At 59.1% G+C, this 57671-nt stretch carries 48 protein-coding genes, 1 tRNA gene and 1 pseudogene (2 of these 50 cut by a window edge); 26 read left to right on the forward strand and 24 right to left on the reverse strand.

Annotation, left to right across the window (positions count from 1 at the left end):
* Both RYA97_RS08415 and RYA97_RS08420 read right to left on the reverse strand, forming a co-directional pair.
* Positions 1 to 340: the beginning of a type III effector gene (locus RYA97_RS08415; RefSeq protein WP_198661912.1), read on the reverse strand. The gene continues 3398 nt to the left of window position 1, outside the view; 340 of the gene's 3738 nt are visible here — the first part of the coding sequence; the start codon lies at positions 338 to 340; its stop codon lies beyond the left edge, outside the window.
* 866 nt (positions 341 to 1206) lie between these two features.
* A complete protein-coding gene (locus tag RYA97_RS08420; RefSeq protein ID WP_117140550.1) occupies positions 1207 to 3384 on the reverse strand; it encodes a malate synthase G in 2178 nt (725 codons plus the stop codon).
* 321 nt (positions 3385 to 3705) lie between these two features.
* Here RYA97_RS08420 and RYA97_RS08425 point away from each other — a divergent pair, with 321 nt between their 5' ends.
* Entirely contained in the window at positions 3706 to 4224 is a 519-nt protein-coding gene (locus RYA97_RS08425; protein ID WP_117140564.1) for a glycine cleavage system protein R, read from the forward strand.
* A 223-nt stretch (positions 4225 to 4447) separates the two neighbouring features.
* On the opposite strand, the gene rarD is transcribed toward RYA97_RS08425, so the two are convergent.
* Positions 4448 to 5335, reverse strand: a complete 888-nt coding sequence (gene rarD, locus RYA97_RS08430; protein WP_004663394.1) for an EamA family transporter RarD — start codon at positions 5333 to 5335, stop codon at positions 4448 to 4450.
* 211 nt (positions 5336 to 5546) lie between these two features.
* Positions 5547 to 6521 (reverse strand): serine/threonine protein kinase, encoded by a 975-nt coding sequence (locus RYA97_RS08435; protein ID WP_117140551.1) that lies wholly within the window; start codon positions 6519 to 6521, stop codon positions 5547 to 5549.
* Between the two features lie 194 nt (positions 6522 to 6715).
* On the opposite strand from RYA97_RS08435, the gene RYA97_RS08440 reads away from it, so the two are divergent.
* From RYA97_RS08440 to RYA97_RS08465, 6 genes are read left to right on the forward strand one after another with little or no spacing between them, the layout of a single operon-like run.
* The gene (locus tag RYA97_RS08440) at positions 6716 to 7735 is read left to right on the forward strand and encodes a substrate-binding domain-containing protein (protein ID WP_044309134.1); all 1020 of its coding nucleotides are present in this window, start codon (positions 6716 to 6718) and stop codon (positions 7733 to 7735) included.
* On the forward strand, positions 7719 to 8720 hold the full coding sequence (locus tag RYA97_RS08445) for an ABC transporter substrate-binding protein (RefSeq protein ID WP_005735060.1): 1002 nt from the start codon (positions 7719 to 7721) through the stop codon (positions 8718 to 8720). The genes RYA97_RS08440 and RYA97_RS08445 overlap by 17 nt, the downstream gene beginning before the upstream one ends.
* The gene (locus RYA97_RS08450; protein WP_117140552.1) at positions 8720 to 9589 is read left to right on the forward strand and encodes an ABC transporter permease; all 870 of its coding nucleotides are present in this window, start codon (positions 8720 to 8722) and stop codon (positions 9587 to 9589) included. The genes RYA97_RS08445 and RYA97_RS08450 overlap by 1 nt, the downstream gene beginning before the upstream one ends.
* Complete coding sequence (locus RYA97_RS08455; RefSeq protein WP_117140553.1) at positions 9586 to 10380, forward strand: ABC transporter permease; 795 nt, start codon at positions 9586 to 9588, stop codon at positions 10378 to 10380. Before RYA97_RS08450 ends, RYA97_RS08455 begins: the two co-directional genes overlap by 4 nt.
* Complete coding sequence (locus tag RYA97_RS08460) at positions 10377 to 11408, forward strand: ABC transporter ATP-binding protein (RefSeq protein ID WP_117140554.1); 1032 nt, start codon at positions 10377 to 10379, stop codon at positions 11406 to 11408. Before RYA97_RS08455 ends, RYA97_RS08460 begins: the two co-directional genes overlap by 4 nt.
* Positions 11409 to 11432: 24 nt before the next feature.
* Positions 11433 to 12266: a phosphodiesterase gene (locus RYA97_RS08465; RefSeq protein ID WP_117140555.1), complete on the forward strand. Its 834-nt coding sequence runs from the start codon at positions 11433 to 11435 to the stop codon at positions 12264 to 12266.
* Positions 12267 to 12542: 276 nt separating this feature from the next.
* On the opposite strand, the gene RYA97_RS08470 is transcribed toward RYA97_RS08465, so the two are convergent.
* The 3 genes from RYA97_RS08470 to RYA97_RS08480 form a co-directional block, all read right to left on the reverse strand.
* Positions 12543 to 14459: a PhoX family protein gene (locus tag RYA97_RS08470; RefSeq protein ID WP_005735064.1), complete on the reverse strand. Its 1917-nt coding sequence runs from the start codon at positions 14457 to 14459 to the stop codon at positions 12543 to 12545.
* Positions 14460 to 14540: 81 nt separating this feature from the next.
* A complete protein-coding gene (locus RYA97_RS08475) occupies positions 14541 to 15305 on the reverse strand; it encodes a TOBE domain-containing protein (protein WP_005781116.1) in 765 nt (254 codons plus the stop codon).
* A 147-nt stretch (positions 15306 to 15452) separates the two neighbouring features.
* On the reverse strand, positions 15453 to 16187 hold the full coding sequence (locus RYA97_RS08480; protein WP_005781114.1) for a ComF family protein: 735 nt from the start codon (positions 16185 to 16187) through the stop codon (positions 15453 to 15455).
* An 89-nt stretch (positions 16188 to 16276) separates the two neighbouring features.
* On the opposite strand from RYA97_RS08480, the gene bioB reads away from it, so the two are divergent.
* The 10 genes from bioB to RYA97_RS08530 all read left to right on the forward strand — a co-directional run bounded on the left by bioB (position 16277) and on the right by RYA97_RS08530 (position 27625).
* Entirely contained in the window at positions 16277 to 17335 is a 1059-nt protein-coding gene (bioB, locus tag RYA97_RS08485) for a biotin synthase BioB (protein ID WP_002555574.1), read from the forward strand.
* Between the two features lie 64 nt (positions 17336 to 17399).
* Positions 17400 to 18590, forward strand: a complete 1191-nt coding sequence (gene bioF / locus RYA97_RS08490) for an 8-amino-7-oxononanoate synthase (RefSeq protein ID WP_005781112.1) — start codon at positions 17400 to 17402, stop codon at positions 18588 to 18590.
* Positions 18583 to 19314 carry an alpha/beta fold hydrolase gene (locus RYA97_RS08495; RefSeq protein WP_005735068.1) on the forward strand — a complete coding sequence of 244 codons (732 nt, stop codon included), beginning with the start codon at positions 18583 to 18585 and terminating at the stop codon, positions 19312 to 19314. Before bioF ends, RYA97_RS08495 begins: the two co-directional genes overlap by 8 nt.
* Positions 19307 to 20116 carry a malonyl-ACP O-methyltransferase BioC gene (gene bioC / locus RYA97_RS08500; protein ID WP_117140556.1) on the forward strand — a complete coding sequence of 270 codons (810 nt, stop codon included), beginning with the start codon at positions 19307 to 19309 and terminating at the stop codon, positions 20114 to 20116. The genes RYA97_RS08495 and bioC overlap by 8 nt, the downstream gene beginning before the upstream one ends.
* A gap of 30 nt (positions 20117 to 20146) precedes the next feature.
* Entirely contained in the window at positions 20147 to 20827 is a 681-nt protein-coding gene (gene bioD / locus RYA97_RS08505; protein WP_117140557.1) for a dethiobiotin synthase, read from the forward strand.
* A gap of 154 nt (positions 20828 to 20981) precedes the next feature.
* Positions 20982 to 21278 carry a hypothetical protein gene (locus tag RYA97_RS08510; RefSeq protein ID WP_004654758.1) on the forward strand — a complete coding sequence of 99 codons (297 nt, stop codon included), beginning with the start codon at positions 20982 to 20984 and terminating at the stop codon, positions 21276 to 21278.
* Positions 21279 to 21626: 348 nt separating this feature from the next.
* Positions 21627 to 23432 carry a phenylacyl-CoA dehydrogenase gene (locus RYA97_RS08515; protein ID WP_002555568.1) on the forward strand — a complete coding sequence of 602 codons (1806 nt, stop codon included), beginning with the start codon at positions 21627 to 21629 and terminating at the stop codon, positions 23430 to 23432.
* A 377-nt stretch (positions 23433 to 23809) separates the two neighbouring features.
* On the forward strand, positions 23810 to 25108 hold the full coding sequence (locus RYA97_RS08520; protein WP_117140558.1) for a sensor domain-containing diguanylate cyclase: 1299 nt from the start codon (positions 23810 to 23812) through the stop codon (positions 25106 to 25108).
* 173 nt (positions 25109 to 25281) lie between these two features.
* On the forward strand, positions 25282 to 27060 hold the full coding sequence (locus RYA97_RS08525) for an acyl-CoA dehydrogenase C-terminal domain-containing protein (RefSeq protein ID WP_057423907.1): 1779 nt from the start codon (positions 25282 to 25284) through the stop codon (positions 27058 to 27060).
* Between the two features lie 403 nt (positions 27061 to 27463).
* Positions 27464 to 27625 carry a YqaE/Pmp3 family membrane protein gene (locus RYA97_RS08530; protein WP_002555565.1) on the forward strand — a complete coding sequence of 54 codons (162 nt, stop codon included), beginning with the start codon at positions 27464 to 27466 and terminating at the stop codon, positions 27623 to 27625.
* Between the two features lie 84 nt (positions 27626 to 27709).
* Here the strand turns inward: RYA97_RS08530 and RYA97_RS08535 are convergent, their stop codons facing one another.
* The 12 genes from RYA97_RS08535 to RYA97_RS08590 form a co-directional block, all read right to left on the reverse strand.
* Entirely contained in the window at positions 27710 to 29536 is a 1827-nt protein-coding gene (locus RYA97_RS08535; RefSeq protein WP_117140559.1) for a S9 family peptidase, read from the reverse strand.
* Positions 29499 to 30668, reverse strand: a complete 1170-nt coding sequence (pqqE, locus tag RYA97_RS08540; protein ID WP_117140560.1) for a pyrroloquinoline quinone biosynthesis protein PqqE — start codon at positions 30666 to 30668, stop codon at positions 29499 to 29501. The genes RYA97_RS08535 and pqqE overlap by 38 nt, the downstream gene beginning before the upstream one ends.
* Entirely contained in the window at positions 30661 to 30945 is a 285-nt protein-coding gene (gene pqqD / locus RYA97_RS08545; protein WP_005744034.1) for a pyrroloquinoline quinone biosynthesis peptide chaperone PqqD, read from the reverse strand. The genes pqqE and pqqD overlap by 8 nt, the downstream gene beginning before the upstream one ends.
* The gene (pqqC, locus tag RYA97_RS08550; protein ID WP_054076639.1) at positions 30942 to 31697 is read right to left on the reverse strand and encodes a pyrroloquinoline-quinone synthase PqqC; all 756 of its coding nucleotides are present in this window, start codon (positions 31695 to 31697) and stop codon (positions 30942 to 30944) included. The genes pqqD and pqqC overlap by 4 nt, the downstream gene beginning before the upstream one ends.
* 8 nt (positions 31698 to 31705) lie before the next feature.
* Entirely contained in the window at positions 31706 to 32617 is a 912-nt protein-coding gene (pqqB, locus tag RYA97_RS08555) for a pyrroloquinoline quinone biosynthesis protein PqqB (RefSeq protein WP_117140561.1), read from the reverse strand.
* A gap of 88 nt (positions 32618 to 32705) precedes the next feature.
* Positions 32706 to 32780, reverse strand: a complete 75-nt coding sequence (pqqA, locus tag RYA97_RS08560; protein ID WP_003422658.1) for a pyrroloquinoline quinone precursor peptide PqqA — start codon at positions 32778 to 32780, stop codon at positions 32706 to 32708.
* A gap of 135 nt (positions 32781 to 32915) precedes the next feature.
* Complete coding sequence (gene pqqF / locus RYA97_RS08565; RefSeq protein WP_117140562.1) at positions 32916 to 35225, reverse strand: pyrroloquinoline quinone biosynthesis protein PqqF; 2310 nt, start codon at positions 35223 to 35225, stop codon at positions 32916 to 32918.
* A 182-nt stretch (positions 35226 to 35407) separates the two neighbouring features.
* Complete coding sequence (locus tag RYA97_RS08570; protein ID WP_005744030.1) at positions 35408 to 36202, reverse strand: carbon-nitrogen hydrolase family protein; 795 nt, start codon at positions 36200 to 36202, stop codon at positions 35408 to 35410.
* Positions 36203 to 36217: 15 nt separating this feature from the next.
* Positions 36218 to 37897 (reverse strand): flavin monoamine oxidase family protein, encoded by a 1680-nt coding sequence (locus tag RYA97_RS08575; RefSeq protein ID WP_005744029.1) that lies wholly within the window; start codon positions 37895 to 37897, stop codon positions 36218 to 36220.
* 151 nt (positions 37898 to 38048) lie between these two features.
* Positions 38049 to 38510: an Lrp/AsnC family transcriptional regulator gene (locus RYA97_RS08580; RefSeq protein ID WP_005744028.1), complete on the reverse strand. Its 462-nt coding sequence runs from the start codon at positions 38508 to 38510 to the stop codon at positions 38049 to 38051.
* A gap of 10 nt (positions 38511 to 38520) precedes the next feature.
* A complete protein-coding gene (locus RYA97_RS08585) occupies positions 38521 to 39588 on the reverse strand; it encodes an FUSC family protein (protein WP_004654731.1) in 1068 nt (355 codons plus the stop codon).
* Between the two features lie 390 nt (positions 39589 to 39978).
* Positions 39979 to 41109 (reverse strand): Fic family protein, encoded by a 1131-nt coding sequence (locus RYA97_RS08590; RefSeq protein ID WP_057404992.1) that lies wholly within the window; start codon positions 41107 to 41109, stop codon positions 39979 to 39981.
* A 279-nt stretch (positions 41110 to 41388) separates the two neighbouring features.
* Between RYA97_RS08590 and RYA97_RS08595 the strand changes: the two genes are divergently transcribed.
* The 8 genes and pseudogenes from RYA97_RS08595 (at position 41389) to RYA97_RS08630 (ending at position 50735) form a co-directional block, all read left to right on the forward strand.
* The gene (locus tag RYA97_RS08595; RefSeq protein WP_316892107.1) at positions 41389 to 42684 is read left to right on the forward strand and encodes a M20 family metallopeptidase; all 1296 of its coding nucleotides are present in this window, start codon (positions 41389 to 41391) and stop codon (positions 42682 to 42684) included.
* 117 nt (positions 42685 to 42801) lie between these two features.
* Positions 42802 to 43305 carry a GNAT family N-acetyltransferase gene (locus RYA97_RS08600; protein ID WP_057403184.1) on the forward strand — a complete coding sequence of 168 codons (504 nt, stop codon included), beginning with the start codon at positions 42802 to 42804 and terminating at the stop codon, positions 43303 to 43305.
* 327 nt (positions 43306 to 43632) lie between these two features.
* A complete protein-coding gene (locus RYA97_RS08605) occupies positions 43633 to 47673 on the forward strand; it encodes a Pls/PosA family non-ribosomal peptide synthetase (RefSeq protein WP_316892109.1) in 4041 nt (1346 codons plus the stop codon).
* Positions 47670 to 48314, forward strand: a complete 645-nt coding sequence (locus RYA97_RS08610; protein WP_316892111.1) for a 4'-phosphopantetheinyl transferase family protein — start codon at positions 47670 to 47672, stop codon at positions 48312 to 48314. Before RYA97_RS08605 ends, RYA97_RS08610 begins: the two co-directional genes overlap by 4 nt.
* A gap of 107 nt (positions 48315 to 48421) precedes the next feature.
* Positions 48422 to 48673, forward strand: a complete 252-nt coding sequence (locus RYA97_RS08615) for a helix-turn-helix transcriptional regulator (RefSeq protein WP_004660081.1) — start codon at positions 48422 to 48424, stop codon at positions 48671 to 48673.
* Positions 48674 to 48688: 15 nt separating this feature from the next.
* Positions 48689 to 49144, forward strand: a pseudogene (locus RYA97_RS08620) (HipA domain-containing protein); the annotation flags it as partial.
* A 129-nt stretch (positions 49145 to 49273) separates the two neighbouring features.
* The gene (locus RYA97_RS08625; RefSeq protein ID WP_016982681.1) at positions 49274 to 50110 is read left to right on the forward strand and encodes an AraC family transcriptional regulator; all 837 of its coding nucleotides are present in this window, start codon (positions 49274 to 49276) and stop codon (positions 50108 to 50110) included.
* Positions 50111 to 50159: 49 nt separating this feature from the next.
* Positions 50160 to 50735: a LysE family translocator gene (locus tag RYA97_RS08630; protein ID WP_316892116.1), complete on the forward strand. Its 576-nt coding sequence runs from the start codon at positions 50160 to 50162 to the stop codon at positions 50733 to 50735.
* Positions 50736 to 50903: 168 nt separating this feature from the next.
* Here the strand turns inward: RYA97_RS08630 and RYA97_RS08635 are convergent, their stop codons facing one another.
* Positions 50904 to 51719 (reverse strand): formate/nitrite transporter family protein, encoded by an 816-nt coding sequence (locus RYA97_RS08635; RefSeq protein ID WP_005744017.1) that lies wholly within the window; start codon positions 51717 to 51719, stop codon positions 50904 to 50906.
* 443 nt (positions 51720 to 52162) lie between these two features.
* Here RYA97_RS08635 and msrA point away from each other — a divergent pair, with 443 nt between their 5' ends.
* Positions 52163 to 52669 carry a peptide-methionine (S)-S-oxide reductase MsrA gene (gene msrA, locus RYA97_RS08640; protein WP_316892118.1) on the forward strand — a complete coding sequence of 169 codons (507 nt, stop codon included), beginning with the start codon at positions 52163 to 52165 and terminating at the stop codon, positions 52667 to 52669.
* A 107-nt stretch (positions 52670 to 52776) separates the two neighbouring features.
* On the opposite strand, the gene RYA97_RS08645 is transcribed toward msrA, so the two are convergent.
* The 4 genes from RYA97_RS08645 to dnaG all read right to left on the reverse strand — a co-directional run.
* Positions 52777 to 52853, reverse strand: a tRNA-Ile gene (locus RYA97_RS08645).
* A gap of 15 nt (positions 52854 to 52868) precedes the next feature.
* A complete protein-coding gene (locus tag RYA97_RS08650; RefSeq protein ID WP_410478504.1) occupies positions 52869 to 55346 on the reverse strand; it encodes an EAL domain-containing protein in 2478 nt (825 codons plus the stop codon).
* Positions 55347 to 55623: 277 nt separating this feature from the next.
* The gene (rpoD, locus tag RYA97_RS08655; protein WP_054077892.1) at positions 55624 to 57474 is read right to left on the reverse strand and encodes an RNA polymerase sigma factor RpoD; all 1851 of its coding nucleotides are present in this window, start codon (positions 57472 to 57474) and stop codon (positions 55624 to 55626) included.
* Positions 57475 to 57541: 67 nt separating this feature from the next.
* Positions 57542 to 57671: the final stretch of a DNA primase gene (gene dnaG, locus RYA97_RS08660; protein WP_057403173.1), read on the reverse strand. Its footprint extends 1826 nt past the window's final position; only the last 130 of its 1956 coding nucleotides appear in the window; its start codon lies beyond the right edge, outside the window; the stop codon is at positions 57542 to 57544.

The following is a 57671-nucleotide window of genomic DNA, read 5'->3' on the forward strand; positions in this document are numbered from 1 at the left end:
GGTCCAGTCGTTCGGTCGACGTGGGTGGAGTGACCTGTTCGAGCGATTCAAGATGCTCGCGCGCAGCGACCAATGCGAGGGTGGCTGTGGCGAGCACCTTGCTCTGATGATCCAGCCGGGTGCTCAACTCTTTCACCGCCGCTGCGATGGTTTCAGGGCTTTGCTGTGAGTTATCGGCCTTGGTCTTGGCGTTGCTGCCATTGCTGGCAACCTCGCGTAGCGAGGCAGGCTTTAGCCACGGAAAAATCCTGGTGGTAATACCCCTTACCGTTGAAGGGGCGGGGCGCTCCCAGAGAGACGTTGGCGCCGCCTTCAGGTGGGTCAGCGCCGAATCGACCATGCGCTGCAGTTCATGCGCTTCTTTTAGCAACGGATCGTGTTTCTCCTCGCTCGATAGGTGCTCACCTTCCTCCGGAATCCCGCTGCGCAAGGGCCGGTTTAAAGTACGACCGGTGCCGGGAATACCGAGACTGAAATTGGTCTGACGCTCGGAAAGCTTGCCAGCGATGCGCGTCTTCAGCCCGTGAGCTTGCTGAACACCTGGCGCTGATTTAGGTGCAGCAGGATTGGCGACTGGCGGAGGCTCAGTCGGTCTTGCCGTGACAGACGGTACTGCCGGCTGCGACGAAGATCCTGTTTCCAGAGGTACAACCGGGGTAGCAGAACGAGTATTGATTCTTAAGGTCATGAGCGGGCTCCATCGGCTCAGATATCAAGTTCGACAGATCAATACAGGTGGTGGTAGTAATCGACACTGCACATTCGGTGGTGCGTAAAACGTGTTTGAAGGGCTGTCGCCATGACGCCAAGAGGCTGCAGGCGACACTTCTTCAAACTGCCAGGGCGGCACGGGGAAGGCGTGTTTGCTCGGCGGCATAACGGGGGCTACGTTGCTGACTCGCGGTTTGCTTCCGTTGGTGAGTCAGCCGTGGCAGGTGCCTGAAACGTTTCCCTGCTTGAACGGGAGGTTTTCGGACCTGTCTGGATGGGTGGTCGATATGTGGATTCGGTTCCGCTTTTATTTTGGTACGCGCGAGGATGGGTGAAAGGTTGTCAGGGATTCAAGGAATGGCAGGTTGATCACCGACGCAATCAGAGACGTTCAGTTGGAAAGTATCTGGGGTATTCGAACAAAAAACGCGATGTTTACTCATCACCTTCCCGAAGAGGCAGCAAGCTGCCTCTCAGGTCCGATGACTAAAATCCTTACATTCCTTTTTTGGCCTTGAACTCACGACGGCGACGATGCAGTACCGGCTCGGTATAGCCGTTAGGCTGTCGCGTACCTTCGATCACCAGTTCGACGGCTGCCTGGAAGGCAATGTTGCTGTCGAAGTCTGGCGCCAGCGGGCGATACAGCGGGTCATTGGCATTCTGGCGATCCACGACCGGTGCCATGCGCTTCAAGCTTTCCAGCACCTGAGCTTCGCTGACAACGCCGTGACGCAGCCAGTTGGCCATGTGCTGGCTTGAGATGCGCAGCGTTGCGCGGTCTTCCATCAGGCCGATGTCGTTGATATCCGGTACTTTCGAGCAACCTACACCCTGATCGATCCAGCGCACCACGTAGCCGAGAATGCCCTGTGCGTTGTTGTCCAGTTCGTTCTGGATTTCTTCGGGCGTCCAGTCGGTGTTCGGCGCAAGGGGAATGGTCAGAATGTCATCCACCGATGCCTGCTCGCGTTGAGCCAGTTCGGCCTGACGAGCGAATACATCGACCTTGTGGTAATGCAGGGCGTGTAGCGCAGCCGCTGTAGGCGAGGGCACCCAGGCAGTGTTTGCGCCAGCCAACGGGTGAGCGATTTTCTGTTCCAGCATGGCGGCCATCAGGTCGGGCATGGCCCACATGCCTTTGCCGATCTGTGCGCGACCTTGCAGGCCGCATTTCAGGCCGATGTCGACGTTGGAGTTCTCGTAGGCACTGATCCATTTCTCGGCTTTCATCTGCGCCTTGCGCACCACCGGGCCCGCTTCCATCGAGGTATGGATTTCGTCACCGGTGCGGTCGAGGAAGCCGGTGTTGATGAATACCACGCGCTCGCTGGCTGCCTGAATACAGGCTTTGAGGTTGACCGTGGTACGGCGCTCTTCGTCCATGATGCCGACTTTCAATGTGTTGCGCGGCAAGCCCAGCACCTGCTCGATACGCCCGAACAGTTCGTTGGTAAACGCGGCTTCCTCCGGCCCGTGCATCTTCGGTTTGACGATGTACATCGAGCCGCTGCGGCTGTTGCTGCGCGAGGTATTGCCGTTGAGGTTGTGGATCGCAGCCAGACTGGTCAACAGGCCGTCGAGAATACCTTCCGGCACTTCATTGCCATGCTTGTCGAGAATCGCGTCGATGGTCATCAAGTGACCTACGTTACGAATGAACAGCAGCGAACGACCGTGCAGCGTGGCTTCGCCGCCTTGTGGCGTGGTGTAGACGCGGTCCGGGTTCATGGTGCGGGTGAAGGTTTCGCCGCCTTTGGACACCGATTCCGCCAGGTCGCCTTTCATCAGTCCCAGCCAGTTGCGGTAGACGACTACTTTGTCCTCGGCATCGACGGCTGCAATGGAGTCTTCGCAATCCATGATGGTGGTCAGCGCGGCTTCCATGAGGATGTCTTTCACGCCTGCCGCATCGGTTTGGCCAACCGGGCTGGAAGCGTCGATCTGCAATTCGAAATGCAGGCCATTGTGTTTGAGCAGCACGGCGAACGGCGCTGAAGCCTCACCCTGAAAACCCACCAGTTGTGCATCGTCGCGCAGGCCCGTGTTGCTGCCGCCCTTGAGGCTGATGACCAGTCTGCCGTCGATCAATTTGTAAGCAGTCGAATCAACGTGCGAGCCAGCCGCCAAAGGGGCTGCCTGATCGAGGAATGCGCGGGCGAAGGCGATCACCTTGTCGCCACGCACCTTGTTGTAGCCCTTGCCTTTCTCCGCGCCGCCTTCTTCGCTGATGGCATCGGTGCCATAGAGCGCGTCATACAGCGAGCCCCAGCGGGCATTTGACGCATTGAGCGCAAACCGTGCGTTCATTACAGGCACGACCAGTTGCGGTCCGGCCATGGTGGCTATTTCTTCATCGACGTTTTGCGTGGTGATCTGGAAGTCCGCTGCTTCTGGCAGCAGGTAGCCGATCTCCTGAAGGAAGGCTTTGTAAGCCGAGGCGTCGTGAGCCTGTCCGGCGCGCGATTGGTGCCACGTGTCGATCTGCGCCTGCAATTCATCTCGTTTGGCGAGCAGTGCCTTGTTCTTTGGCGCAAGGTCGTGGATCAGTTGGTCCGCACCCGCCCAGAACGAAGTGGCGTCGATACCGGTTCCGGGTGTGGCTTCGTTCTGCACGAAGTCGAACAGGACTCTGGCGACTTGCAGGTCACCGACTTGAACGTACTCAGTCATTGCACTTGCCTCACTCTGCTCAGCAGGGTCGAGCACACTCGGGGAGCGCTCTGTTATTGATCTTGGTGTCATGTAGTGCGAGATTCTGGATACTACATGAGCCGCCGTTGCGTGAAAACGTCGCTGAATATGTCATTAAACGACTGGATATTCATATCGGGTCACGATGATATTCATTGTGTTCCCAAAAGCGCTCGGGATTGTTCCATAAAGCATGGCAAACGGTACACGATTTACCGCGCGCGGGCTGCCTTCGGGGCTGTCTATACTGGTGCGACCGACGCCGTTTTCAAATCACCTGCACAGAAAGAGGAATTGACCGTGGATCATCTCGTCGTAACGTTGGTTGCTCCCGACAAACCGGGTCAGGTCGAACGTATCGCGCAATGCATCGCCGAGCAGGGCGGTAACTGGCTGGAAAGCCGCATGTCGCGCATGGCCGGGCAATTTGCCGGGATCCTCAAGGTAGGCGTCGAGCCGGAAAAGTACGATGACCTGATCAAAGCGTTGAACGCCCTGTCGGCCCATGGCATTCGCATGCTATTGGCTGAAAGCGTGATAGAGACAACCGCCCCGACTCAGTTGATCAGCATGCAACTGGTCGGTAACGACCGCCCCGGCATTGTGCGCGACATCACCCGCTTGCTGGCCGGGCAGGGTGTCAACGTTGAACACTTGATCACCGACGTTTCTCCTGCGCCCATGAACAGCGAGTTGCTGTTCCACGCCGATGCAGTGCTGGGCGTACCGGTGGGCTTGTCGCTGGATGACCTGCAGGCAGGGCTTGAGACCCTGGCTGATGATCTGATGGTAGAGCTGGTGTTGGGTACTGAGGACTAGATTCACTTTCAGGTTATCCAAATTAACCGTGCACCTGCCTGTGGATAACCTGGGGGAATAGCCTTGCACGCCACGTTCGCCGTGGCCTGGCGAAAGTTGATCAAAAAACCAACAGTTTCAATGGCTTGTGCACAGATAAGGTTAGCCTGCCTGTGGATAACCCTTGGAGAACCTCTTGCAGGCCACGGGGGGCGTGGCTTGCGAGGTGTTGTGTGTTTTTTGATCAGCCCCGGCCGCGGGATTTCAGCCAGATATCCACACTGTAGATTGCCAGCCCCGCCCAGATGAAGGCGAAGGTGATGATGGTGCTGGTGGTCAGGTGCTCCCCATACAGCAGCACGGCCAGCAGCAGAACCAGCGTGGGCGCGAGGTATTGCAGGAAACCCAGGGTGGTGAAGGGCAGGTGACGGGCTGCGGCGTTGAAGCACACCAGCGGGATCAGCGTCACCGGGCCTGCGGCGGCGAGCCAGATGGCTTGCGTGGTGGTCCAGAATTCCGGCTGGGCGCTTACGGCCGTCGGGTTGAGCGTTAGCCAGATCAATGCCAGCGGCACCAGCATCCAGGTTTCCACTACCAGGCCAGGCAAGGCGGCAACCGGGGCTTTTTTGCGGATCAAGCCGTAGAACGCAAAGGTCAGCGCCAGAGCCAGTGACACCCACGGCAGGCTGCCGACGTTCCAGACCTGCTGGGCGACACCAATGGTGGCGAAAGCGACCGCCAGCATTTGCAGACGCCTGAGCCGCTCGCCCAGCAACAGCATGCCCAGCAGCACGTTGACCAGCGGGTTGATGTAATACCCGAGACTGGCTTCAAGCATGCGGCCGTTGTTAACGGCCCACACGTAGACGATCCAGTTCGCAGCGATCAGCGTCCCGCTGAGTGCCAGCACGGCCAGTCGCTGTGGGTTGTTGCGCAGGTCACGCCACCAGCCGGGATGTTTCCAGAACATCAGCACAATCGAGCCGAAGAGGGCTGACCAGAGCACTCGATGGATGATGATCTCGATGGCCGGAACGGCGGAGATGGCCTTGAAGTAGATGGGGAACAGGCCCCAGATGGTGTAAGCACTCAGGCCCAGGATGTATCCACGGCGTGGATTGGCAGCTTGCATGGAGCGTCCCTTTAATACAGAAATTTCCGGTTTTATTGTGGGGTGATGCGGTTGATGGTTTTGATCGTACTCACGCTGGAGCGCTGGATGTTATACACAGGTTCGGCTGATTCACGACATCTGTGCCGCGTCGCTTGTTCAGGATCGGACGCGGAGCGTCCAGAGCTGCATGCGACGCGGAGCGCCGCACGATAACCTGGGGCTCATCAGGTCAAAACAGTTTCAACGGCTCTTCATTCAGCGCTGACATCTGCTCACGCAGGGCCAGGATATGGTCGCCCCAGTAACGCTCGGTGCCGAACCATGGAAAGCTGTGCGGGAACGCAGGGTCGTCCCAGCGACGGGCGAGCCAGGCGCTGTAGTGCATCAGGCGCAGGGCACGCAGTGGTTCGATCAGGGCCAGTTCGCGTGGATCGAAATCATGAAACTCGTTGTAACCGTCCATCAGCTCCGACAACTGGCCGAGGCGCTCCTGGCGATCACCGGCCAGCATCATCCAGATGTCCTGAACGGCAGGACCAAGGCGGCAGTCGTCCAGGTCGACGATGTGGAACATCTCGTCGCGGCACATCATGTTGCCGGGGTGACAGTCACCGTGCATGCGAATGTTGGTATGCGGCGTGGCGGCGTAAACGTCCTCGACACGCTTGAGCAGGTCACGGGCTACCGACTCGTAAGCCGGAAGCAGGCTGCGCGGGATGCAGTCGTTTTCCAGCAGGTAATTGACCGACGCATGGCCAAAGTTATTCACACCCAGTGCTTCGCGGTGCGCAAACGGTTTGGTCGAGCCGACCGCATGGATACGCCCCAGTAACTGACCCAGGCGATACAGCTGATCCAGATTGCCCGGCTCCGGCGCGCGTCCGCCTCGGCGCGGGAACAGCGTGAAACGGAAACCGGCGTGCTCGAACAGGGTTGCGCCGTTGTGCAACATGGGCGCGACCACGGGCACTTCGACCTCGACCAGTTCAGCGGTGAAGCTGTGCTCTTCAAGGATGGCTTCGGTAGTCCAGCGCTGTGGGCGATAGAACTTGGCGATCAGCGGTTGGCCGTCTTCGATACCGACCTGATAGACGCGGTTTTCGTAACTGTTGAGCGCCAGGATGCGGGCATCGCTGAGAAAACCGATGCTTTCGACAGCATCCAGGACCAGATCGGGAGTAAGTGTTGCAAACGGGTGAGCCATGACTACTCCTGCGCGCAGCAGGTTGCCGCGTCGGACCGCTGATGGTAACGCAGACCGGTCCCGCTTCGCCAAACCCCATCCGTTTAATCTGCCTTCGGGCTCTTTTGTCATCAAAAAGTCATGAGTCGTTAGCGAGATAGCCATGTTCGACGCCTAGAGTCGCCGTCAATGAGATCGATCTCAAGTGAGCGACAATGACTGATCTGAAAGAGGTAGCGCATCTGGCCGGGGTTTCCCGGGCTACTGCGGCACGTGCCTTCGCAAGCCCCGACGTCGTGCGCTCGGAAACCCGCGAGCGGGTATTCGCTGCGGCCCGCGCCTTGGGTTTTCGCCCCAATCGGCTGGGCCGCCAATTGCGTCTGCAAACCACCAACCTGATTGGCGTGGTGGTGCCCAACCTGCTCAACCCGGTGTTTGCCGAACAGTTTCAGGCCATGGAGCGGGCGGCGCGGGCACGGGGTTATAACCTGCTGCTGGCAACCACCGACTACACCGCAGAGCGTGAAAGCGCCGTGGTTGAGGAGTTGTTGCGTCAGCGGGTCGACGGGCTGGTGCTGACGGTGACCGACGCCGAGCACAACCGGGTGCTGCAAAGCCTGATCAATGAAGACACTCCGTTCGTGCTGGCCTATCACCAGACCGGTAACCCGGATTACAGCGCGGTGTCTGTGGATAACCGGGCGGGCATGGCGCTGGCCACTCGTTACCTGATCGATGCAGGCCATCAGCGAGTCGCCATGGTTGCAGGTCCGGCCATGCAGTCCGACCGCGCCCGACTGCGTTATGAAGGCTATCGCGACGCTATGGCCGAGTGTGGGCTTGAAGCGCGACCAGTGATTGAAATGCCTGCTCATACAAGCGCCGATTTCGCCGCACTCGAACCCCTGTTACGTGGTCCGGACGCGCCCAGCGCGCTGGTCTGTTCCAACGATTTGCTGGCCATCAGCCTGATTGCCGAATTACGCCGCAACGGCTGGGGCGTTCCCGAGCGCCTGTCGGTGATCGGCTTCGACGGCATCGCCCTCGGCACGCAGATGCACCCGACCTTGTGCAGCGTGGTTCAGCCCATCGCCGAGCTGGCGCACATTGTCATCGACCAATTACTGGCACGGATTGCTGGCGCAGTACCTGTTTCTCATTGTCTGCCGTGCCATATCCGGCCCGGCGAAAGCACCCAGCCCTACCAGGAGATGCTTCATGCTCAGCCTCAGTAAAACCCTCGCGGCACTGCTGTTATGTGGTGCGGCCAGCCTCGCCCAGGCCGCCGAAACCGCCATCTGCTACAACTGCCCGCCTGAGTGGGCTGACTGGGGCACGCAGCTCAAGGCCATTGCCGACAGCACCGGTGTACAAGTGCCGCTGGACAACAAGAACTCGGGGCAGGCGCTGGCGCAGATCGTCGCCGAGCAGGCCGCGCCGGTCGCAGACGTGGTGTATTACGGCGTGACCTTCGGCCTGCAAGCGCAAAAGGCCGGTGTGGTCGATACCTACAAACCCAAGCACTGGGACGACATTCCCGCAGGCCTGAAGGACCCTGAAGGGCACTGGTTCGCCATTCATTCCGGCACGCTGGGCATCATGGTCAATGTGGACGCACTGGGCGGTCTGCCGGTGCCGCAAAGCTGGGCGGATCTGCTCAAGCCCGAATACAAGGGCATGGTCGGCTACCTCGACCCCTCCAGTGCATTCGTCGGGTACGTGTCCGCCGTTGCGATCAATCAGGCCATGGGCGGCACACTGGACAACTTCGGCCCGGCCATCGACTACTTCCAGAAGCTGGCGAAGAACTCGCCCATCGTGCCCAAGCAAACCGCTTATGCACGCGTACTGTCCGGTGAACTGCCGATTCTGGTCGACTACGACTTCAACGCCTATCGCGCTCGCTACAAGGACAAGGCCAACGTCGCTTTCGTGATTCCCAAGGAAGGCACCATTGGCGTGCCGTACGTGATGAGCATGGTTGCCAAGGCACCGCACCGCGCTAATGCCGAGAAGGTGCTGGATTTCGTCCTGTCTGACGAGGGCCAAGCGCTGTGGGCCAAGGCTTATTTGCGTCCAGTGCGCTCGAAAATGCCTGCCGACGTGGCCGCGCAGTTCCTGCCCGACAGCGATTACGCTCGTGCCGGTGTGGTGGATTACCAGCACATGGCTGCCGTGCAGGAAGCCTTTGCTGCCCGTTATCTGCGTGAGGTGAAGTAATGTCAGCCTCGCCGGGACACGCGCTGGCTCTGCACAAGGGCGGATTTATGAAGCTGCGGCTGCGCCCGACCGCTGCGGTGGCGCTTGCTCCGGCGCTGGCGGTGTTGCTGGCATTCTGGCTGCTGCCGCTGACCCACCTGATCCTGCTCGGCGCACAAGGTTCTGACGGCAGCGGCAGCGGTTACTGGCAGGTGTTGAGCAGTGCTCAATACCTCGGCAGCCTGGCGCAGACCTGTCTGCTGGCACTGGTGGTCACGCTTGCGGCGTTGCTGGTCGGCGGTATCAGCGGTGTGTTTCTGGCCCGTAACCAGTTTTTCGGACGCTCTGCGCTGGTGGCGTTGCTGACCTTTCCGCTGGCGTTTCCTGGCGTAGTAGTGGGCTTTCTGGTGATTCTGCTGGCCGGTCGCCAAGGCATCTTCGCGGCACTCGGGCTGGAGCTGGCTGGCGAACGCTGGATATTCGCCTATTCGCTGACCGGTTTGTTCATTGGCTACCTGTATTTCTCGATTCCGCGCGTGATTCTCACCGTCATGGCCGCTTGCGAAAGCCTGGACCGCAGCCTTGAAGAAGCTGCGCATTCGCTGGGCGCGGGTCATTGGCGGGTGGTGTGCGATGTAATCGTTCCGGGGCTGGCACCCGCGCTGGTGTCCTGCGGTGCGATTTGCTTCGCCACGTCGACGGGCGCATTCGGTACGGCATTTACGCTTGGTACGCGCCTGAACGTCACGCCGGTGGCGATCTACAACGTGTTCACCAATTACGCCAACTTCACCGTAGCCGCCGCGCTGTCGGTGATCCTCGGGCTAGTGACATGGGCGGTGCTGTTGCTGGCCCGTCGCATGGTCGGGACATCAGGGGTTGCCCTTTGAAACGTTCTCCATTGTTTGCTGCGCAACTGGCATTCACGTTACTGGTTTGTGCGTTCATGCTGGTCCCGGTAGTGCTTTCGCTGCTTGCCGGGCTGACCCGCAATTATTTTCTGGGCCTGTCGAGCGGTTTGACCTTCGACTGGCTGGTGCAGGTCTGGCAAGCCTATTCACCGACTGTCTGGTTGTCGCTGCAACTGGCTGTGGCCTGTGCGATCTGCGTATGCCTGGTCGGCGTTCCGGCAGCGTATGCGCTGGTGCGCATGAACAATCGCTTCAGCCGGGCCTTTGAAGAAATGATGGTTCTTCCTGTCGCCATGCCCGGCCTGGCCAGCGCCCTGGCGTTGCTGCTGACCTACGGCCAGTTCGGCAGCTTTCGCAGCAGTTGGCTGTTCATTCTGGTGGGCCATGTGTTGTTCACGTTGCCGTTTCTGGTGCGCCCGGTCATGGCGGTCATGCAGCGTCAGCAACTGCCGGTGCTTGAAGAAGCTGCCGCCAGTCTGGGCGCCGGGCCGATCAAGCGCTTTTTCAGCGTGGTGGTGCCCAATTGCCGCGCCGGGATTCTGGCCGGTGTGCTGATGGTCGTGACCCTGTCGCTGGGTGAGTTCAACCTGACCTGGATGCTGCACACGCCGATGACCAAGACCCTGCCGGTCGGTCTGGCCGACAGCTACGCCTCAGCCCGACTGGAAGTCGCCAGCGCCTACACCCTTCTTTTTCTGTTGCTGATTGTGCCGCTGCTGATTGCGTTGCAGGCCATCAGTGCGCGTCTTGCCCGTGGAGAGAGCCGATGAGCGGAACCACCATTCGCCTGAAAGGCTGCCGCAAGGCATTTGCCGACGGCACCGTTGCTGTACAGGATCTGCACTTGACCATCGAGCCTGGCGAAACGCTGGCGATTCTCGGTCCGTCCGGTTGCGGCAAGACCACCACCTTGCGTCTGATCGCCGGGCTTGAACGTCCGGACGTCGGTCAGGTGTTGTTCGATGATCAGGACGTTACGCGCCTGCCTATCGAGCGGCGTGACGTCGGGATGGTGTTTCAGAACTACGCGCTGTTCCCGAATCTAGACGTCGCCGGGAACATTGTTTACGGCCTGAAGATTCGCGGCCTGTCGCCTGCCGAACGAAGCAAGCGCTGCGATGAGTTGCTGGAACTGGTTGGCCTGACCGGTCACGGTAATCGTCGTGTCAACGAGCTTTCTGGTGGTCAGCGTCAACGGGTCGCGCTAGCCAGGGCTCTGGCACCGCGTCCGCGGGTGCTGCTGCTCGACGAGCCGCTGGCGGCACTGGATGCGCAGTTGCGTGAGCGCTTGCGCAGCGAGCTCGATCAGTTGTTGCGTGGGTTGGGCATCACCTCGGTGTTCGTCACCCACGATCAGGGCGAAGCCATGGCCCTGGGCGACCGGATTCTGGTCATGGAAAAAGGCTGCGTCTCGCAATTGGCGACGCCGAGGGAAATCTATCAACAACCTGCCAATGCGTTCGTCGCCGGGTTTGTCGGCAATCTGAATGCGTTCAGCGTGGTCGAGCGCACCCCGTCAGGCCTCAAGGTGAGCGGCGGCGAGCTGCCATGGAACGGCGCTGATCTGCCGGGCACGGTCTACTGCCGCCCGGAACATCTGCGCCTGATGCCGGAACACGGGCACCTTCAGGGTCGCTTGGTCGGTCAGTTTTTTCAGGGTGCGCAAAGCCGTTTGCTGGTCGATGTCGGAGGTCCGCAGCCGCTGTTGGTGGACAGCACCGACAACGTTATTCACGCCGCCAACGCTGCCATCGCCCTGAGTGTTGAGCCGCAGGCGCTGTTCACCCTGCATTCGTAACATCGTTTCCGTAGAGAGCTTATTTTGAATCGTCCGTTTCTTATTGCCCAGATCAGTGACTTGCACCTCAAAGCCGACGGGCGCCTGACCTATGGCGTGGTCGATACACTGGGTGCATTGCGCCGCGCAGTCGAACACATCAACGCCAGCAAGCAGCGCCCAGACATCGTGGTGATCAGTGGTGATCTGGTCGACTTCGGGCGTGAGGACGAATACGCCGTGCTCAAGCCTGAACTGGAACGCCTGCACATGCCGTTTTATCTGGTGCCCGGCAATCATGATGATCGGCACAACCTGTTGGCGGCGTTTGCCGAACAGGTGTACCTGCCATTGTCGGCCAGCGGACCTCTGGACTGGGTGGTGGAGAAATACCCGGTACGTCTGATCGGCATGGACACGACCATTCCCGGCGAGCATGGCGGGCGGCTGGATTACTGTCAGTTGGACTGGTTGCACGCGCAGCTGTCACGTCGTCCTTATGTACCGACGGTGATCATCCTGCACCATCCGCCATTCATTAGCGGCATAGGGCACATGGACCGCGAACCCTTCGGCAACGCGTCGGCGCTGGAGCGTGTGATTGCCCAGCATCCGCAAGTGGAGCGTTTATTGTGCGGGCATTTGCATCGCCCCATGCAGCGGCGTTTTGGTGGCAGCGTGGCAAGCATCTGCCCTGGCACCTCACACCAGATCGTGCTGGACCTCGACGAAGCCGCGCCTGCCCATTTCAACCTGGAGCCGGCAGGCTACGTGCTGCATCGCTGGCATTCGGAACAGGGGTTTGTCAGTCATAACGCCGTGTTCGGCGGCTATGAAGGGCCATACCCGTTCTACGATGTGAACGGGTTGATTGATTGATTGATTGATTGATTGCTCATCGCTCCCACGCTCTGCGCCCGGCGTGATACTCAAGTCTTGATTAGCCCGGAAAGCGGGGCTCGACGCGCAGTATCAGGCGGAGTAAAGATCCTTGTGGGAGTGAGCTTGCTCACGAAGACGGTGTTTCAGTCGATGCATTTTCGACGATCATACAGCCCTCTTCGCGAACAAGTTCGCTCCCACGGCCTCCGGCCAGAATCAATAGCAGACCTTTATATAACGATGAGCGATCTGCGTCCTCTTCCTGATTGCCGATCAGGCGCCGATAACGCCGCCATCTTCGCGGGTAATCACCATCACCGATGAACGCGGTTTGCCGTTGGGCAAATGCTCGGGGAACGTGGAACCACCGTTTTCACCGGGATGCTGGATGCCGATGAACATGGTTTTATAGTCCGGCGCAAAGCTGATGCCGGTGATTTCGCAACCAATCGGCCCGACCAGAAAGCGACGAATTTCGCCGCTGGCAGGATCGGCGCAGAGCATCTGGTTATTGCCCATGCCCGCGAAGTCGCCCTTGTTGCTTGAGTCGCCATCGGTCTGAATCCACAGCCTGCCGGCTTCATCAAAGCTCAGGCCGTCGGGGCTGTTGAACATGTTCTGCGCGTTGATATTGCTCGACCCGGCCTGCGGTGTACCGGCATGCACAGTCGGGTTACCCGCGACCACGAACAGGTCCCAGTCGAAGGTCATCGCTGAAGGATTGCTGCCTTCTTCGCTCCAGCGCAGGATCTGCCCGTATTGGTTCTTGGCGCGTGGATTCGGCCCGCCTACAGGCTGACCCTCTTCGCCGCGTTTGACGTTATTGGTCAGTGTGCAATAGACCTGACCGTCCTTGGGACTGACCACGATCCACTCCGGGCGGTCCATGCGCGTGGCTTTTACAACGCTGGCTGCCAGACGCGCATGAATCAGCACTTCTGCCTGATTATTGAAACCGGCAGCCGCGTCCAGGCCATTCTTGCCATGAGTCAGTTCGACCCACTGGCCCTTGCCTTTCGGATGATCCGGATTGCTGTCGCCTGCATCGAACTGCGCCACGTACAAGGTGCCGTGGTCGAGTAGGTTACGGTTGGCTTTGGGGTTCTGGTGATCGATCTTGTCGCGGCTGATGAACTTGTAGATGAACTCGCCACGCTCGTCGTCGCCCATGTACACCACGGCGCGGCCACCCTTGGTTTGGGTGAACGCCGCGTTCTCATGCTTGAAGCGACCGAGTGCAGTGCGTTTGACCGGTGTGGACTTGGGGTCGAACGGATCGATCTCGACCACCCAGCCATGACGATTGACCTCATTGGGGTTTTTCGCAACGTCGAAGCGTGGGTCGTGCGGGTGCCAGTTGATCTCCTTGCTGGCAGCAACCACGCCATAACGCTTCATGCCGGCGTCGAACTTCTGCTCGGCGTTGCTGCTGCCGAAGCAATCAGTGAAGTTCTCTTCGCAGGTCAGGTAAGTGCCCCACGGCGTCTGGCCGCTGGAGCAGTTCTGAAAGGTGCCGAGCGCCTGAGTGCCGGTCTTGTCGGCATCCGTTTTGAGCCAGTCGTGGCCAGCTGCCGGACCACTCAGGCTGATCGGCGTGTTGCCGTGAATGCGACGGTTGTAGCGCGAGTCCTGAACGAACTGCCACTTACCATTGTGCTGTTGCACTTCGATCACGGAAACGCCTTCTGCAGCCAGTGCCTTTTGCACTTCTTCAGCCGATTGCGGCTCTTTGCCGTGATCGAAAAGGTAGCGGTAATTGGTGTATTCGTTGTTGATCGCCATCAGTGCGCGATCCTTGTGGCCTGGCATCGGGAACAGGCACATGCCGTCGTTGTTGTCGCCGAACTGCACTTCCTGAGCCTGGGCCGTACCCTTGCCGCTCGGGTCGAAAGCCGGGCCGCCTGCCTGTAAAGGGTGGCCCCAACTGATCAGAACGGATGAGGTATAGCCTTGCGGCAGGCTGATGCTGTCGGCAGTGGCGGCAGGGATGCTCTGGAAGCCCAGCAGTGTGCCGGACGCTGCGCTGACGCTGTTCGCGAGAACCGTGCGGCTCAACAGGTTGCCACCCAGAAACATCGCTGCGCCGCACAGGGCACCTGCGCTGATGAAGCCCCGGCGGGTGAGGCCGACCTTGTCTGTGCCGACCAGGTTTTCCAGATCGGTGGTTTGATTTTCTTCTAATAGTTTCATCATCACGGCTCCCTCGAATATGGCAGCCACCTTAGTGCGCGCATATGACGGAATTGTGTCGTGGTAATGACTTGCCGACGCTTACATCGGTATACCCAGCAACACCAGTGAAGCGGCAAATCTTGCCTGCACCGTGGCACCGCTTTTCAGCTGTCGTGCATGCAGGTGCTCAGGTGTCGCCAGGGCGCACAGCGTCTGGCCGCCGGGGAGTGTGATTCGCACTTCGCTTGGGCCATCTTCAGCGTCGGTCACGTTATCGATTCGCCCGATCAGGCAATTGTTTCCATTTGTTTCTTCGCTGTTGTCTGCATGCAGTTCCAGCCAACCGGCCTTGATCAGTGCAACCACCTCCGTGCCGTTTTCCAGCTCCAGACGCAGAGTGCTGTCATGGGTGACCTGTGCTTCGATGAACACCTCGCCAGCCAATTGCAGGCGAACCTGATCGTTGTGTCCCTGACGGGTGATGCTGACGATCCGCCCCAGCAACTGGTTGCGTGCGCTCGTACGCAAGGTCAGGCGATTGAGCAGGTCAAGGTCGCTGCTGTCTTCGGCCGCTTCCAGCACCTGCGCCTGCAATGCCTGCACCCGCTGATAAAGACGCAGCACTCGCTCGCCCTCTACCGACAGCTTTGCGCCGCCACCGCCACGTCCGCCGACACTGCGTTCTACCAGCGGCTTTTGCGCCAGATTGTTCAGCTCATCAATGGCGTCCCATGCCGCCTTGTAGCTCAAGCCTGCGCTTTTCGCAGCACGGGTGATCGAGCCCTGTTCGGCAATGTGCTGCAACAACGCGATACGTTGCGGGCGGTGGACCATGTGTTGCGTCAGCAAGGTGGGTAGCGACATGGTAATCCGGGGCGGTCGAGTAGGAGAGGGCAGTATGATCGCTCTCGCGCATGGCGTCGAAAACCGGACGCGGAGCGTCCAGGGCTGCGCTACCACGCGGAGCGTGGGAGCGATGAGTGTTTTGAGGTTCCTGAGCATAGTGTCCAATCAATCCCCAGGCTTCGGCGTTCTTGCCAGGCAGTACACGTCCACTCTTCGCGCGCCGGCCTTGTTCAGGAGTCGCGCAATGACCTCTGCCGTCGAACCGGTGGTCAGGACGTCGTCCACCAGCGCCAGGTGCTTGCCCTGCGCCCAGTCGGGATCAACGAGGGTGAAGGCGTCGCGCAGGTTGCGTTTGCGTGCCTTGGCGTCCAGCCCTTGTTGCGCTGCTGTCTCCCGGCTGCGCAACACATGGTGTTCGTCAACGGGCAGCTGCAACTGTTTACCCAGCCACCCGGCCAGCATCGCCGCCTGGTTATAGCCGCGCTGGCGCAGGCGTTTGTTGGCGAGAGGAACAGGAATCAGGTAATCGGGCCGTGGCAGGTCTTCCTCGAAACGGTGTTGTAGAAACTGCCCGCACAGTTCGGCCAGCAGGCGTCCCATCGGCCATTTACCGTTATGTTTGAATCGGGTAATCAGGCTGTCCACCGGGAAGTCGTACAGCCACGGCGCGATGACCTGCGCAAATCCGGGAGGGCGCTTGCAACATTGCGCGCAGCTCATGCCGGAGAGGGGTAACGGCAGCGCACAGCAGTCGCACTGGCTGCCCAGCCATGGCAGCTCGGCTTCGCATGGCACGCAGACAGGCATGGGCACCTCGCTGCGCTCATCGCATAACAAACAGTGTTGTTTGTTTTTTAACCAGATGTAAACCTCGTATTGGCGGTTGGGTTGACAGCGCATGGCTCTTCCTTAAATATGCCCGACATCCGTGTAGCGCATGGTGCCTTTACGCCCTCGCACATTGCCCAGAAACACCAAGGAGCCGCCCGATGAGCGCCAGCACCACCGCCACTTTGCGTCACGACTGGACTTTAGCCGAGGTCAGGGCGCTGTTCGTACAGCCATTCAATGACCTGCTGTTTCAGGCGCAAACGGTGCACCGCGCTCATTTCGACGCCAACCGTGTGCAGGTTTCCACGCTGCTGTCGATCAAGACCGGCGCTTGCCCGGAAGACTGCAAGTACTGTCCGCAGTCCGGTCACTACAACACCGGTCTTGAGAAAGAAAAACTGCTGGAAGTGCAGAAGGTGCTTGAGGAAGCAGCGCGTGCCAAAGCCATTGGTTCGACCCGTTTCTGCATGGGCGCGGCCTGGAAGCATCCCTCCGCCAAGGACATGCCTTACGTGCTGGAGATGGTCAAAGGCGTGAAAGCCATGGGCATGGAAACCTGCATGACCCTGGGCCGTCTCGATCAGGAGCAGACCGAAGCGCTGGCCACAGCGGGCCTGGATTACTACAACCATAACCTCGACACCTCGCCGGAGTTCTACGGCAGCATCATCACCACCCGGACCTACAGCGAGCGCCTGCAAACCCTGGCCTACGTGCGCGATGCCGGGATGAAGATCTGCTCGGGCGGCATTCTGGGCATGGGCGAGTCCCTCGATGACCGCGCCGGGCTGCTGATCCAGCTGGCAAACCTGCCGGAGCACCCGGAGTCGGTGCCGATCAACATGCTGGTCAAGGTTGCCGGTACGCCGCTGGAAAACGCCGAAGACGTCGACCCGTTCGACTTCATCCGCATGCTCGCGGTGGCACGGATTCTCATGCCGCAGTCCCACGTGCGGTTGTCTGCCGGGCGTGAAGCGATGAACGAGCAAATGCAGGCGCTGGCCTTCTTCGCCGGTGCCAACTCGATTTTCTATGGCGACAAGCTGCTGACCACCGCCAACCCGCAAGCCGACAAGGACATGCTGTTGTTCTCGCGTCTGGGCATCAAGCCCGAAGCGGGCGAAGGCCATGCTGATGAAGTGCATCAGGCTGCAATCGAACAGGCGCTGGTCGAACAGCAAAGCAGTTCGATGTTCTACGACGCTGCTTCTGCCTGACCCCTTGAACGGGCCGGCCTGCTCCGGCCCGTTTTGAACTGCCATCTTTCGGACCGGGGCCTGCATGTCTTTCGATCTCCGCACGCGCCTCGACGCCCGTCGCGCCGAACATCTCTACCGTCAGCGCCCATTGCTGCAAAGCCCGCAAGGTCCGCAGGTGGTTGTCGATGGTCAGCCGTTGCTGGCGTTCTGCAACAACGATTACATGGGCCTGGCCAACCATCCGGAAGTGATCGCCGCCTGGCAGGCAGGTGCCGAGCGTTGGGGCGTGGGCGGCGGAGCGTCGCATCTGGTGATCGGCCACAGCACGCCGCACCACGAACTGGAAGAAGCGCTGGCCGAGCTGACCGGTCGTCCTCGTGCCCTGTTGTTCTCCAATGGCTACATGGCCAACCTCGGCGCGGTGACAGCCTTGGTCGGGCAGGGCGATACAGTTCTGGAAGACCGCCTCAATCATGCCTCGCTGCTGGATGCCGGTCTGCTCAGCGGCGCACGGTTCTCGCGCTATCTGCACAACGATGTGACCAGCCTGGCAAGCCGCCTGGAGAAATCCGTGGGCGATACGCTGGTGGTCACTGACGGTGTGTTCAGCATGGATGGTGACATCGCTGACTTGCCTGCGCTGGCGCAGGCTGCGAAGGCCAAGGGTGCCTGGCTGATGGTGGATGACGCCCACGGATTCGGGCCGCTGGGTGCAAACGGTGCCGGAATCGTCGAGCACTTCGGCCTGAGCATGGGGGATGTGCCGGTACTGGTCGGCACCCTCGGCAAATCGTTCGGCACCTCTGGAGCATTCGTGGCCGGCAGTGAAGAGCTGATCGAAACCTTGATCCAGTTCGCCCGGCCCTACATTTACACCACCAGTCAGCCACCTGCGCTGGCCTGTGCCACCTTGAAAAGCCTGCAACTGCTGCGTACCGAACATTGGCGTCGCGAGCATCTGGCGAGCCTGATCCAGCAGTTTCGTCAGGGGGCCGAGCAGATTGGCCTGCAGTTGATGGACAGCTTTACGCCGATCCAGCCAATCCTGATCGGCGATGCCGGACGGGCTCTGCGTCTGTCGCAGTTGCTACGTGAGCGTGGCTTGCTGGTGACGGCGATTCGTCCGCCGACCGTGCCTGCGGGCAGTGCCCGATTGCGCGTAACGTTGTCTGCCGCGCACAGCAAGGCCGACGTACAGCTATTATTAGAGGCTCTGGAGCAGTGCTACCCGCTGCTGGATGCAAGTGAATCCACGGAGCCCGTCCATGCGTGATCGTTTGATTCTACTGCCGGGCTGGGGCTTGGGCGTTTCGCCGCTGGAGCCGCTTGCCGCCGCGTTGCGCGGGCTTGACGAGCACCTGCGGGTCGAAATCGAGCCGTTGCCGGATATCGACAGCTGCGACCTGCCTGACTGGCTCGACGAGCTGGACGCCAACCTGCCGGATAACGCCTGGCTGGGCGGCTGGTCGCTGGGCGGCATGCTCGCCGCCGAGCTGGCAGCACGGCGTGGCGAAGGTTGCTGCGGGCTGCTGACCCTGGCCAGTAATGCCTGTTTCGTCACCCAGGGCGCGTGGCCGAATGCGATGCCCGCGCAGGATTTCGATGCGTTTCTGGCCGGCTGTTCCGCTGACCATGACGCGACCCTCAAGCGTTTCAGCCTGTTATGCACTCAAGGCGCAGTAGACTCACGCGGTCTCGCCCGGTTACTCAAGGCTGGCGCGCCGCACAGCTCCAAAACTGCTTTGGTCGATGGGCTGAAGATACTCCAGCAACTCGATACACGTAGCGCGCTGCAAACCTATCGCGGCCCGCAACTGCACCTGTTTGCCGGACTCGATGCATTCGTGCCGGCTGAAGCAGCAAGTGATCTGCTGGCCTTGTTGCCGGATGTCGAGGTCGGTCTGATCGAACAGGCCAGCCATGCATTCCTTGTGGAAAACCCCCACGGAGTAGCCGCTGCGATTCACGCCTTTCTGCACGAGTTGGACGATGACTGATCTTTCTATGCCCAAACCGCCCTCTGTCCTGCCGGACAAACGACAGGTCGCCGCGTCTTTTTCCCGGGCCGCGGGCAGCTATGACAGTGTGGCCGAACTACAGCGCAGCGTCGGCAGCGAGCTGCTGTCGCGTCTGCCTGCGCAGTGCAGCCCGGCTCGCTGGCTGGATCTGGGGAGCGGCACAGGCTATTTCAGCCGGGCACTGGATCAGGTTTTCAGTGGCAGCGAAGGCATCGCGCTGGATATCGCCGAAGGCATGTTGCGCCATGCGCAGCCATCGGGCGGTGCACAGCACTTTGTGGCAGGTGATGCCGAGCACCTGCCACTGCGTGATCAGAGTTGCGGGCTGATTTTCTCCAGCCTCGCTGTGCAGTGGTGTGCGGATTTCGCTGCGGTGCTCCGTGAGGCTCACCGGGTATTGCAACCAGGCGGTGTGTTTGCCTTCGCCAGCCTGTGCGTCGGCACGTTGTACGAGTTGCGCGACAGCTGGCAGGCAGTCGACGGCCAGGTTCATGTAAACCGCTTTCGTCACGAAGATGATTATCGTCAGTTGTGCGCTGCCAGCGGTTTACAGGTGCGCAGCCTGGATGTGTGCCCGCAGGTGTTGCATTACCCCGATGTGCGCTGCTTGACGCATGAGCTGAAAGCGCTCGGGGCGCACAACCTCAACCCTGGGCGGCCCAGTGGCCTGACCGGACGCGAGCGGATCAAGGGCATGGTTCAGGCCTACGAAGCCTTCCGTCAGGAAGCCGGTCTGCCCGCTACCTATCAAGTGGTGTACGCGGTGCTTGAAAAAGCCTGACGGCTCCACGTCATAAGGAAGATTACCGAGATGAGCGCTGCTTATTTCATCACCGGAACCGATACCGATGCTGGCAAGACCACGGTAGCTGCCGGTTTGCTGCATGCCGCCCGCTTGAAGGGCTTGAGCACCGCAGCGGGCAAGCCTGTGGCATCCGGTTGCGTAGTGACTGCACAGGGACTGCGCAATTCCGACGCGCTGGCGTTACAGGCCGAGTGCTCTATCGAGCTGGATTACGATGAAGTCAATCCGCTGGCTTTCGAACCGGCCATTGCGCCGCATCTGGCCGCGCGCGAGGCAGGTGTCGTGTTGACGGTCGACTCGTTGCTGAAGCCGATGCAGCACATTCTGGATAAACAGGCCGACTTCACCTTGATCGAAGGCGCAGGCGGTTGGCGCGTGCCCTTGGCCGGGCAGAGCAACCTGTCTGATCTGGCCATTGCACTGGATCTGCCGATCATTCTGGTGGTGGGCGTGCGTCTGGGCTGTATCAATCATGCGCTGCTGACTGCCGAAGCCATCGCCCGGGACGGTCTGCACCTGGCAGGCTGGGTGGCCAACGTCATAGACGCAAACACCTCGCGGCTGGAGGAAAACCTCGCCACGCTGGTCGAGCGTCTGCCTGCACCCTGTCTTGGACGCGTGCCACGATTGAACGAGGCGAGCGCCGGAAATGTGGCGCAATACCTTGAATTAGGGCAGCTGCGCTGACAGCGACGCTATCTTGCTGACAGGCAACGTTGTTTTGGTTTTTTCAAGAGTCAGGCTATCATGCGGCCTAGTGCCATTAGTCTATTTGTCGAGTATTTCTGCGCAAATGCTGGTTCAATGGCACGTGTTCGTTTTTTGAACTGAGGATCGGCTTATGCAAATCACCATGAACAACACCCTTTATCCGGGCCTGAGCGCTATGCAGGTCGGGCAAGGTCGTGTGGATCAGGCGGCCACCCAGATCGCCAGCTCCAATATCGAAGTGTCGGGCAGAAGCCAGTCTTCCGACTTTCAGCTCGAAAACCTGCGTTCCGTCGACCGCAGCCAGCGTTCTGACCTGTCTGCCAATATTGTCGAGCTAAACGCCGGCAAGAGCCAGGTCGAAGCCGGGGTTGCGGTTCAAAAGGCCAGCGACGAAGCGCTTGGCACTCTGATCGACACTTACGCTTAACATCCTGTGTTCTAAAGCTTCGTGTAACGCCCACGCCGTGTCACACCTGCACGGCGTTGTTTGCTGAATTGCCCGCCATCACCCTCCTGTATCGCCCCCGTAACACCTTCCGCCCTCGACTAAACTTGCGCTTACGTTTTTCCTGCGTCTGATCCCTTTGCCTGCGCGGTCTGTGGAGCAGGGTGGACGAATGGTGCGCGCTTCGCTATTGACAAGGTTTAGGCGTAAACGTATGTTTCAAACACCTGTTTGACCGCAAGGCATACGAGATTGTCTGGTGCTTGAGGCTATGCTTTCAGCGACCGCCCGGTCATTCGTTCCAGGATTCATCAGCAGAGGTTTATCGCTATGCCTGACTACAAGGCCCCCTTGCGTGATATTCGTTTCGTCCGTGATGAGCTGCTCGGTTATGAAGCGCACTATCAAAGTCTGCCAGCCTGTCATGACGCCACCCCGGACATGGTCGACGCCATTCTCGAAGAGGGTGCCAAGTTCTGCGAGCAGGTTCTGGCACCGCTGAACCGGGTGGGCGATACCGAGGGCTGCACCTGGAGCGAGTCGGGCGTGAAGACTCCGACCGGTTTCAAACAGGCTTACAAGCAATTTGTCGAGGGCGGCTGGCCGAGTCTGGCGCATGACGTTGCGCATGGCGGCCAGGGCTTGCCCGAGTCGCTGGGTCTGGCAGTGAGCGAGATGGTCGGCGAAGCGAACTGGTCGTGGGGCATGTACCCTGGCCTGTCGCATGGTGCGATGAACACCATCTCCGAGCACGGCACTCCCGAGCAGCAGGACGCCTACCTGACCAAGCTGGTCTCCGGCGAATGGACCGGCACCATGTGCCTGACCGAATCCCACTGCGGCACTGACCTGGGCATGCTGCGCACCAGGGCTGAACCTCAGGCTGACGGGACCTACAAGGTTACCGGCACCAAGATTTTCATTTCCGCTGGCGAACACGACATGGCCGATAACATCGTCCACATCGTGCTGGCGCGTCTGCCGGACGCACCGGCTGGCACCAAAGGCATTTCGCTGTTCATTGTGCCCAAGTTCCTCTCGGCTGCCGATGGCAGCATCGGTGAGCGCAACGCGGTTAACTGTGGCTCCATCGAACACAAGATGGGCATCCACGGCAACGCCACCTGCGTGATGAACTTCGACGGCGCTACCGGCTACCTGATCGGCCCGCCGAACAAGGGTCTGAACTGCATGTTCACGTTCATGAACACCGCGCGTCTGGGCACTGCGCTGCAAGGTCTGGCGCATGCCGAAGTGGCCTTCCAGGGCGGCCTGCAATATGCCCGTGACCGTCTGCAGATGCGTTCGTTGACCGGCCCTAAAGCACCGGACAAGGCCGCTGACCCGATCATCGTCCATCCAGACGTGCGCCGCATGCTGCTGACCATGAAGGCTTTCGCCGAAGGCACGCGTGCCATGGTGTACTTCACGGCCAAACAGGTCGATATCGTCAAGTACAGCGAAGACCCGGAGCAAAAGAAAGCCGCCGACGCCTTGCTGGCGTTCATGACGCCAATTGCCAAGGCTTTCATGACCGAAGTGGGCTTTGAAGCCGCCAACCACGGCGTGCAGATCTACGGCGGACACGGCTTCATTGCCGAGTGGGGCATGGAGCAGAACGTTCGCGACAGCCGGATTTCGATGCTGTACGAAGGCACCACCGGTATTCAGGCGCTCGACCTGCTGGGCCGTAAAGTGCTGATGACTCAGGGCGAAGCGCTCAAGGGCTTCACCAAGATCGTCCACAAGTTCTGCCAGGGCAATGAGGGTAACGAAGCGGTGCAGGAGTTCGTGACGCCGTTGGCCGCGCTGAACAAGGAGTGGGGCGACCTGACCCTGAAAGTCGGCATGGCGGCCATGAAGGATCGCGAAGAAGTCGGCGCCGCTTCGGTGGATTACATCATGTTCTCCGGTTATGCCTGCCTGGCGTACTTCTGGGCCGACATGGCGCGTCTTGCGGCCGAGAAGCTGGCTGCCGGTACGTCGGACGAGGCGTTCTACCGCGCCAAGATCCAGACCGCGCGCTTCTACTTCCAGCGCATCCTGCCGCGCACTCGCACGCACGTTGCTGCGATCCTGTCGGGCGCTGCCAACCTGATGGACATGAAAGAGGAAGACTTCGGCCTGGCTTACTAAGCCTCGCTGCGGTCATGAAAACCGCCTGATCGCTGATCAGGCGGTTTTTTTATGGGTGCGTTTTGGCTCATTGTTAACAGCAATCTCAACGAGACTGTGGGGAGCACTGACCCCGGATAACTCTCGTTCCCATCACTGCGCGTGGTAATGCATTTCGTGACGCTCTGCGTCACATCGCAGCCATGGGGCGCTATTCAATCCGGTCCGAGATACAGATAGCACCAACGCCCGCGACTTCCGCAATAAACATTTCCCACCTCCTGCCGTTACAGAAAGTAGCTCGTTTATTGATCCTGCCGATGCATTGTTCGCTGGCGGAGGGCACAATGCCATCAGGCCAGCCATTCATTCAGATGCCGGGTAGGAGATAACCCCTTTTGTTGCGTCCATCAGCTGCGCGATTGAGTCATTTTTTGCCTTCACTGGGTCTGCTGGTGGCGGGGCTTGCGGCTGCGTACGTAAAGGACCTGAACGTCTTCTTCACATCGCTTTTCAATGTGCTGCCCACGCTGGTTCTGCTGTTGGGCGGTGCGTATTGCTGTGTTTACCGGCGTCAGCGCGAGCTGTTTCTGATGCTCACGGTGTATATCGCCTACTACCTGCTGGATACCCAGACCGATTTTTACCGCGATAACGGCAAGGTCCGTGAGGATGCGGCGGTGATTTTCCACCTGGTCTGCCTGTTGCTGCCGGTGCTGTTCGGGCTGTATGCCGCGTGGGAAGAACGTACGCATCTGTTTCAGGACATGGTCGCGCGGCTCGCGGTATTGGTGGCGGTAGGCAGTGTGGCGCTGGGTCTTGAACAGAGTTATCCGGTCGAACTGCAAGTCTGGCTGGCCGACATCCGCTGGCCTGCGCTGCACGGTGCCTGGATGAGTCTGATTCAGCTGTCCTATGCCATGTTCCTGGTGTCATTCGGGGTGTTGATCTGGCAATACCTGGAAAAACCGCGACCGCTGCACGCCGCGCAGATTGTCGGCCTGCTGGGATTGTTCTGGGCACTGCCGAAAACCTTCATCCTGCCGTTCACGCTGAATATCCTCTGCAGTCAGGTGATGCTGATGATTGCCGCCGCCGTGGCTCACGAGGCGTATCAGATGGCCTTCCGGGATGAACTGACCGGACTGCCTGGTCGCCGGGCGCTCAATGAACGCATGCAGCGTCTGGGACGCAACTATGTGCTGGCGATGAGCGACGTGGATCACTTCAAGAAATTCAACGACACCCACGGCCACGATGTGGGCGATCAGGTGCTGCGTCTGGTGGCCAGCAAACTGTCGAAAATCACCAACGGTGGTGGCAAGGCGTATCGCTATGGGGGCGAAGAGTTCGCCATCGTGTTTGCCGCCAAGACCATTGATGAATGCATGCCGCATCTGGAAGCCATCCGCGAGACCATCGCCAATTATGAGATTCAGCTGCGCAACAAGGACAGTCGTCCTCAGGATGATCAGCAAGGCCGACAACGCCGCGGTGGAGCGCAGGCAGGCAGCGTGTCGGTAACGGTCAGTATCGGCGTTGCCGAACGCCAGCCGGAGCATCGCACGCCGGAAGAAGTGCTCAAGAGTGCTGACCAGGCGCTATATGCGGCCAAGGGGGCCGGGCGCAACTGCGTGGTCGCTTACGGGCAGTTGAACCGGCGCGGTGCTGTTCGTACAACTGAAGCGTCCACCTGAGCCAATCCTGCTATTTTTCCCCCGTGACCTGCTGTGACTATTCAGTCATGACACGACCCTATGTCTCTGAAATGTTGTTCGGGTAGACTCGTGAAACTCGACTGCTGATCTGCGTCTCTGCATGCATCGATCAGCCTCCAACAGAATTTCGCTCCGTGTTCACGAGGTTTGCCATGGCTGACTACAAAGCGCCACTGCGCGATATGCGCTTCGTCCTCAATGAAGTCTTCGAGGTTTCAAAGCTCTGGGCTCAACTGCCCGAGCTGGCCGAAACAGTCGATGCTGAAACGGTCGAAGCCATTCTCGAAGAAGCCGGTAAAGTGACCAGCAAGACCATTGCGCCGCTGAGCCGTAACGGTGACGAGGAGGGTTGCCACTGGAAGGACACCGTCGTCACCACACCTGCAGGTTTTCCCGAGGCCTATAAGACCTACGCTGAGGGCGGCTGGGTCGGTGTAGGCGGCAATCCCGAGTTTGGCGGCATGGGCATGCCCAAGGTGGTGTCGGCTCAGGTCGAAGAGATGCTCAACTCTGCCAGCCTGGCGTTCGGTCTGTACGCGATGCTCACGTCCGGCGCCTGCGTATCGATAGACACCCACGCCAGCGAAGCGCTCAAGACCAAATTTCTGCCCAATATGTATTCAGGCGTCTGGGCCGGGTCGATGTGCCTGACCGAGGCCCACGCCGGTACCGATCTGGGCATCATTCGGACCCGCGCCGAACCGCAGGCTGACGGTGCCTACAAGATCACCGGCAGCAAGATTTTCATTACCGGCGGCGAACACGACCTGACCGAAAACATCATTCATCTGGTCTTGGCCAAGTTGCCGGATGCACCTCCTGGGCCGAAAGGCATTTCGCTGTTTCTGGTGCCCAAGTTCATGGTCGGCGACGACGGCAGCCTTGGCGAGCGCAACACCGTCAGCTGTGGCTCGATCGAGCACAAGATGGGTATCCAGGCTTCGGCGACCTGCGTGATGAACTTCGACGACGCTACCGGCTACCTGATCGGCGAACCGAACAAAGGGCTGGCGGCGATGTTCACGATGATGAACTACGAGCGTCTGGGCGTTGGTATTCAGGGCCTGGCGTCGGGCGTGCGGTCTTACCAGAGCGCCGTCGAGTATGCGCTGGATCGTTTACAGAGCCGCGCCCCGACCGGAGCGCAGAACAAGGACAAGGCTGCTGACCCGATCATCGTCCACCCCGACGTGCGTCGCATGCTCTTGACCATGAAGGCGTTCAACGAAGGTGGTCGTGCGTTTTCCAGCTACGTCGCCCTGCAACTGGATATCGCCAAGTTCAGCGAAGACGATGCCGCGCGCAAGCGTGCCGATGATCTGGTGGCGCTGCTGACCCCGGTCGCCAAGGCGTTCCTGAGTGATATCGGTCTGGAAACCACTGTTCATGGCCAGCAGGTTTTCGGCGGTCACGGTTACATCCGCGAGTGGGGCCAGGAACAGCTGGTACGTGACGTGCGCATTACGCAGATCTACGAAGGCACCAATGGCATTCAGGCGCTTGACCTGGTGGGGCGCAAGATCGTTGGTTCGAACGGCGCTTTCTATCAGCTGTTTTCGGATGAAGTGCGCCAGTTCATCAATGGCGCGGATGGCGCACTTGACGAGTTCGCCCAGCCGCTGGCAAAAGCCTTGAACATGCTGGATGAGCTGACTGGCTGGGTGCTGGACCGCTCGCGCGGTAATCCCAATGAAATCGGCGCAGCCTCTGTGGAATATCTGCATCTGTTCGGTTACACGGCGTATGCCTACATGTGGGCCATGATGGCCAAGGCAGCACTCGGTAAAGAGCAGCAGGAGGAGTTCTACGCAAGCAAGATGGGTACTGCACGCTTCTACTTCGCACGTCTGCTGCCGCGTATTCACTCGCTGGACGCCTCGGTGCGCGCGGGCAGCGATTCGCTGTACCTGTTGAAGGCGTCACAATTCTGACCTGCAAAAGCCTTGTAAGCATTTGCTTACACTGCGTGGTGCCAATTGACCTCTTCCCAAGAAAGGGATCCAAAGTTAATCTTTGTTCATGGACGTAGCGCAGGACGCGCAACAAGACATAACAGGGACACGTAGGGAAGCCTGCCAGGATGGCGGGGTGAAAGGGAAATCAGGGAAACAGTCTGGAAAGCCCCGCTTCGGCGGGGTTTTCTTTGTCTGCGTTTTAACGATTCGGTTTTTCCTGCCCGCAGTATTCTGTCTTGCGCACGCACCACCAATGCCTGTGGCAGTCATCTCCTGAGAAAGAATAATGGCGTCGTGCCAGAGCCGGTTGAACCCTCACCGACGGCAAGGGTCGATTAGCTGTATGGCCAATCAGAGCCAATTCAATCAGGAGCTTTTCATGGACATCATTCGTATCATTTTCGCCATTCTGCTGCCTCCGGTAGGCGTGTTCATGCAAGTAGGCTTTGCTGGCGCTTTTTGGCTGAATATCCTGCTGACCCTGCTGGGTTATATCCCGGGCATCATCCACGCGATCTACATCATCGTCTCGCGCAAGTAACTCTCGCGCAAGTAACAAGGTCGTCCGACCACGCAGTAGCACTCGTTGATCGTTCCCTGCTGCGGGAACGATCACACGGCTTGATCATGCATCAAGCACATCCCGATAAAAACGCCATTCTTTCTCCAGAGCATCTGCCAGGTTACCCGCCTTGCGGAATCCATGATGCTCGTCTGCGTAGAAGTGCGCTTCAGTCTTGATGCCGTTGTCTTGCAGGGCTTTGAGCATGGCCCGGGTCTGTTCGGGCACTACCACGGCATCCAGCTCGCCTTGAAAGAAAATCACCGGCACCTTGATGCGGTCTGCGTGCAACAGCGGCGTTCGATCCTGATAACGCTCGATGTCCTTGTCCGGGTCGCCGATCAGCCAGTCCAGGTAATCGCCCTCGAATTTATGCGTGGCCCTGGCCAGTGCTACCGGGTCGCTGACGCCATACAGACTGGCACCTGCACGAAACACATCCTTGAAGGCCAATGCACAAAGTGTGGTGTAACCACCCGCGCTGCCGCCGCGAATGAAGGCCTGTCCTTCGTCAATCAGGCCACGTCCCGCCAGATGCGTGACAACCGCACAGGCATCTTCCACGTCCGCCACGCCCCATGCCAGGTGCAGGCCTTGCCGATAGGCGCGACCGTAGCCGCTGCTGCCGCGATAATTGAGGTCTGCCACGGCGAAGCCGCGGTGTGTCCAATACTGAATACGTGGGTCCAGCACCGGGTAGCAGGCGGAAGTCGGGCCGCCATGGATGAACACCACCAATGGCGGTTTTTGCGTGCCGGTCATGGCCGGGTAGAAATAGCCGTAGGCCTCGGCTCCACCGCTGGAATAACGCAGCGGCTGAGGGCGGCTGATCAGTTCGGGCGGCAGCGGCGAGCCTCCCCCGGCAAGCACCTGAACACCGGCGTCGTGGCGAGAAATAGCCAGCACGGCAGATGTGCTCACCGCGGATGCCGCGATGCAATACACGAACTCTTCGTCAATGGCGAGGCTGCGAAAGCGGCTGTAACCAACGCTGAAATCCTCGACGCTGCCGTCAGCCTGACAAAGCCCCAGAATACTGGAGCCGTCTTCGATCCAGCTCGCCAGATAGCCATCGTTGATTGGCAGCCAGGTGCAGCTGCCCAGTTGCCAAGGTGCGGAAGCGTGATCGGCCGGGCTGGCGGGCAGCGGCGCAAACCCGGAAGGCGATTCACCCCACGGCTGCCAGAAACCAGCGCGATCAGTCAGGCAATGCAGGCGACCGTGGGCGTCAAAACGTGGCTGTTGCAGCGACTCTTGTGCGCCTTCGCCTGCAACACACTGCGCAGTGCCCCAGCTGCCGTCGTCTTGTCTCGCTGCACACATCAAGCGGGTGCTGGTCCACGGCTGATGCGGGCGTTGCCATTCGATCCAGGCCAGGCGCTTGCCGTCGGCGCTGATGATCGGCGATGCGTAGAAATCAGCGCCTGCTGCCAGCAATCGGCGCTGCCCGTCAGCCAGATCGATAGCGACCAGCCGATGGGTGTTGTGGTCTTCTTCAACGGCGAGAATCTGACCACCGCTAAAGAACAGGCCGCCATAACGCTTGTCGCCCTCCGTCAGCGCAACCGGCGCGCTGGCGTCCAGCGTCTGGCGGTACAATTGCTGGTCGCGCTCATTAACGAACACTAGCGCGTCGTCGGCCAGACAGAACGAACCACCACCGTATTCATACACCCGGCTGCGAACGCTGAAGCCTTGTGGCGTCAGGCAGCGCTTGCTGTTCGCGTACCAGTGCCAGATACGACAGGCGCCGTCTTCGGGGCGGTATTCGTTCCAGAACAGGCCCGCCGAGCTGACATCCAGTTCGGCGAAGTCGACGCCTGCAGCGACCGCTTGGGCGGCGCTCAGGCGTTCAGGAGGATTTTGCGATGAGTCGTGAGTTTCGGTCATTGCGAAAGGCCAGCTCTTCAATGGTTTGAGTAGCGGTTTCTGACTCGTCACGAGCCTGAGTGATGATCCCGTGGTGATAGGATTTGCTGCACACCGGGTCGGCATTGGCGGCGTCGCCGGTCAGCATGAAGGCCTGGCAGCGACAACCCCCGAAGTCCTTTTCCTTCTCGTCACACGAACGGCACGGCTCGGGCATCCAGTCGTAACCGCGGAAGCGATTGAAGCCGAACGAGTCGTACCAGATGTGCTGCATGCTGTGATCGCGCACGTTGGGGAACTGGATCGGCATCTGCCGTGCGCCGTGGCAGGGCAACGCTGTGCCATCTGGTGTCACGGTCAGGAAGATATTGCCCCAGCCGTTCATGCATGCCTTGGGACGCTCTTCGTAATAATCAGGCGTGACGAAAATCAGCTTGCACGGATGATTCTCTGCCTCCAGCCGGACGCGGTATTCGTTGGTAACGGCTTCAGCGCGGACCAGTTGATCCTTGGTCGGCAGCAGGCCGAGGCGATTCAGGTGCGCCCAGCCATAGAACTGACAGGTGGCCAGTTCGACGAAGTCCGCTTCAAGCGCCAGACACAGCTCGATGATCTTGTCGATGCGGTCGATATTGTGCCGATGGGTGACGAAATTCAGCACCATCGGGTAGCCGTGCTTTTTGACCGCCTTGGCCATCTCCAGTTTTTGCGCGAAGGCTTTTTTCGAGCCGGCGAGCATGTTGTTGACCTGCTCGTCGCTGGCCTGAAAGCTGATCTGGATGTGGTCCAGGCCTGCTTCCTTGAAGGCGATGATCTTTTGTTCTGTCAGGCCGATGCCCGAGGTGATCAGGTTGGTGTAGAAACCCAGGCGCCGGGCTTCGGCGATCAACTCGGCAAGGTCCTGGCGCACCAGCGGTTCGCCGCCGGAAAAGCCGATCTGCGCCGCACCCATCTCCCGCGCTTCCTGCATGACCTTGAACCACTGCTCGGTGGTCAGCTCCTGGCCCTGTTTGGCAAAATCCAGCGGGTTGGAGCAATACGGGCATTGCAATGGGCAGCGATAGGTCAGCTCGGCGAGCAGCCACAATGGCAGCCCGACCTCGGGAGTGGGCGGTATGTACGGGGTGTTGGTGACGGGGGCCAGGTCAGACAAGATCGATCCAGTTTTTCTTTTTGGCGCCTTCCATGAACTCGTCGACGTCCATGCCCAGTTCGGGAACATTGGGGAACTGCTGCTGAAGCTCATGAATGATGGCGGTGATGGTGCGCTTGCCATCGATCAGCCCGCCAATCAAAGCCGCGCTCTCGTTAAGTTTGATCATGCCTTCAGGGTAGAGCACCACATGCGCCTTTTGCGCAGGCTCGTACTGAAAGCGATAGCCTTGATGCCATTTGGGTGTCAACGCTCGGAACTGCGGATCGTGCTTCATAGCGTAATCCCCTTATGCCAGACCTTTTGGTCTGTAACGCTGTGATACGGCGGGCGGTTCAGCTCGTAGGCCATGGACATCGCATCGAGCATGCTCCACAGGATATCGAGCTTGAACTGCAGGATTTCCAGCATGCGCTGCTGGCCTTCATATGTAGTGTAGTGCTGTAACGTGATGGCAAGGCCGTGTTCCACGTCGCGTCGGGCCTGGCCCAGGCGAGTGCGGAAATACTCGTAGCCTGCCGGGTCGATCCACGGGTAATGCTGCGGCCAGCTGTCCAGGCGCGATTGGTGGATCTGCGGCGCGAACAGTTCGGTCAGCGAGCTGCTGGCCGCTTCCTGCCAATTGGCGCGGCGGGCGAAGTTCACGTAGGCGTCGACGGCAAAACGCACGCCTGGCAGCACCAGTTCCTGAGAGCGCAGTTGGTCCGGGTCGAGCCCCACGGCCTGGCCGAGGCGCAGCCAGGCTTCGATGCCGCCGTCTTCGCCGGGCGCGCCGTCATGGTCAAGCAAGCGCTGAATCCACTCGCGACGGATCTCGCGATCCGGACAGTTGGCCAGAATCGCCGCGTCCTTGAGCGGAATGTTCACCTGATAGTAGAAACGGTTGGCGACCCAGCCTTGAATCTGCTCGCGGGTCGCGCGGCCCTCGTACATCGCCACATGGAACGGGTGGTAGATGTGGTAATAGGCGCCCTTGGCGCGCAAGGCCTGTTCGAATTCGGCGGGGGACAGCGCAGTCGATTCGCTCATGTCAGCTCCTAAAGCTCGATGCTCATGCCGTCGAAGGCCACTTCGACGTTGCGACGAACCAGCTCCGCACGTTCCGGGGAGTCTTCGTCGAGAATCGGGTTGGTGTTGTTGATGTGGATAAGCACCTTGCGCTGCTCGGGGAAGCCTTCGAGGACTTCCAGCATGCCACCGGGGCCGTTCTGTGCCAGATGGCCCATTTCCCGGCCGGTACGCGTGCCCACGCCACGGCGCTGCATTTCGTCGTCGTCCCACATTGTGCCGTCGACCAGCAGGCAGTCGGCGTCACGCATTTTCTCGGCCAGTGCTTCATCGACCTTGCCCAGGCCCGGGGCATAGAACAGCTTGCCGCCGGTGCGGGTGTCTTCGACCAGCAGGCCGATGTTATCGCCCGGGTGCGGGTCGAAACGGTGTGGCGAGTAGGGCGGGGCGGCGCTGCGCAGCGGAAAGGGCGTGAAGCGCAGGTTCGGGCAGGCCGGAATCACAAAGCTGCCCTGTAATTCGATGCGGTTCCAGGTCAGGCCGCCGTTCCAGTGCTTGAGCATTTCGAACAGCGGGAAGCCGGTGCTCAGGTCTTCATGGACCATCTCGGTGCACCAAACCTGGTGCGGGCAGCCTTCGCGCAGGCTGAGCAAACCGGTGGTGTGGTCGATCTGGCTGTCCATCAGCACAATGGCGCTGATGCCGGTGTCGCGCAATGCGCGCCCCGGCTGCATCGGCGCAAAGCCCTGCAGTTGCGCACGGATATCCGGTGAGGCGTTGCACAGCACCCAGTTTATGCCGTCGTCGGACAGCGCAATCGACGACTGGGTCCGCGCGTGAGCACGCAGGCTGCCGTCGCGAAAACCTGCGCAGTTGACGCAGTTGCAGTTCCACTGGGGGAATCCACCACCAGCAGCAGAACCTAGAATCTGGATGTACATGACAGCTCCTGGCACACGTTCTGAAATAAAAAACAGCCACAACCATAAAAAAAGCCCCGGCGAACCGAGGCTTCACAGCGCACTGAAATCAACGGCTTGCGAAGTACATGGTGACTTCAAAACCGATACGCAGATCAGTGTAAGCAGGTTTAGTCCACGACATAAAAATCTCCTCGGATAAGTGCTGCGGTTGGTGACTACATCTTAGTGCATCGCTGAAGGCATACGTTCAGATAGTTAGGGAGCTATGTTACTCAATTTAACAATTGCGCAGGACTGGAATCTGCAGGAAAGACCATTACCGTTCAGGTAAGGATAGCGGGATGGCCGCGTTGGCAGGGCGATTGGCCACGATCTGCCAGCCGCCAGTGGCATTGGTCAGCTGCTCCGTAGCAGTGAGTAACGAGTGTGTATCCAGATTTGACAGAGCGCGTTGCAACGCCTGCGAGTGGCTACCCTGATGGCCGGCAAGATGCGCTTGCCACTGCATGTCCGCCTGCTGCTGGTCCGGCATGCTCGACGGCTCGAATTGGGCTGAAAGGGCTTTTATCTGTTCAGACACATCTGCGTCGCGAACCCGCTCGGGCAATCTGCCGATGAATGTCTCAATGTGCTGAAAAAGCTGCCCTGCGTCGCAGGAGGGCGATTGAGCACCAAACAGTAATCCGGTCCTTCCATTGATCAGTCTGATGCCACTGAACACGGCGTAACCCAGTTGCAGCTCGACCCGCAGCCGCTGGTAGAAGAGCGCTTGTGACACGTGCGCGAGCAACCGCCACGCAGCTTCATCTTCAATGGAGGCCGTAGGGGCCGGGCAAAACACCAGCACTGCGTCTTCCGACGAGGACGATGCTTCAGTCGTCCAGCGTTTGCCTGGGAAAGTGGCGGGCTGCTTTGGCGAGTCTGTTTGCCGAACACCCGGTGCTGCATTCAATGTGGCGTCTATCAAGGGCTGGCTGGCAGCAGAGAAGCCACTGGCGAAGCTGATCCAGCGCGAAGCCGCCCATACGCTTGGCAGATCGCCAACCGTCAGCTGCGGTTCGCTGCTCAGGTAATGATCGGCAAGCTGTTTGAGCAACTGACGAATCGGAATCAGCTCAGGTTCGTCGCCTGCCAGCGATGCGGGCTCAGCGCGCTGCAGGCGATGCAGGGCGTGTTTGATAACCGCAACCATCGGCTCGCGCAGGCCGTTCAGTTGAAGCTGCCAATAAGGCCCGTAAGCACTGAACGTCAGGGTCACACCGGCCTGACGTGCGTCTTCGATCAATGGCTTGAGCCCTGTATAGAGCATCCGCCAGAGGGTTGGCTGCGGGGAGGGCAGTTCCCAGCGCAGATAAAACGCGGCTTCATCGCTGTTGGTGAATGCCGTATCGAGAAACGGATTCGGCGCTGGCAAACGCCAATTGACCTGCTCGATGCTGTGGGTATCGGCGAGTGCGGAGCCGACCAGCGCGTCGGGCGTGAAATGTTCAAGCAGCACGCGCAATGCCTCTTGGCCTTGCTCGCTTAACTGCGCAGGCGTCTCGCGACAGTAATGATGTGCCAGCGCCAACGCACCGAGCATGTGCAGGCGTCGTTTTTCGAGGCGTTGGTATTGCTCGACCAGCACCGGCCAGTGAGCCTTGAAAAAATCGAGCCAGCTGAAAAACAGGCTGTTGAGGGTGAGAGTGTTCGCGAGGGCATCTTTCAGTTCGATATCAAGCAAGAGCTGCCCGCCGAACTGGTACAGCGGTGCGGCTTTCAGGGAGCTGGCACAGCCCCTCTCGGCCAGCTCGGCAATCAGTCCGCCCGGCTGAGCTGCATTAAGCCAGTGACAGAAGAACGCCACTGCTTCGTCAGACTTTTCCGGCAAGCCCTCAAAGGCAAACAACAGGTGGTTTTGCTCGTCAGCCTTTGGTCGATTGGCAATCAGCGGTGGGGACGGTTGCTGTATGGCCTTCACACCACTGGCGAACATTGCGCCATGCTTGATTGCCAGTGTTTCCAGTTCGGCGATTGGTAGCGGCCCACTCAGGCACAGGGTCATCTGCCCTGCCTGATAGAAGCCTTGATAAAAGTCCTGCAACGCCTGTTGAAAGGCAGGGTTGGGCACTGACAGGCTGTAACGATTGCCAGCATGAAAGCCGCGCAGCGGATGCTGTGGATTGATCGATGCCAGCCGGCGCGCTTGATCGCGTGATGCGCTATCGCCGACCCAGGCGATGAACTCGGCGTGCAGCACTTCGCGCTCGCGCAGTTGATCGGCCATGGTCATGCGCGGACGGGCGAGCATGTCGCACAGTCGCTCCAGCCCTTGGGCAAAGACCGCCTGCGGCAGCTCAAAGAAGAAGTCAGTGGTGCGTTCGCGTGTGCTGGCATTGACCTGACCGCCATGGCGCTGCACGAACGTCATCAGGTTTTCGCTGGCAGGGAAGCGCTCGGTGCCGAGGAACAACAGATGCTCCAGAAAATGCGCCAGCCCCGGCCAGGCCTGCGGCGCATCATGGCTGCCCGCCGCTACGCGCAATGAAGCTGCGCAGCGCTTGAGGCGCGGTTCGTGACACAGCACCACATTCAGGCCGTTGGCCAGCGTGAGGCGTTTGATGTCAGAGGAAGGCGGGGCAGGCATGAGGGTGTCCACGGCAGCAGGGAATGCAAAGCATCATGCTAGCGGATAACCGGCGAAGTTCGCGAGCATGGCTGAACCAAGGCAGGACGCGGAGCGTCCAGAACTGCATGCCGACGCGGAGCGTCGCGCGATAGTCGAGATCGTCATTCCAGTGTAGGAGCGCCGAGCGTGACGCCTCGGGATCAAGTCAGCGACGTATACAGCCCCGGTCGACGATCGACGAAATAGTCGTTCACCGTCCTGGCCTGGGCCAGCAATGCCTTTTCCAGCGTCCCCACCAGCAAGCCTTCGTCCTGACCTGCCAGCAGTGGGCGGCTGCCGTCCGGTGCGCAGAGGCTGCTTAGCCCGCAGTAACGAATCGCGCCTTCGCTGCCGCAATAGTTGGCGTACACCACGTAGCAGTGGTTCTCGAACGCTCGCGCCCGTACGGTCACTTCACAGACAAAGTCGTAAGGCAGCATGTTCGCGGTCGGCACCAGAATCAGTTCGGCCCCTGCCAGCGCAAGCCGACGGGTGTTTTCAGGAAACTCCACGTCGTAGCAAATCAGCATGCCCAGACGCCAGCCGTTCAATTCGACCACCGGGTAATGATCCTCGCCTGCTGCGAACATCGACCTGTCCAGCTCACTGAACAGATGGGTCTTGCGGTAGTTGCACAGACGTGTGCCCCCGCTGTCGATCAACTGCACGGCGTTGTATACCTGTTGATCAGGCCCGCGCTCCGGATAGCCGTACAGAATCGCAATGCCGCTGGCTTGCGCGATGGCGGCAATGCGCGACGCTGCCGGACCATCCTGCGCTTGCGCCAGTTCACTGACCGCCTGTGCACCGATGTTGTAGCCAGTCAGGAACATCTCCGGGCAGATCAGCAGCTGTGCCCCTTGCTCTGCGGCAGCCTGGGACTGTTTTTCCAGGCGCGTCAGGTTGCCGCTTATATCCAGCGGCAACGGCGAGCATTGATACAGTGCAATGCGCATGGGGGTTTCCTTCTGTCAGTCGCCCAGTGCAATCGGGCCGATTTCATGAAACACGTCACCGGGGCCTGGGTTCTCGGCGTGAGTCTTGCCACCGAAGTGGTTCATGATGCCCCACACGGCGTTGAGCGATGTCTGCACTGCGCCTTCAACCCAGGCCGGTGTCCAGGATACATCGTCACCGGCGATGAACATGCCGCGCTGTTCGCTGGGCATGTCCTGCTGCATGAAGTGCGCGTACATGCGCTGGTTATAGCGGTAATGGCCCGGCAGCGCACCTTTGAAGGCACCCAGGAAGTGCGGGTCGGCCTCCCACGAAACGGTGATCGGGTCGCCGATGATGCGCGCCGCGATGTCCACTTTCGGATAGATCTTCTTCAGCGCATCAAGCGCCAGCTTCACACGCTTCTCGATAGGCTGCGGCAGCATCTTCAGCGCATCGCTCATCCACGAGTAAGACAGGCAGATCACGCCCGGCTTGTCGTCGCCGTTATCGAACAGGTAAGTGCCACGGGTCAGGCGGTCGGTGAGGGTCATGCTCATCAGATCGCGACCGGTTTCCGGGTCCTTGTCCTTCCAGAACGGACGGTCGACCATCACGAAAGTCTTCGAGGATTGCATGTAGCGCGTGCGGTCCAGGGCCATCCACATTTTTTGTGAGAACAACGATTCTTCGCACTCGATCTGCGTGGTCAGCAGCCAGCTCTGGCAGGTGGTCAGCACGGCGGCGTATTGCCGGGTGTCGCCCCAGTTGTCAGTCACGGAAAAGCTTCCGTCCTCGGCGCGAGCAATGCGTTTTACGCCAGGACGCGGTGCGCCGCGGTGCAGCGAAGACAGGCTGGTGCCCTTGGGCCAGTGTGCGCAACGCTCGGGCACATGGCTCCACAAACCGACCGGCACCTGCTGCACGCCGCCCACGATCAGGTGCTGGTGCTCATCGCAATTGGTCATCACCACGCGGAAGATTTCCAGCATCGAGTTGGGGAAGTCCGAGTCCCAGCCGCCCGTGCCGAAGCCTACCTGACCAAACACCTCGCGATGATAGAAAGACAGTTTGGCGAAGGCCTTGGACGTCGCGACGAAATCATAGAAGGTGCGGTCATCCCACAGCGGCACCAGCTTGTTCCACAGCTCTTTGAGGCGCGGCACATCACGGTCACGGATGGCCTGCTGGATGTCACCGAACTGCGAGCCGCTTTCCAGTGCGTCGGCCCAGGCGTCGGCCACTTCCTGAAACAGCGCCGGCAGATCCGAGAGCATTTGTGCGTAATAGGTGGTGCCTTCCAGGTCGATGACGGTGCTGCCTGAAGCGGCGGTCAGCGGGTTGGGAAAGGGCTTGGACTCAAGGCCAAGTTTGTCGACGTAATGAAAGAATGCGGTCGATGACACCGGAAAACGCATGCCGCCCAGTTCGGCAACGATGCCTTTGGCACCTTCAAACTCTTGCGAACGCAACCGCCCACCCATCTTGGAGGCTTCGTACACCACTGGTTTGAGGCCCATCTTCATCAGCTCGTAGGCCGCCACCAGCCCGGCGATACCAGCACCGATAATCGCCACTTCCGCGCCATGATTTTCAGCCGGGATACTGCCCAGACCTTTCGGGTGTTCGATCCAGTCATCGAAGGCGAAGGGGAAGTCGGGGCCGAACATGGTGATCGGCTTTTTGCCGTTGGCGGGGTGACGGTTGTTCTTCATGACGGACCTTGATGGGCAACGGCGAAAAACAACAGTCTAGAGAAGCGCGGGCACGTAAATAAGACGCAAAGTGTCGTCGATATGCTGTTTGTTTGTGCTAAATGACGAACCTGCCGGCCATTTTGCATGGTTGCGTCTGACTACTGCTTGCTCATACCGGTTGCCCACGGTCGATCTTGCTGCTGAGAATGATCGATGTGGTGGTTTTTTCCACGCCATCCACGCTGCCGATCAGGTCCAGTAACTGGTCCAGTTGCTCCGGAGAATCCGTACGCAGCCACGCGACGTAATCGAACTCGCCACTGACCGCACATAACTGCTGCACCTGCGCCATGGCGCTGAGTCGGCGTAGCACTTCCTTGCCCGAACGAGGTTGCACGGTGATGCCGACATACGCCTGCAATCCGCCACTGACCACTCGCTGGCCAAGGCGCACGCCATAGCCGGTAATCACCTTGCTGCTTTCCAGACGTGCCAGCCGGGAGGTGACGGTGGTACGGGCGATGCCCAGTTGACGGGCGAGCATGGCGACGCTTTCGCGTGCATTGATTTGCAGCGCTGCGATCAACTGTCGATCAATTTCGTCCAGCACGGGCGGGTGGGTATCGGGCACGGGTATTTCCTTAAAACTTCCAGCGTTTAGCGGTCTTGGCCAGGCGTGCCTGGAGCCCGTCCAGGTTCTGTGCCAGTTGCTGAGTCATCAAGTGATAGCCCATCAACTCGGCTGGAATGACCGGCTGCGCGGGAGCGCTTTCCGATGTGCGCACCAGACGCTCGGTTGCGCCGGTTTGCAGCGCGCGAGCCATGCCGATCAACTGACGACGTATCTGCCGGTAATCGTTATCCAGTGAAGTTTTAAACGACTCGCCCGCCACTTTATCCAGATCGGCAGGGCGAATATTGGCGAGAATCTCCAGGGTGCTCAGGCACATGCGGAAATGGCCTTGAATGGCGTCCAGCTCGACCATGGACATCTTCACTTCCTTGGAAACCGACGGCAGCAGCGAGCGCAATTGCAGCATCGTGGCGTTGAGCCTGGCGGTCAGCTTGAGGTGCTCGTCAGCGGTGACCGGCTGGCCTTGCACGATGCGTCCATAGACCTTTGCGCAGTCACGCAAGCCACTGGCCAGGTTGTAGCGCCAGGAAAACACGGCATACAGTGGCAGGGCGAAGGAGAAGGCCAGCGCCAGCGCGATACCGATCAAAATATCTACGGTGCGCCACAACCCGTCACTGATCGGGTTGTAGCCATGACCGGCCACGATAAACAGCGTTATCGCCGACAGCAGCGCGGTGTAACCGCCTTTGCCGATAGCGTGATAAGCAAAAAAACCGCACATAACCGACATCATCGCGTAGGTCAGCAACGGCATTTCCAGATAGCCCTGCTGGACCACCACGATCAGGCCAAGACCAGCTCCGATCAACGTTCCGTAGGCGCGCTCGACTGACTTTTTGCCGATATTGCCGTGGTGCTGCAAACCGCCGATGACGATCAGCATCGTCACCGACGCCCACTCGCCATGAGGCAGATTGAGGCCCGTGGTCAACAGAATCGTTACCAGCAAGCCCACCGCAATCCGCGCCGCGTGGATCAGCCGCGCATGCCGATAACGGCGATACGGGTCCAGCAGCGGACGCAGAACAGGGCGAAGCCAGGAGGGTATGAAAGCAGAGCGCGAATTCGTCATGCGTTAAGAGACCGCGAGGGTAGGGAAGAGATTCCCTGATTGGATGATGGCAGGTCTCAGTAAGCCACATTTTGAGAGGAGATGGGTGGTGTATGTTGGCGATCAGTGAACATGACATCGTGGATTCAAGCGGTAGGAATGACGATCTGAATTCAGTAAGGATGAAATCCAGCACTTTTTAAGATGCCTTTATATGAGGCTTTATGGTCATTAATGTGTACTTTCATGATCTATTATCTACAGGTTCAAGCCTGCAAGCTTGCTACTTTGTGATTCCTTGAACCCCCGCGCCTGCTCGCTGGTAACCTGTGTGCAGAGTTGGACGCTACGGTCGATGCTACCAGTGCCGCGCGCTTGAAGGGCCAGTAGCCCCCTCAGATTCTGCAGCCCTTATGGCAAGGGCCGATTGATCTGGTAGCGAGTGCTGCGGCCGCCGCCGGGCAGACGAGTCAGGCAGTTTCTGCCAAGCAGATCACTTAAATGCCGGGTCGCCGTGGCCTTGGAGACTTTCGCTACCGCTTGATACTGCGCGGCGCTCAGACCTTCTTCAAAGCCCCGCTCGCCGCCATCAAGCAGTCGATTCAACACCTTGACCTGCTCGGCGGACAAGCCGTCACCATTGTGCAACTGCCAGAATCGCGTCTTGGCCAACACCCGTTCGATACGAACCAGGGCATGCTCAATGCTGTTCAGCAATGTGCGCAAAAACCATTCCAGCCACTCGGTGATATCGGTTGTACGTTTCTGGCTGGTTTCCAGAACATGGTAATACCCGGCGCGGTCATCGAGGATGCTGGCAGACATGGAAAACAGCCGAATGGCTTGTTGATCGCCCTGAGTCAGCGTCAGGTCAGTCAGCGCCCGCGTCAGGCGACCATTACCGTCGTCAAATGGATGCAGCGTCACAAACCAGAAATGTGCGATGCCGGCACGCACGAATGGATCTAGCCCCGGATCATTTTGACTGGCGGCAAACCAGTCGAGGAAGTCGTCCAGTTGTTGCGCAAGCACCGCGCGCGGTGGTGCTTCGAAATGCACGACCGGTCTATCAAGTCTCCCGGAGACCACCTGCATGGGCTCGTCGCTACGCAACTGGCCTGCCAGGATGCGAGCGGATACAAAGCTGTCTTCTGCCGGGAACAGCCAGCGATGCCAGGTGTACAGGCGTTGCAGGTCAAGCGGTTGATCGTGCCTGCGTGTGGCGTCCAGCATCAGCTCTGCCAACCCCTCGCTGCGGGGGTTTTGTTTACCGTTATTGGCAATACCCAGACGACGCGCCAACGAAGACCTGACAGAGCCCACATTCAGTCGCTCGCCTTCGATGGCAGACGAGGTAACAATATTCTGCAACAGGGTGTCCACGCCCTCGCGCATTTCGGCATCGCCACTCACTACGCCGCTCATTCCCAGCAGGCGACCCTGAGCTTTAGCGCACGCTCGTATCAAGGGCGCGATGCGTTCATCGCTCCAGTTGAAGTGGGGCCAGTCCGGCTGCTGCCAGATCCAGAGATGTTCGGACATTGGATATGCCTTTGAGGTGAGCCGAATACGGGTTTAATCGGCTCATAAGGTGAGCCGATTGTGCTGGCTATTCGGCTCATCGTCCAGACGTTGTTTCGGGCCGAAAAAATTCAACTACCGTTCGTCCGCCTTCATAGTGGTTCACTTGCTGGCGCAATGGAACCGTATCAGCCTTCCCGACACTTAGGACGGCACAGCATCGCTCCTTGTGGGCAATCTGATGAGATCCCGGGCGCAATGCCCCGGTCATCACTAATGGCCAAGCGGAGTTTATCTTCCATGAAAAAAAGTATTTCCCTGCTCACGACTTTGTTTTTCTGCCATGGCGCATTGGCAGGAACGATGCTCGATGAACAGAGCATTACTTCTTACGTCGACAGTCACAGTGCCGAGCAGGTCGCGTTGCTTGAAAAACTGGTGAACATCAACAGCGGCACGGACAACGTGGACGGTGTCGTCAAGGTCGGTGATCTGATGAAGGCAGAGTTGGAAGCGCTGGGCTTCGATACCCGTTGGCACGAGCTGCCCGCAGGGATGAACCATGCCGGTAGCCTTGTCGCGGTGCATGACGGTAACAAGTCTGCGAAACGAATTCTGCTGATAGGCCATCTGGACACGGTGTTTCCGGCCACCAGCAAGTTTCAGGAGTATTCATTGATCTATGGCGGCAAAAAAGCCAAAGGCCCTGGGGTGATCGACGATAAGGGCGGCTTGGTCACCATTCTTTACGCCTTGCAGGCGCTGAAACACAGCGGCGCATTGCAGGACATGAATATCTCTGTGGTCCTGGTTGGTGACGAAGAGCTGGCGGCCAAGCCGACTGAAATTTCCAGAGAATGGCTGATTGCCGAAGCCAAAAGAAGTGACATAGCACTGGGCTTTGAATTCGCCTTGTCGCCCAATCAGTTAATCACCGAGCGCAGAGGATTGAGCGAATGGTTTTTGACCAGTACCGGCATAGACAAACACTCAGCGACTATTTTTCAGCCTGAAACCGGTTTCGGTGCGGTGTACGAGTCGGCCCGGGTGCTTGATGAAATTCGCTCCAAACTCTCCGGTGAGCAAGGCTTGACCATCAACCCTGGGCTCATTCTGGGCGGTGCCACAGCCCAGGAAGATGTACCAAGCGGGCAAGGCACTGCCTCGGGGAGAAAAACCACAATCGCCAGAATAGCGTCCGTGCACGGCGACTTGCGGTTCAGCAGTGAAGAACAGCGAAGCTCTGCCGAAGCCCGCCTGCAGGAAATAGCCAGTCACTCGCTGCCACAGACCCATAGCGAGTTGAAGATCAAGGCAATCATGCCGGTCATGGTTGATCGCGAAAGTAATCGCAAACTTCTGCAAGCCTACAGCAAGGTCAGCCAGGACCTTGATGGACCTGCACTGGAATCGGCTCCGTCAGCGGAAAGAGGCGGTGCCGATATTTCCTATGTGAACAAATATGTAACGGCGAGCCTGGACGGGCTTGGCGCGTGGGGGCAGGGTGCCCACAGCGAGAATGAAACCATCGATCTGAGTTCGCTGCCCGTGGTGACCAAACGCGCCGCGCTGTTCATCAGCCGCTATGGCAAATAGCTGCTCTTCAGCCGGGCGCTTAGCCCTGCCTGGCTGAAGAGCACAAGGCCGACGGCAGCACCTGATGCGTGTTGCTGTCCTCACCTGCAGTGTTGACCAGCCAAGGAGAAAAGCCAGATGGAATTTGATCTGCGGTTGTCGCATGACAACGATCTGGAGCAGTTGCAGCGTCTCTCTGTGCGGGCTCGCCAGCGGTATACGATCATTCCCTCTTTGGCTCATGTCGCCGAAAGCCCACCGCTGGGCGCAGACAGATTCGAAGCCTGCCGGGTCATGGTTGCTGTAGACAGGCATAGCGATGAAGTCATCGGTTTCGTAGCCATGCGCCTACTGGATGATTACTTATACCTGGACAATATCTCGGTCGAACCTCTTGCTTCAGGCAAGGGCGTTGGAAAAAGCCTGCTGTCGTCTGTAGTGGCATACGCGCATTTGCGTCGGGCTGATGCGGTAAGCCTGACAACATTTCGCGAACCACCCTGGAATGGCCCATGGTTTCGTCAGCATGGGTTCTGTCCGATGCCGACGGATTGTATTGGCGATGGGTTAAGGCGCGTCATGAAGCGTCAGTCGCAGACTTTCGATCCTGCGACGCGTGAGACCCTGTGGCGTCTGCTTTAACCCATGCCAAGTCATGGATGCAATCCACTTTAGCGAACTGCGCTTTCCTCATCGAGCTGCAAGGTCGATACATAAATGCCTTGTTGGCTATCCGCCACCTTCGTTTTGTTGTTCAAGATTCGTACAGCCAGTCTTTGCCATATTCGCTTTGCCAGCCTGTTCTTTCAATGCGGTGAGAGCTGCAGCGCTCCAGCCAAAATGTATCAAAACAGAAATATTGCGGACACCTTGTCACCACAAAATGCACGCCACTCGCTGATGGACCGGCTCTGACCCCATAACCAGAAATCTCAGGCATCTCCTTCAGACGAGCGAATATTTGCTGCCATGAATAACCTGAACCTGCTGCAGACCTGCCAGAACGAACAATCGGCGGACGTGATTTACGGTCCGATTCAACCTGAACTGCTACGCGAGGAAGTGCTGGCCGATCTGCTGGAAGCCAGCGCCCGGCGTAATCCGCAGCAAGTGGCACTGATCTTCGGCGAGCACCGGATCAGTTATGGGGAGCTGGACCGGCAGGCTGATCAGGTGGCTTCTGCGCTGATCAAGGCTGGCGTAAGGCCTGGGCATATCGTTGGTCTGTGGTTGCCGCGAAGCATTGAGCTTCTGGTGATGCAGGCCGGTATCGCCAAGGCGGGTGCCGCCTGGTTGCCTCTGGATCAGGACACGCCGGTAGAGCGTCTGCAGATATGCCTGGACGATGCCAGCGCCGTGGGGCTGGTGTCCTGCAACGCGCTGAGCCCGTTGCTGGCTGGTAGCGGTCTGAACGTATGGATGGCCGAAGCGCTGCTGACACCGACCGACGCAGCGTTGGTGCGCCGCAGTGGTGTGCTTCCCGATCATCCTGCGTACGTGATCTACACCTCCGGTTCCACCGGCAAGCCCAAGGGCATCCTGATTTCCCAGCGCAGCATCTGCCATTTCCTGCGCAGCGAAAACGCGGTACTCGGTATTCGCGCCAGCGACCGGGTCTACCAGGGCTTTTCCGTGGCATTCGACATGTCGCTCGAGGAAATCTGGATTGCCTATCTGGTGGGCGCAACGTTGTGGATAGGCCCAAAGGAAACCAGCGGAGACCCCGAAACCCTGCCACGTCTGCTGAACGAGCAGCGCATCAGCGTTTTGCACGCGGTGCCTACCTTGCTGGCGCTGTTCAGCGAAGACGTCCCCTGCCTGCGGGTGATCAATCTGGGCGGCGAGATGTGCCCTGAGTCGCTGGTCGACCGCTGGGCCACGCCGAACCGGCAAATGTTCAACACCTATGGGCCCACCGAAGCCACTGTATCGGCGAGTCTGGCGCGGTTGTCGCGTGGTCGCCCGGTCTCGATTGGTACGCCGCTCCCCAATTATGGTCTGTTGGTAATCGCCAATGACCCAGCGGTCGGCAGCAGCCTGGCACCCAGCCTGCTGCCCCGTGGCGAAGTCGGCGAACTGTGCATCATCGGCCCCGGTCTGGCTGAAGGTTATCTGGGCAGACCGGATCTGACCCAGGAAAAATTCCTGCCTAACCCGTGGTCCACCGGCTATCACGATGCGCGCCTGTACCGCACCGGCGACCTCGCGCGGATCGACGATGAAGGGCAAGTACAATGCCTGGGACGTGCCGATGATCAGGTGAAAATTCGTGGCTTTCGCGTCGAACTGGGCGAGATTGAAGCACTGTTGGCGCAACAACCCGGTGTAGGTACTGTCGCGGTCCTGTTGCGCAACGAGGGTGGCGTTGATCAGCTGATTGCTTATCTGGTTTGCGACACATCGACGGATTCCACATTCACCAGCCAGCTGCGCAAGGCCTTGCAGGCCCGGTTACCGTCGTACATGGTGCCGGGGCATTTCGAGTTGCTCGACAGCATGCCGCGCCTCACGTCAGGAAAAATCGACCGCAAAACACTCAAGGCCCGCCCGTTGACGGTTGATGCCGCGGGTGCTGACGCAGAGTCCGACGTGGCTGAAACTGAAGGCGAAATCGCACTGTTTGCTGCGTTGGCCACACTCTTTCCAGGCATGCCGATCCGCCGCGATGCGGACTTTTTCACCGATCTGGGCGGGCATTCCTTCTTTGCCGCTCGTTTGGCCTCGGCCTTGCGTGCGAACCCTCGCTTTGCACAAATCACCGTGCGCGACATTTACCAGCAACGCCGTATCGGCGCGATTGCCGAAGTGCTGGATCAAGCGCCACAAGAGATGGCTGCCCCGGTTGACTGGACGCCTCCGTCCGCGTGGCGTCGCTGGCGCTGCGGCGTGGCTCAGGCCCTGGCATTGCCGGTAATGGTCAGCCTGCGAATGACCCAGTGGCTCGCGCCTTTCTTTACCTACCACTTGCTTACCGGTTCGCCTGACGACTCTGTGGCTTTGGCGACGCTGGCTTCTATCTCGGTGTTTCTGATTGCCACCGTTCTGCAGTTTTTCATCGCGTGGGCGGCCAAGTGGCTGATCGTTGGTCGCCTGAAGCCTGGAATATACCCATTGTGGGGCGTCACTTACTTTCGCTGGTGGGCCGCCGACCGTATGGTCGAGTCGGCACCGACTTACCTGTTGAGTGGTTCTTCGCTTTATCCCCTGTGGCTGCGCGCCCTGGGAGCAAAGATCGGTGAGGAAGTGATTATCGGCGGGGCCACGGTGCGGGCCCACGACCTGCTGGAGATCGGTGACGGGGTCAGCGTCGGCAACGGCGTGAGCTTCGAGAACGCACGCGTCGAGCGGGGTCAGCTGCATCTGGGACGTATCGCGTTGCAGGACAATGCCTGTGTCGGTTCCTACGTGATCATGGAGGGCAATACTGCTATCGGTCCATGGGGGCATCTTGAGGCGCAATCGGCCATGGCCGACGGCCGGGAGGTTCCGGCGGGGCGTATCTGGCAGGGCTCACCTGCGCGTGATGTCGGCGCGTTCGACACGCTCGGCCAACCTGCGCGGCCTGTGACCAGCCCTGCGCGTTTGCGGGCAGAAAAACTGTTCTTCGTGTTCGGCGTTCTGCTGGTCGCGACGCTGTTCTTCATCCCGGTCTTCCCGACCTTTTTCCTGATCGACTGGTTCGACACGCAGAACGTCTTGCCATGGTTCGAGGGCAGCGGACCATTGGGACAACTGGCGCGCTATTTCCTGCTCGCGTTCCCGGCCAGTGCGGTGCTGATTGTCGCGACTGTTCTGGCCTCTGCCGCATTGCGCTGGATCGTCTTTCCACGTCTCAAGCCGGGTCGCTACGCGGTACACAGCAACACTTATTGCGCCAAGTGGCTGATCAGCCAGATTCAAGAGGCCAGCCTCAACGTGCTGTCCGGCATCTACGCCACGGTGTATTCGCCCTTCTGGTATCGACTGCTGGGCGCGAAAGTGGGGCGCGACGCCGAGATTTCCAGCGCACAGGGCGTCATCCCGGACATGCTGACCCTGGGCGATGAAACCTTTATCGCCGATGCGGTGATGCTCGGTGATGAGCGTATCGACGGCGGCTGGATGATCATGCAGCCCACGGTCGTGTCGCATCGCAGCTTTGTCGGCAACGGCGGATACATCGCGGACGGCACGGTACTGCCGGAAAACGTCCTGATCGGCGTCCACTCCTGTGCACCGCATAACAGCAAAATGGCTGATGGCGATACCTGGCTGGGCTCACCACCAATCCACCTGCCAGCCCGCGAGCAGGTAAGCGGTGCTCCGGAATCTCTGACCTTCAAGCCCTCGCCATTGCGTCGTCTGGCCCGAGGTCTGGTCGAAGGCGTGCGCATTGTCACCCCGCACGCGGTGGTGATTGCGGTTGGCTACACCGTGATGCTTGATCTGATGCCACTCGCCGACCAAGAGCGCTGGGGTGCCGTGCTGGCTTACCTTGCCGTCATCGGCATGGCATACAGCGTGGGTAATTTTCTGCTGATCGCGGCCCTGAAATGGCTGGTGATGGGCCGCTATCGCAAACGCGCAGACCCTATGTGGACGCCATTCGTATGGCTCTCGGAAGGCATCACCAGCCTTTATGAAGGCATGGCCGCACCAAACTTCATGCGCTACCTGCGCGGTACTCCGTGGTTGCCGCTGGCCTTCAACCTGCTCGGCTGCAAGATTGGCCGAGGGGTTTACATGGACACAACCGACATCACCGAATTCGACTGCGTCAGCATCGGTGCAGATAGTGAGCTGAATGCCGGTGCCTGCCCGCAAACACACCTGTTTGAAGACCGGGTCATGAAGATTGATCACGTCATCATCGGCGAACGCGTGTACATGGGCCCACGCAGCGCCGTGCTGTACAGCGCCGTAGTCGGCAACGATGCGCACCTTGGCCCACTGACCCTGGTGATGAAAGGCGAACACATCCCCGCGTGCAGTCGCTGGGCCGGCTGCCCGGCGGCACCTGACAAAGCATGAGGCCCGGAGCGAGCTGGACATTTGATGAAAATGGCCAGCTTGCCCCTCCCAAGTCTTTCCCGCACCACGGTGTATTGCTGGTCAGTTGCGTCACCAGGCCTGGCTCTGCAAGAGATGACGCGAGAAACCGCATTCGGACCTGCACGCGTAAAGCCGTGGGGCAGTGGCTCGAATTGCCATCGGACGCGATCACGTTCATCAGCACTCCAGGTGTTGCGCCGCGATTAATGATCGACGGCCTGCCGGAGCCCGGTTTTTCCATCAGCCACGAAGCTGGATTCTCTCTGGCTGCGGTCAATCTCAACGGAGCGGTGGGTGTGGACTTGATGCAGGTCCAGCCTGTACCGGACTGGCAGGTTATTGCGCGGGATTATCTCGGGCCAGATGTAGGTGCGCGACTGCGGGATGTTTCCGAGACGATGCGCCCGGTCGCGTTTGCCAGGGCCTGGTGTGAGCGAGAAGCGTTTTTGAAACTGCATGGGCGTGAGTTGGGGGAATGGATAGAGGTGAGACAGTTGGAGGGCGTGGGCATAGAGGTTGAATTGGGGACGAACATGGTTGGGGTAGTGGCTTTGAAATGGCCTCGATGTGTAGCTCTGAGCCGTCAGGTCTCATCTGACTCTGTAATAGCATTTCAATAAATCCGCTAGCCGGTGCCGCGACTCAAAGCCCCGTTCACACATCAGTTTGATTTATTCAAAGGTTAGGTATACGTTACATTTAATCTAATTTGTTATGTATACGGAACATGGACTATTCCCTCATCACAACGCGTCTTGGCGAGCAGATTCGGCAGCGCCGCCTCAATCGAGGGCTTACGCAAGCCAGGCTCGCCGCGATGGCAGCCGTCACCCGGCAAAAGATAATCGCCGTAGAAAAAGGTGACCTCTCAGTAGGTATGACGGCCTATGCGCGCGTGCTCGGGGCGCTGGATTGTGAGCTCTCGGTCATACCCGCTGTCATGCCTACACTGGATGAAATTGAGGGAGTATTCGACTGATGATGACCACGCTGCAAGAGCTACTCCGCTATCGCCAAAGCAATCCGCCTGTTCTGTGCCCCCGACCAGGTACAGGACTCATTGGCCCAGCTATTCGCCATCGTGACCCTGAGCTGTATTGTCGGCAACGGCGACGCCCACCTGAAAAACTTCGGTCTGCCGTATTCCGACCCTACCCAACGAGATGCACGGCTCGCTCCAGCTTACGACATCGTCAACACCACGGCTTACATCCCCGAGGACGTGTTGGCACTGGATCTACTCGGCAACAAGTCGCTATTTGCCTCGCGGCAGGGCCTACTGGATTTCGCCCAGATCTGTGATGTGACACGTCCAGAGGAGGTGATTTCCGGGCAACTTCAGGCACTGGAGCAAGTACTGGCGCGTTCGGTTGAGCTGAACGAGCGGGCGCCGGAGGTCATCGCTGCGGTCAGACGATGTGCTGAGCCGTTTATGAGAACCTTTGGGTAGCAAGCCGTTGGGCTTCGTGTCGCGACCTTTGGCAACTGCAATTCCAACAGACAGATGAATGCACGAATGTTCTAGACTCACCTTCTGACGTCAGCGATAACCAATCGCTTTCATCGATTCAGGTGTTTTATGCCTTCCACACACTGGATAGACCTCGCTCGCGACCTCGATACAGGCATCGAGACGCTGCACGCGCACTTTCAGGGGCATGCCTATGATCCCCATTGGCATGACAGCTATCTGGTGGGCGTTACCCGTCAAGGTGTGCAGCAATTCAATTGCCGCCGTCAGCGCCATGCCAGCACGCCCGGGCAGGTGTTCACACTGGAACCGGGAGAAATCCATGATGGCAATGCTCCGTGCGCCGAAGGGTTCACCTATCAGATGCTGTACCTGGACCCGCATTGGCTGAGCCGGGAGCTCAGCGGGTTGTTCGAACAGGCTCCCGACCAGCATTTGCCTTCTTTCGCCAACACCCTGCAAACCGAATCACGGCTGGCTCACGCGGTCACGTTCGCTTTCACGGCGCTGCATCAAAAAGAACTACGCATCGTTCGTCAAAGCGCGTTGGATGAATTACTGGCGCAGCTCATTGATCGGGTGCAATGGCGACGCATGACCGATCCCGATCCGCGCTTGCCGCAGGTGGCCTTGCGGGCGAGGGATTATCTGCACGCGCATCTGCATCAGGACGTGGGCATGAACGAGTTGGCAGCTGTTTGTGGCGTTGACCGCTTTCGCCTGACGCGGGCGTTCAAGGCGGCCTTCGGCCTGCCGCCTCATGCATATCTGGTACAGCTGCGCCTGGCCAAGGCCCGTCGAATGCTGGCAGCCGGAATCTGGCCCGCTCAGGTGGCCAGCGATCTGGGTTTTGCTGACCAAAGCCATCTGGGCCGCTGGTTCATGCGCGCCTACGGACTGAGCCCGGCGGCCTATCGCTTGCGCTGCTCAAACCTTCCAGACTGATCCTGTGGTATGTCGCAGCATGGGCTTTTTCAGCCCTGGATTGCCGATTATGCTGCCTTTCATTCTGTTCGCCTTCGTCGCCTCGATTACCCCCGGCCCCACCAACATCCTGGTATTAAGCAACAGTGCCCGCTTCGGCTGGCGCGCCGTCGTACCGTTGATTCTGGGAGCCTGCACCGGCGCTGCACTGTTGGTGTTGCTCGTCGGCATGGGTGTCGGCCACTCATTGCTCGCGATCCCCAATGCTCAGCGCGTCATGGCATGGGTCGGCGTGCTGTGGCTAACCTGGCTGGCCTGGAAAATAGGTACCGGCCCGACCGACTCAATCGAGCGGCAAAACAGTCTGCCGATGGGCTTTATCGGTGGCGCAGCACTGCAATTAGTAAATCCCAAGACCTGGGTCATGGCGCTGGCGGTAGTCAGTGTATTCAGCCAGCGCAGCCCGGTGTCTTACCTGGCGCTGGTGTTTTTTCTGATTTCCTTGCCCTGCCTCGGCAGCTGGGCGCTGATGGGCGCAGGCTCGTCCCGCTGGCTCACATCGCCTCGGCGAGTGCAGTGGATGAATCGAGTGCTGGCGGTTTTATTGCTGCTGGCGGCGTGGATCGGTTTTATGGACAGTGTCTGAGCGCGTGCGGCCTGGATTGGCGGTGGGTACGCGAGGAGTCGGCTTCATTCAAAGGCTCTTGTCGAGCCAACTCGACTATTTGCTTGTGAGGTGAGTTTTGCTCTTCAACTTGCTGGTTTGCTCTGCGGTCGTCATCTCTTTTCACCGCAGAGCCTGTATGGCGTCAGATTATTCCGGTGCTTGCGCGCCGCTGGTCCTGGACAGCTCAGCAGGTCGGGCTGCCGCATTGAAGAAGGCCAGGTGATAGGCCAGGCCGACGAACACCGCGCCGCCCACCGCGTTACCCAAAAATACCGGGACGAAATTGTCGCCGAACTGCGCCCAGCTCAAGGCGCCGGCAAAGATCGCTGCAGGAATGACGAACATGTTGGCGACGATGTGCTGAAAGCCGATCGCGACGAATGCCATCACCGGAAACCACATGCCGACCACTTTACCGATCACGTCCTTGCTTGCGTAGCTGAGCCACACCGCCAGGCACACCAGCCAATTGCAGCCAATACCCGAGATGAATGCCTGTTCGAAGCTGGCCCCCACCTTGGCATTGGCGATGGCCACAGTCTTGGCCATGAATGGGCCTTCAGTCAGCCCCACCACATGGCCGAAACAATAAGCGACGAACAGCGCGCCGATAAGGTTGGCCAGCGTCACCAGTACCCAGTTGCGCACCAATTGACCCAGACCGATACGCCCGGCGAACAGCGCCATGGGCAGGCTCATCATGTTGCCGGTCAGCAACTCGCCACCGGCCAGCACCACCAGAATCAGCCCGACCGGAAACACCACAGCGCCAAGCAGATTGCCCAGCGACGCCCACTCGTGAGGGATCATGGTGCTGACATGAATATCGAGAAGAAACCCGAGGGCAATGAAAGCCCCTGCCAGAAAGCCCAGGATCATCAACGACGACAGGCCCAAGTGGGCTTTCTTGACGCCGCTTTCGACGGCAATTTCAGCGATTTGCTGCGGGGTGTTCAGAGACATGGTGGGCTCGTGCGTGGTCGTGGGCTGAGCGTGGGGAGCAGAAGCTCAAGCGGTGCGCGCATCTGTCGCACGGGGAAACAACGTTACGGAATGTTTCGAAGGATGGCTAATCGGATGTTTTGATCGGGTGATTGAGAGGGTCGATGACTGGGGAGGATGCTGTGGGGGGAGTGGGCTTATAGTTGTTTGGTTGGCAGGTTTGTAGTGGGTCAACTAAACCCGATCACTGAGTTGTCAGCGACCGAGCCATCTTGGAAACGCTGACTCAAGCGCTCAAGCCAGCGGATTCTGAAGCAACTGTAGGCAACGGAGCAAGGCGCCAAGGTTTCGGTAGGACGTGTACTCGTTCCGCAACACGATCCGGTTTTTTACTTTATCCGGCTTGGTATTGGCCGACATCACCCCATAACTATCCCTGTCTCCATGAACCGCTAGGACAGACCATGACCAACTCAACCGAAACCGCCATCCTTGCCGGCGGCTGCTTCTGGGGCATGCAAGATTTGTTGCGACGCTACCCCGGCGTGCTGCATACGCGAGTCGGCTACACCGGTGGTGACGTACCGAACGCCACCTACCGCAACCATGGCAACCATGCCGAAGCGATTGAGATCGTGTTTGACCCGGCGGTGATCAGCTACCGGCAGATTCTTGAGTTCTTTTTCCAGATCCATGACCCGAGCACGCCTAACCGGCAGGGCAATGATCTTGGGCCAAGCTATCGTTCGGCGATTTACTACCTGAGCGAACAGCAAAGGGATATTGCCAAAGATACTGCGGCTGACGTGGACGCCTCCAAGTTATGGCCGGGGCGTGTTGTTACGCAAATCGAGCCCGCCAGGGAGTTCTGGGAGGCGGAGCCGGAGCATCAGGATTATCTGGAGCGGATACCGAACGGTTATACCTGCCACTTCATCCGGCCGAACTGGAAGTTGCCCAAGCGGGCTTGAACCTGAATTGCACCGGGAAAGGCTGGGATAGGGGAGAGCGCAAAAGCTGACCTGTATCTGAGAGAACCCAGAAACAAAAAAGCCGCGCAATGCGCGGCTTTCAAAGGTGGTGGGCCCACACGGACTCGAACCGTGGACCAAAGGATTATGAGTCCTCTGCTCTAACCAACTGAGCTATGGGCCCTCAGTAGGCCGCGGATTATAACGGCGGTTTCGCGGCTGTGCTATCCGAAACGTCCGAAAGATTCATAAGAAGAAATCTCTCGCTGAATTCTTCGGGTTGAAGGGGGAGGCTGATGATGTAGCCCTGGATCTGTTCACAGCCCTCGCGGGTCAGGAATTGCTGCTGTTCGCTGTTCTCTACGCCTTCGGCAATCACAGTCAGTTGCATGCTGCGCCCAAGGGCGATGATGGCGCGGACGATGGCGGCGTCGTGGGTGTCTTCGGGTAGGCCGCGAACGAAGGACTGGTCGATTTTGAGGATGTCCAGCGGCAGGCGTTTGAGGTAGCTCAGGGAGGAATAGCCGGTGCCGAAGTCGTCGATGGCCAGCTGCACGCCAAGTTTCTTCAGTTTGTGCAGCACTGCCAGCGCTTCCTGGGTCTGGCTCATGATGAAGTTTTCGGTGATTTCCAGTTGCAGGCAGCCTGGCTCCAGGCCGTTGTCGGCCAGTAGTTGTTCGATGTGTTCGACAAGGTTCGTCTGGCGCAGTTGAGCGCCTGCAAGGTTGACTGACACTGGGCCGAACGGCTGACAGGTTTTGCGCCATTTGCCCATCTGTTGGCAGGCCTGCTCCAGCACCCATTCGCCGATTTGCAGGATCATGCCGTTTTCTTCGGCCAGCGGTATGAAGTGTTCGGGTGGCACGTCGCCGAAGGTAGGGTGGTTCCAGCGGATCAGCGCTTCTGCGCCTATCAGCGTGTGGGTCAGAAGGCTGATTTTGGGCTGGTAGGCCAGGGACAGCTGATTGCGGTCTAGCGCTCTTCTCAATTCCTGTTCAAGGGCAATACGTTCGCTGGCCTGTGTGGTCAGGTCGCAGGTGTAGCTTTCGACCCGGTTGCGGCCCTTGGCCTTGGAGCGGTACATGGCAGCGTCGGCGTTTTTGACCAGCGTTGCTACGTCGGTGCCGTCAGTCGGGAAAACACAGCTGCCAATGCTCGGGCTGATGTAGAGCTCATGTTCGCCAGCTTCAAAAGGCGTGTTGAAGCAGGCCAGTAGTTTGTTGGCAATGGCTTGTGCGTCGCTGGGCTGCAGCAGGCCAGGTAACAGAACGATGAACTCGTCACCGCCAAGGCGCGCGACCGTGTCGACATCGCGCAGGGTCTCCTTGAGCCGGTGTGCGATGCCCTTGAGCAGCAGATCGCCGACCGGATGGCCCAGGCTGTCGTTGATGTGTTTGAAGCGGTCCAGATCGAGGAACAGCACTGCGCCAAGGCTGCCGGATTCTTCGCTGTGCAGTAATGCCGATTGAAGGCGACTCTCGAACAGGGTTCGGTTGGGCAGGCCGGTGAGCGGGTCGTGGTGGGCCTGGTAGTCGAGGCGCGCCTGGGCGTGTTTGAGGCTGGAGATGTCAGCGAAGACGGCGACGAAATGGGTAGTGAGGTTGGCTTTGTTGCGCACTGCATTGATCGTCAGCCAGCTTGGGTAGAGCTCGCCGTTCTTGCGTCGGTTGCTGATCTCGCCCTGCCAGTGGCCATCGGCTGCAAGTTGATGCCACATTGAGGCATAGAACGCGCTGTCATGCTGGCCTGAGGCGAGCAGGCGAGGTGTCTGGCCGATGGCTTCGCTCTCGCTGTAACCGGTGATCTCAGTGAAGGCACGGTTTACTGCATTGATGCGCTGGTTGGTGTCGGTAATGAGCACGCCCTCGGCTGTGCTCTCGAACACCGTTGCAGCCAAGTGCAGTTTTTCCTGCATTTGTCTGCTTTCGGTTATATCCCGTGCAATCGTCAGCAGGCAGTCGTCGCCTGCGATGACGATCGGGTGCGAGGACAGTTCGCACAGTTTGATACTGCCATCAACATTACGAAGCCGGGCCCTGAAGTCTCGGACGGAGCCGTGCCGCTTCAGTTGCTCAATGAGCCTGGAGCGGTCGCCCAGATCCACCCAGACACCCAGGTCGAATGTCGAGTGCTCAAGGCAGTACGCTTCGCTATACCCCGTGATGCGGCAGAAACCTTCGTTCACCTCTAAAAGCATTCCGTCCTGTTGGCGGGTGATAGCCAGCCCGTCAGGCGAGGCATGAAACGCCTTGGCGAATTTTTCTTCGGAAAGTTGAAGTTGCTGCTGGGCCTGCTTGCGCTGGGTGATATCACGCACTATCACCAGTACGGCTGGCGTCGAGCTCTGGTCGAAAGGCTGGGCGGACATGAGCCCGGAAAAGGTTTCGCCGTTCTTGCGCCGAAAGGGTATCTCCAGGTTATGAATGTTGCCTGTCTGCAGTTGCTGCAAAACTTTTGGGCCTATACCTGGCACTGCCCACAAATCCAGTTGGGTGGGCGTTTTCCCAATCACTTCGTCAAGGGTGAGGCCGGTCCGTTCAACAAACGCCGCGTTGGCATCCATGATATGCCCGTCGGCAAGGCTTGCGATAATCATGGCGTCCGGGCACTGAGCGAAGACCGAGGCGAATTTTCCCTCGGACAGGCACGACGCTTCCCGGTCATTGGTGTCGATTATTACTTCACGCATATGCGGCTTACGTCCGTGTCTGACTATCGCTGATATTGTTGTGGCGTGAATTTGTAACAATCACTGGCCAAGACTCGACTGGCAAGCGCTTGTGTCCTGTGTGATACATAGTTGTAGGTCAATTCGCCATGGCCTGCAATTAGACCGACGTCTGACCTCTGTTTGATTTGATCAATTGACGAGTGGACCTGCAAATCCGGATTTCTTTTTCCCGGAAACGCAAAACCCCCGGCAGGCCGGGGGTTTCGTTGACTCGCTGGTGCGATTACTCGTCGAGGAACGAGCGCAGGTGCTCGCTTCTTGTCGGGTGACGCAGCTTGCGCAGTGCCTTGGCTTCTATCTGACGAATCCGCTCGCGGGTAACGTCAAACTGCTTACCGACCTCTTCAAGCGTGTGATCGGTATTCATGTCGATGCCGAAACGCATGCGCAGAACTTTTGCTTCACGGGCGGTAAGGCCCGACAGCACTTCGCGTGTCGCTTCTTTCAGGCTTTCAACAGTGGCGACATCGATTGGCGACTGCATGGTCGAGTCTTCGATGAAGTCACCCAGATGCGAATCTTCGTCGTCGCCGATCGGGGTTTCCATGGAGATCGGCTCTTTTGCGATCTTCAATACCTTGCGGATTTTATCCTCAGGCATTTCCATGCGTTCGCCCAGCTCTTCCGGGGTCGGTTCGCGACCCATCTCCTGCAGCATCTGCCGGGAAATACGGTTGAGCTTGTTGATCGTCTCGATCATGTGCACCGGAATACGGATGGTGCGGGCCTGGTCGGCAATCGAGCGAGTGATCGCCTGACGGATCCACCAGGTGGCATAGGTCGAGAACTTGTAGCCACGACGGTATTCGAACTTGTCCACAGCCTTCATCAAGCCGATGTTGCCTTCCTGGATCAGATCGAGGAATTGCAGACCACGGTTGGTGTACTTCTTGGCGATGGAGATAACCAGACGCAAGTTCGCTTCAACCATCTCTTTCTTCGCGCGGCGGGCCTTGGCCTCACCGATCGACATGCGACGGTTGATGTCCTTGATCTCGGCTATTTTCAGGCCGGTCTCTTCTTCCAGTGCCGACAGCTTCTGCTGGCAACGCTGGATGTCAGGCTGCAAACGACCGATGGCTTCGGCGTATTTGCTCTTGCCCTTGGCCAGTGCGTCAGTCCAGCCTTCGTCAACTTCGTTGCCTGGGAACTGGCGCAGGAAGTCGGCGCGCGGCATACGTGCATCACGTACACACAGCTGCATGATGGCGCGTTCCTGAGCACGAAGACGCTCAAGAGCACCCCGCACACGCTCTACCAGACCTTCAAACTGCTTTGGAACCAGTTTGATCGGCATGAACAGTTCGGCAAGTGCAACCATTTCGGCAATGGCGTGCTTGTCGTCGCGACCGAATTTCTTCAGCGCCTTGCGGGTGATTTCCATTTGATCGGAAACCGCACCGAAGCGCTGCTGGGCGATGACCGGATCGGGACCGCTTTCGACTTCGTCTTCGTCGTCGCTGGCGTCTGCCGATTCTTCCTCGTCGTCATCGGTGCCTTCGGCCTTGACGGCTTTGGGGTCGACAGGCGGAGGTACTTCGGCAGGCGGCGCAATGCCGTCGTCCGGGTCGATATAGCCGCTCAGAACATCGGAGAGGCGACCGCCTTCACTGGTGACACGTGTGTATTCGGAAAGAATATGGTCAACCGTGCCAGGGAAGTGCGCAATTGCGCCCATCACTTCACGGATGCCTTCTTCGATACGTTTGGCGATTTCGATTTCGCCTTCACGGGTCAGAAGTTCAACGGTACCCATTTCACGCATGTACATACGAACGGGATCGGTGGTACGCCCGATGTCGGTCTCGACCGCTGCCAACGCTGCAGCCGCTTCTTCTGCGGCTGCCTCGTCGGTATCGGCGTCGGCCAGCATCAAGGCGTCCGCATCCGGAGCACTCTCGTGTACCGGGATCCCCATGTCGTTGATCATGCGGATGATGTCTTCCACCTGCTCGGGATCTGAAATATCCTCGGGCAAGTGGTCGTTGACCTCTGCGTAAGTCAGATACTTCTGCTCACGACCCAGGGTGATCAACTCTTTGATACGAGATTGCTGTTGCGCTTTTCCGGACATAACACCCTATCCACTGAAGGTCTTGGCGGGCAAAAAACAAGCCGAGGATTATACCCGAGCTATGACCTCACGCGCCAGTTGAGGTCGGGGTTTGTGCGGGAACATTGCGATTTAGCAGTTCCCTAAGCTGAATTTTCTCTTCTGCGCTCAACTCGGTTTGACGAGCCTTGCTGATCAGATGTTCCAGACTGCGCTCG

It is taken from the genome of Pseudomonas syringae group sp. 26L6 (genome assembly GCF_032587815.1).
Taxonomy (GTDB): Bacteria; Pseudomonadota; Gammaproteobacteria; order Pseudomonadales; family Pseudomonadaceae; genus Aquipseudomonas; species Aquipseudomonas amygdali.

What these genes read in the sequence shown, in the direction of transcription:
- RYA97_RS08570 (WP_005744030.1), bottom strand. Translation starts at nt 36,202, where the DNA reads ATGCGCATTGCACTGTATCAATGCTCGCCGTTGCCGCTGGATATAAGC.
- pqqC (WP_054076639.1), bottom strand. Translation starts at nt 31,697, where the DNA reads ATGAGCGAATCGACTGCGCTGTCCCCCGCCGAATTCGAACAGGCCTTG.
- RYA97_RS08585 (WP_004654731.1), bottom strand. Translation starts at nt 39,588, where the DNA reads ATGACGAATTCGCGCTCTGCTTTCATACCCTCCTGGCTTCGCCCTGTT.
- bioC (WP_117140556.1), top strand. Translation starts at nt 19,307, where the DNA reads ATGACTGATCTTTCTATGCCCAAACCGCCCTCTGTCCTGCCGGACAAA.
- RYA97_RS08595 (WP_316892107.1), top strand. Translation starts at nt 41,389, where the DNA reads ATGAAAAAAAGTATTTCCCTGCTCACGACTTTGTTTTTCTGCCATGGC.
- RYA97_RS08635 (WP_005744017.1), bottom strand. Translation starts at nt 51,719, where the DNA reads ATGTCTCTGAACACCCCGCAGCAAATCGCTGAAATTGCCGTCGAAAGC.
- RYA97_RS08600 (WP_057403184.1), top strand. Translation starts at nt 42,802, where the DNA reads ATGGAATTTGATCTGCGGTTGTCGCATGACAACGATCTGGAGCAGTTG.
- RYA97_RS08450 (WP_117140552.1), top strand. Translation starts at nt 8,720, where the DNA reads ATGTCAGCCTCGCCGGGACACGCGCTGGCTCTGCACAAGGGCGGATTT.
- RYA97_RS08615 (WP_004660081.1), top strand. Translation starts at nt 48,422, where the DNA reads ATGGACTATTCCCTCATCACAACGCGTCTTGGCGAGCAGATTCGGCAG.
- RYA97_RS08480 (WP_005781114.1), bottom strand. Translation starts at nt 16,187, where the DNA reads ATGCGCTGTCAACCCAACCGCCAATACGAGGTTTACATCTGGTTAAAA.
- RYA97_RS08575 (WP_005744029.1), bottom strand. Translation starts at nt 37,897, where the DNA reads ATGAAGAACAACCGTCACCCCGCCAACGGCAAAAAGCCGATCACCATG.
- pqqD (WP_005744034.1), bottom strand. Translation starts at nt 30,945, where the DNA reads ATGAAGCACGATCCGCAGTTCCGAGCGTTGACACCCAAATGGCATCAA.
- rpoD (WP_054077892.1), bottom strand. Translation starts at nt 57,474, where the DNA reads ATGTCCGGAAAAGCGCAACAGCAATCTCGTATCAAAGAGTTGATCACC.
- msrA (WP_316892118.1), top strand. Translation starts at nt 52,163, where the DNA reads ATGACCAACTCAACCGAAACCGCCATCCTTGCCGGCGGCTGCTTCTGG.
- rarD (WP_004663394.1), bottom strand. Translation starts at nt 5,335, where the DNA reads ATGCAAGCTGCCAATCCACGCCGTGGATACATCCTGGGCCTGAGTGCT.
- RYA97_RS08530 (WP_002555565.1), top strand. Translation starts at nt 27,464, where the DNA reads ATGGACATCATTCGTATCATTTTCGCCATTCTGCTGCCTCCGGTAGGC.
- bioF (WP_005781112.1), top strand. Translation starts at nt 17,400, where the DNA reads ATGTCTTTCGATCTCCGCACGCGCCTCGACGCCCGTCGCGCCGAACAT.
- RYA97_RS08525 (WP_057423907.1), top strand. Translation starts at nt 25,282, where the DNA reads ATGGCTGACTACAAAGCGCCACTGCGCGATATGCGCTTCGTCCTCAAT.
- RYA97_RS08420 (WP_117140550.1), bottom strand. Translation starts at nt 3,384, where the DNA reads ATGACTGAGTACGTTCAAGTCGGTGACCTGCAAGTCGCCAGAGTCCTG.
- bioB (WP_002555574.1), top strand. Translation starts at nt 16,277, where the DNA reads ATGAGCGCCAGCACCACCGCCACTTTGCGTCACGACTGGACTTTAGCC.
- RYA97_RS08445 (WP_005735060.1), top strand. Translation starts at nt 7,719, where the DNA reads ATGCTCAGCCTCAGTAAAACCCTCGCGGCACTGCTGTTATGTGGTGCG.
- RYA97_RS08460 (WP_117140554.1), top strand. Translation starts at nt 10,377, where the DNA reads ATGAGCGGAACCACCATTCGCCTGAAAGGCTGCCGCAAGGCATTTGCC.
- RYA97_RS08630 (WP_316892116.1), top strand. Translation starts at nt 50,160, where the DNA reads ATGCTGCCTTTCATTCTGTTCGCCTTCGTCGCCTCGATTACCCCCGGC.
- RYA97_RS08495 (WP_005735068.1), top strand. Translation starts at nt 18,583, where the DNA reads ATGCGTGATCGTTTGATTCTACTGCCGGGCTGGGGCTTGGGCGTTTCG.
- RYA97_RS08590 (WP_057404992.1), bottom strand. Translation starts at nt 41,109, where the DNA reads ATGTCCGAACATCTCTGGATCTGGCAGCAGCCGGACTGGCCCCACTTC.
- RYA97_RS08625 (WP_016982681.1), top strand. Translation starts at nt 49,274, where the DNA reads ATGCCTTCCACACACTGGATAGACCTCGCTCGCGACCTCGATACAGGC.
- RYA97_RS08440 (WP_044309134.1), top strand. Translation starts at nt 6,716, where the DNA reads ATGACTGATCTGAAAGAGGTAGCGCATCTGGCCGGGGTTTCCCGGGCT.
- RYA97_RS08475 (WP_005781116.1), bottom strand. Translation starts at nt 15,305, where the DNA reads ATGTCGCTACCCACCTTGCTGACGCAACACATGGTCCACCGCCCGCAA.
- RYA97_RS08610 (WP_316892111.1), top strand. Translation starts at nt 47,670, where the DNA reads ATGAGGCCCGGAGCGAGCTGGACATTTGATGAAAATGGCCAGCTTGCC.
- pqqB (WP_117140561.1), bottom strand. Translation starts at nt 32,617, where the DNA reads ATGTACATCCAGATTCTAGGTTCTGCTGCTGGTGGTGGATTCCCCCAG.
- RYA97_RS08515 (WP_002555568.1), top strand. Translation starts at nt 21,627, where the DNA reads ATGCCTGACTACAAGGCCCCCTTGCGTGATATTCGTTTCGTCCGTGAT.
- RYA97_RS08510 (WP_004654758.1), top strand. Translation starts at nt 20,982, where the DNA reads ATGCAAATCACCATGAACAACACCCTTTATCCGGGCCTGAGCGCTATG.
- RYA97_RS08435 (WP_117140551.1), bottom strand. Translation starts at nt 6,521, where the DNA reads ATGGCTCACCCGTTTGCAACACTTACTCCCGATCTGGTCCTGGATGCT.
- RYA97_RS08535 (WP_117140559.1), bottom strand. Translation starts at nt 29,536, where the DNA reads ATGACCGAAACTCACGACTCATCGCAAAATCCTCCTGAACGCCTGAGC.
- bioD (WP_117140557.1), top strand. Translation starts at nt 20,147, where the DNA reads ATGAGCGCTGCTTATTTCATCACCGGAACCGATACCGATGCTGGCAAG.
- pqqF (WP_117140562.1), bottom strand. Translation starts at nt 35,225, where the DNA reads ATGCCTGCCCCGCCTTCCTCTGACATCAAACGCCTCACGCTGGCCAAC.
- RYA97_RS08605 (WP_316892109.1), top strand. Translation starts at nt 43,633, where the DNA reads ATGAATAACCTGAACCTGCTGCAGACCTGCCAGAACGAACAATCGGCG.
- RYA97_RS08470 (WP_005735064.1), bottom strand. Translation starts at nt 14,459, where the DNA reads ATGAAACTATTAGAAGAAAATCAAACCACCGATCTGGAAAACCTGGTC.